This window comes from Chitinophaga chungangae (assembly GCF_017742215.1).
Taxonomy (GTDB): Bacteria; Bacteroidota; Bacteroidia; order Chitinophagales; family Chitinophagaceae; genus Chitinophaga; species Chitinophaga chungangae.
In genome coordinates, this window is sequence record NZ_JAGHKP010000003.1 from 944,690 (window position 1) to 1,002,360 (window position 57,671).

At 53.7% G+C, this 57,671-nt stretch carries 52 protein-coding genes and 1 other RNA gene (2 of these 53 running past the window's edge); 27 read left to right on the forward strand and 26 right to left on the reverse strand.

Translation table 11 applies throughout. The features are described 5' to 3' along the window. The 4 genes from J7I43_RS18185 to J7I43_RS18200 all read left to right on the forward strand — a co-directional run. A protein-coding gene (locus J7I43_RS18185; protein WP_209147279.1) for a Gfo/Idh/MocA family protein crosses the window boundary here: on the forward strand, positions 1–649 show its 3' end. Its footprint begins 692 nt before the window's first position; the window shows 649 of its 1,341 coding nt (coding positions 693–1,341); the start codon falls outside the window, past its left edge; it ends in the stop codon at positions 647–649. Between the two features lie 19 nt (positions 650–668). After that, positions 669–2,024, forward strand: a complete 1,356-nt coding sequence (locus J7I43_RS18190) for a sugar MFS transporter (RefSeq protein WP_209147280.1) — start codon at positions 669–671, stop codon at positions 2,022–2,024. A 14-nt stretch (positions 2,025–2,038) separates the two neighbouring features. Continuing rightward, positions 2,039–3,256 carry an N-acetylglucosamine-6-phosphate deacetylase gene (gene nagA / locus J7I43_RS18195; protein WP_209147281.1) on the forward strand — a complete coding sequence of 406 codons (1,218 nt, stop codon included), beginning with the start codon at positions 2,039–2,041 and terminating at the stop codon, positions 3,254–3,256. 74 nt (positions 3,257–3,330) lie between these two features. Further along, a complete protein-coding gene (locus tag J7I43_RS18200; protein WP_209147282.1) occupies positions 3,331–4,083 on the forward strand; it encodes a glucosamine-6-phosphate deaminase in 753 nt (250 codons plus the stop codon). A gap of 121 nt (positions 4,084–4,204) precedes the next feature. Here the strand turns inward: J7I43_RS18200 and J7I43_RS18205 are convergent, their stop codons facing one another. Beyond that, entirely contained in the window at positions 4,205–5,266 is a 1,062-nt protein-coding gene (locus J7I43_RS18205; protein ID WP_209147283.1) for a LacI family DNA-binding transcriptional regulator, read from the reverse strand. A gap of 71 nt (positions 5,267–5,337) precedes the next feature. On the opposite strand from J7I43_RS18205, the gene J7I43_RS18210 reads away from it, so the two are divergent. Beyond that, positions 5,338–6,351: a glycoside hydrolase family 43 protein gene (locus J7I43_RS18210; protein WP_209147284.1), complete on the forward strand. Its 1,014-nt coding sequence runs from the start codon at positions 5,338–5,340 to the stop codon at positions 6,349–6,351. A gap of 68 nt (positions 6,352–6,419) precedes the next feature. Here the strand turns inward: J7I43_RS18210 and J7I43_RS18215 are convergent, their stop codons facing one another. The 5 genes from J7I43_RS18215 to J7I43_RS18235 all read right to left on the reverse strand — a co-directional run bounded on the left by J7I43_RS18215 (position 6,420) and on the right by J7I43_RS18235 (position 11,160). Continuing rightward, the gene (locus J7I43_RS18215; RefSeq protein ID WP_209147285.1) at positions 6,420–7,091 is read right to left on the reverse strand and encodes an SGNH/GDSL hydrolase family protein; all 672 of its coding nucleotides are present in this window, start codon (positions 7,089–7,091) and stop codon (positions 6,420–6,422) included. Positions 7,092–7,337: 246 nt separating this feature from the next. Further along, positions 7,338–8,132 carry an SDR family NAD(P)-dependent oxidoreductase gene (locus tag J7I43_RS18220; protein WP_209147286.1) on the reverse strand — a complete coding sequence of 265 codons (795 nt, stop codon included), beginning with the start codon at positions 8,130–8,132 and terminating at the stop codon, positions 7,338–7,340. A gap of 24 nt (positions 8,133–8,156) precedes the next feature. Continuing rightward, on the reverse strand, positions 8,157–9,320 hold the full coding sequence (locus J7I43_RS18225) for a hypothetical protein (protein ID WP_209147287.1): 1,164 nt from the start codon (positions 9,318–9,320) through the stop codon (positions 8,157–8,159). Beyond that, the gene (locus J7I43_RS18230; protein WP_209147288.1) at positions 9,307–10,290 is read right to left on the reverse strand and encodes a DUF2157 domain-containing protein; all 984 of its coding nucleotides are present in this window, start codon (positions 10,288–10,290) and stop codon (positions 9,307–9,309) included. The genes J7I43_RS18225 and J7I43_RS18230 overlap by 14 nt, the downstream gene beginning before the upstream one ends. A gap of 15 nt (positions 10,291–10,305) precedes the next feature. Then, positions 10,306–11,160 carry a pirin family protein gene (locus J7I43_RS18235; RefSeq protein WP_209147289.1) on the reverse strand — a complete coding sequence of 285 codons (855 nt, stop codon included), beginning with the start codon at positions 11,158–11,160 and terminating at the stop codon, positions 10,306–10,308. A gap of 91 nt (positions 11,161–11,251) precedes the next feature. On the opposite strand from J7I43_RS18235, the gene J7I43_RS18240 reads away from it, so the two are divergent. From J7I43_RS18240 to J7I43_RS18250, 3 genes are all read left to right on the forward strand, one after another. Further along, on the forward strand, positions 11,252–12,373 hold the full coding sequence (locus J7I43_RS18240) for a helix-turn-helix domain-containing protein (protein ID WP_209147290.1): 1,122 nt from the start codon (positions 11,252–11,254) through the stop codon (positions 12,371–12,373). Positions 12,374–12,450: 77 nt separating this feature from the next. Then, complete coding sequence (locus tag J7I43_RS18245; RefSeq protein ID WP_209147291.1) at positions 12,451–14,367, forward strand: M1 family metallopeptidase; 1,917 nt, start codon at positions 12,451–12,453, stop codon at positions 14,365–14,367. Positions 14,368–14,788: 421 nt separating this feature from the next. Then, positions 14,789–15,766, forward strand: a complete 978-nt coding sequence (locus J7I43_RS18250; protein WP_209147292.1) for a bifunctional helix-turn-helix transcriptional regulator/GNAT family N-acetyltransferase — start codon at positions 14,789–14,791, stop codon at positions 15,764–15,766. Positions 15,767–15,779: 13 nt separating this feature from the next. On the opposite strand, the gene J7I43_RS18255 is transcribed toward J7I43_RS18250, so the two are convergent. Both J7I43_RS18255 and J7I43_RS18260 read right to left on the reverse strand, forming a co-directional pair. Beyond that, on the reverse strand, positions 15,780–16,970 hold the full coding sequence (locus tag J7I43_RS18255; protein WP_209147293.1) for a DUF1624 domain-containing protein: 1,191 nt from the start codon (positions 16,968–16,970) through the stop codon (positions 15,780–15,782). 40 nt (positions 16,971–17,010) lie between these two features. Next, on the reverse strand, positions 17,011–17,478 hold the full coding sequence (locus J7I43_RS18260) for a DinB family protein (RefSeq protein WP_209147294.1): 468 nt from the start codon (positions 17,476–17,478) through the stop codon (positions 17,011–17,013). Positions 17,479–17,561: 83 nt separating this feature from the next. Here J7I43_RS18260 and J7I43_RS18265 point away from each other — a divergent pair, with 83 nt between their 5' ends. Both J7I43_RS18265 and rnhA read left to right on the forward strand, forming a co-directional pair. Next, a complete protein-coding gene (locus tag J7I43_RS18265) occupies positions 17,562–19,199 on the forward strand; it encodes an acyl-CoA carboxylase subunit beta (RefSeq protein ID WP_209147295.1) in 1,638 nt (545 codons plus the stop codon). Positions 19,200–19,236: 37 nt separating this feature from the next. Next, positions 19,237–19,701: a ribonuclease HI gene (gene rnhA, locus J7I43_RS18270; RefSeq protein WP_209147296.1), complete on the forward strand. Its 465-nt coding sequence runs from the start codon at positions 19,237–19,239 to the stop codon at positions 19,699–19,701. Between the two features lie 13 nt (positions 19,702–19,714). On the opposite strand, the gene J7I43_RS18275 is transcribed toward rnhA, so the two are convergent. Further along, complete coding sequence (locus J7I43_RS18275; protein ID WP_209147297.1) at positions 19,715–20,290, reverse strand: hypothetical protein; 576 nt, start codon at positions 20,288–20,290, stop codon at positions 19,715–19,717. Between the two features lie 137 nt (positions 20,291–20,427). Between J7I43_RS18275 and J7I43_RS18280 the strand changes: the two genes are divergently transcribed. Both J7I43_RS18280 and J7I43_RS18285 read left to right on the forward strand, forming a co-directional pair. Then, the gene (locus J7I43_RS18280; RefSeq protein ID WP_209147298.1) at positions 20,428–21,576 is read left to right on the forward strand and encodes an HlyD family secretion protein; all 1,149 of its coding nucleotides are present in this window, start codon (positions 20,428–20,430) and stop codon (positions 21,574–21,576) included. A gap of 3 nt (positions 21,577–21,579) precedes the next feature. Further along, a complete protein-coding gene (locus J7I43_RS18285; protein WP_209147299.1) occupies positions 21,580–23,757 on the forward strand; it encodes a peptidase domain-containing ABC transporter in 2,178 nt (725 codons plus the stop codon). A gap of 72 nt (positions 23,758–23,829) precedes the next feature. Here the strand turns inward: J7I43_RS18285 and J7I43_RS18290 are convergent, their stop codons facing one another. The 7 genes from J7I43_RS18290 to J7I43_RS18320 form a co-directional block, all read right to left on the reverse strand. Continuing rightward, positions 23,830–24,261, reverse strand: coding sequence for an META domain-containing protein (locus J7I43_RS18290; protein ID WP_209147300.1), 432 nt, complete (start codon positions 24,259–24,261; stop codon positions 23,830–23,832). Between the two features lie 40 nt (positions 24,262–24,301). Then, positions 24,302–25,447, reverse strand: coding sequence for a tetratricopeptide repeat protein (locus J7I43_RS18295; RefSeq protein ID WP_209147301.1), 1,146 nt, complete (start codon positions 25,445–25,447; stop codon positions 24,302–24,304). Between the two features lie 141 nt (positions 25,448–25,588). Then, a complete protein-coding gene (smpB, locus tag J7I43_RS18300; protein WP_209147302.1) occupies positions 25,589–26,029 on the reverse strand; it encodes an SsrA-binding protein SmpB in 441 nt (146 codons plus the stop codon). Between the two features lie 48 nt (positions 26,030–26,077). Then, positions 26,078–26,923 carry an acetyl-CoA carboxylase, carboxyltransferase subunit beta gene (accD, locus tag J7I43_RS18305; protein ID WP_209147303.1) on the reverse strand — a complete coding sequence of 282 codons (846 nt, stop codon included), beginning with the start codon at positions 26,921–26,923 and terminating at the stop codon, positions 26,078–26,080. Between the two features lie 134 nt (positions 26,924–27,057). Then, complete coding sequence (gene fbaA / locus J7I43_RS18310; RefSeq protein WP_209147304.1) at positions 27,058–28,125, reverse strand: class II fructose-bisphosphate aldolase; 1,068 nt, start codon at positions 28,123–28,125, stop codon at positions 27,058–27,060. A 54-nt stretch (positions 28,126–28,179) separates the two neighbouring features. Continuing rightward, positions 28,180–29,526: a M60 family metallopeptidase gene (locus J7I43_RS18315; RefSeq protein ID WP_209147305.1), complete on the reverse strand. Its 1,347-nt coding sequence runs from the start codon at positions 29,524–29,526 to the stop codon at positions 28,180–28,182. 177 nt (positions 29,527–29,703) lie between these two features. Next, on the reverse strand, positions 29,704–30,153 hold the full coding sequence (locus tag J7I43_RS18320) for a QcrA and Rieske domain-containing protein (protein ID WP_209147306.1): 450 nt from the start codon (positions 30,151–30,153) through the stop codon (positions 29,704–29,706). Between the two features lie 156 nt (positions 30,154–30,309). Here J7I43_RS18320 and J7I43_RS18325 point away from each other — a divergent pair, with 156 nt between their 5' ends. Next, complete coding sequence (locus J7I43_RS18325; RefSeq protein WP_209147307.1) at positions 30,310–30,687, forward strand: hypothetical protein; 378 nt, start codon at positions 30,310–30,312, stop codon at positions 30,685–30,687. Here J7I43_RS18325 and J7I43_RS18330 read toward each other — a convergent pair. Together J7I43_RS18330 and J7I43_RS18335 are read right to left on the reverse strand one after the other, a co-directional pair. Beyond that, positions 30,684–31,460, reverse strand: a complete 777-nt coding sequence (locus J7I43_RS18330) for a helical backbone metal receptor (RefSeq protein WP_209147308.1) — start codon at positions 31,458–31,460, stop codon at positions 30,684–30,686. The genes J7I43_RS18325 and J7I43_RS18330 overlap by 4 nt on opposite strands. Positions 31,461–31,468: 8 nt before the next feature. Further along, on the reverse strand, positions 31,469–32,827 hold the full coding sequence (locus tag J7I43_RS18335; protein WP_209147309.1) for a pyridoxal-phosphate dependent enzyme: 1,359 nt from the start codon (positions 32,825–32,827) through the stop codon (positions 31,469–31,471). A gap of 64 nt (positions 32,828–32,891) precedes the next feature. On the opposite strand from J7I43_RS18335, the gene bioD reads away from it, so the two are divergent. The 10 genes from bioD (at position 32,892) to J7I43_RS18385 (ending at position 42,672) form a co-directional block, all read left to right on the forward strand. Further along, a complete protein-coding gene (bioD, locus tag J7I43_RS18340) occupies positions 32,892–33,533 on the forward strand; it encodes a dethiobiotin synthase (protein WP_209147310.1) in 642 nt (213 codons plus the stop codon). Positions 33,534–33,556: 23 nt separating this feature from the next. Then, positions 33,557–34,141, forward strand: a complete 585-nt coding sequence (locus tag J7I43_RS18345) for a 5-formyltetrahydrofolate cyclo-ligase (RefSeq protein ID WP_209147311.1) — start codon at positions 33,557–33,559, stop codon at positions 34,139–34,141. Between the two features lie 13 nt (positions 34,142–34,154). Further along, a complete protein-coding gene (gene lpxK, locus J7I43_RS18350; protein ID WP_209147312.1) occupies positions 34,155–35,231 on the forward strand; it encodes a tetraacyldisaccharide 4'-kinase in 1,077 nt (358 codons plus the stop codon). 31 nt (positions 35,232–35,262) lie between these two features. Continuing rightward, positions 35,263–37,386 carry a ribonuclease R gene (gene rnr, locus J7I43_RS18355; protein WP_209147313.1) on the forward strand — a complete coding sequence of 708 codons (2,124 nt, stop codon included), beginning with the start codon at positions 35,263–35,265 and terminating at the stop codon, positions 37,384–37,386. Positions 37,387–37,419: 33 nt separating this feature from the next. Beyond that, a complete protein-coding gene (locus J7I43_RS18360) occupies positions 37,420–38,391 on the forward strand; it encodes a polyprenyl synthetase family protein (RefSeq protein WP_209147314.1) in 972 nt (323 codons plus the stop codon). Between the two features lie 104 nt (positions 38,392–38,495). Next, the gene (locus tag J7I43_RS18365) at positions 38,496–40,148 is read left to right on the forward strand and encodes an amino acid permease (protein ID WP_209147315.1); all 1,653 of its coding nucleotides are present in this window, start codon (positions 38,496–38,498) and stop codon (positions 40,146–40,148) included. A gap of 115 nt (positions 40,149–40,263) precedes the next feature. Continuing rightward, positions 40,264–40,728 (forward strand): DoxX family protein, encoded by a 465-nt coding sequence (locus J7I43_RS18370; protein ID WP_209147316.1) that lies wholly within the window; start codon positions 40,264–40,266, stop codon positions 40,726–40,728. A gap of 33 nt (positions 40,729–40,761) precedes the next feature. After that, entirely contained in the window at positions 40,762–41,784 is a 1,023-nt protein-coding gene (locus tag J7I43_RS18375) for a Smr/MutS family protein (RefSeq protein ID WP_209147317.1), read from the forward strand. Positions 41,785–41,810: 26 nt separating this feature from the next. Further along, an RNA gene (gene rnpB / locus J7I43_RS18380) (RNase P RNA component class A) lies at positions 41,811–42,187 on the forward strand. 35 nt (positions 42,188–42,222) lie between these two features. After that, entirely contained in the window at positions 42,223–42,672 is a 450-nt protein-coding gene (locus J7I43_RS18385) for a DUF4870 domain-containing protein (protein WP_209147318.1), read from the forward strand. A gap of 91 nt (positions 42,673–42,763) precedes the next feature. On the opposite strand, the gene J7I43_RS18390 is transcribed toward J7I43_RS18385, so the two are convergent. The 3 genes from J7I43_RS18390 to J7I43_RS18400 all read right to left on the reverse strand — a co-directional run bounded on the left by J7I43_RS18390 (position 42,764) and on the right by J7I43_RS18400 (position 47,852). Beyond that, positions 42,764–43,558, reverse strand: a complete 795-nt coding sequence (locus J7I43_RS18390; RefSeq protein WP_209147319.1) for a hypothetical protein — start codon at positions 43,556–43,558, stop codon at positions 42,764–42,766. Between the two features lie 179 nt (positions 43,559–43,737). Beyond that, positions 43,738–45,984 (reverse strand): discoidin domain-containing protein, encoded by a 2,247-nt coding sequence (locus tag J7I43_RS18395; protein WP_209147320.1) that lies wholly within the window; start codon positions 45,982–45,984, stop codon positions 43,738–43,740. A 194-nt stretch (positions 45,985–46,178) separates the two neighbouring features. Continuing rightward, the gene (locus J7I43_RS18400; protein ID WP_209147321.1) at positions 46,179–47,852 is read right to left on the reverse strand and encodes a S8 family serine peptidase; all 1,674 of its coding nucleotides are present in this window, start codon (positions 47,850–47,852) and stop codon (positions 46,179–46,181) included. A 369-nt stretch (positions 47,853–48,221) separates the two neighbouring features. On the opposite strand from J7I43_RS18400, the gene J7I43_RS18405 reads away from it, so the two are divergent. Next, positions 48,222–48,812, forward strand: coding sequence for a histidine phosphatase family protein (locus J7I43_RS18405; RefSeq protein WP_209147322.1), 591 nt, complete (start codon positions 48,222–48,224; stop codon positions 48,810–48,812). Between the two features lie 133 nt (positions 48,813–48,945). Here J7I43_RS18405 and amaB read toward each other — a convergent pair whose 3' ends face one another. After that, entirely contained in the window at positions 48,946–50,493 is a 1,548-nt protein-coding gene (gene amaB, locus J7I43_RS18410) for an L-piperidine-6-carboxylate dehydrogenase (RefSeq protein ID WP_209147323.1), read from the reverse strand. Between the two features lie 24 nt (positions 50,494–50,517). Here amaB and J7I43_RS18415 point away from each other — a divergent pair, with 24 nt between their 5' ends. After that, the gene (locus J7I43_RS18415; protein ID WP_209147324.1) at positions 50,518–51,087 is read left to right on the forward strand and encodes a YeeE/YedE family protein; all 570 of its coding nucleotides are present in this window, start codon (positions 50,518–50,520) and stop codon (positions 51,085–51,087) included. Then, a complete protein-coding gene (locus J7I43_RS18420; RefSeq protein WP_209147325.1) occupies positions 51,084–51,494 on the forward strand; it encodes a DUF6691 family protein in 411 nt (136 codons plus the stop codon). The genes J7I43_RS18415 and J7I43_RS18420 overlap by 4 nt, the downstream gene beginning before the upstream one ends. A gap of 5 nt (positions 51,495–51,499) precedes the next feature. On the opposite strand, the gene J7I43_RS18425 is transcribed toward J7I43_RS18420, so the two are convergent. After that, positions 51,500–52,393, reverse strand: a complete 894-nt coding sequence (locus J7I43_RS18425; protein WP_209147326.1) for a DUF1338 domain-containing protein — start codon at positions 52,391–52,393, stop codon at positions 51,500–51,502. Between the two features lie 217 nt (positions 52,394–52,610). On the opposite strand from J7I43_RS18425, the gene J7I43_RS18430 reads away from it, so the two are divergent. Further along, positions 52,611–54,047: a BNR-4 repeat-containing protein gene (locus J7I43_RS18430; RefSeq protein WP_209147327.1), complete on the forward strand. Its 1,437-nt coding sequence runs from the start codon at positions 52,611–52,613 to the stop codon at positions 54,045–54,047. A 77-nt stretch (positions 54,048–54,124) separates the two neighbouring features. Here J7I43_RS18430 and panB read toward each other — a convergent pair whose 3' ends face one another. From panB to ppk1, 3 genes are all read right to left on the reverse strand, one after another. Continuing rightward, positions 54,125–54,943, reverse strand: a complete 819-nt coding sequence (gene panB, locus J7I43_RS18435) for a 3-methyl-2-oxobutanoate hydroxymethyltransferase (RefSeq protein WP_209147328.1) — start codon at positions 54,941–54,943, stop codon at positions 54,125–54,127. Between the two features lie 80 nt (positions 54,944–55,023). After that, positions 55,024–55,917, reverse strand: a complete 894-nt coding sequence (locus J7I43_RS18440) for a Ppx/GppA phosphatase family protein (RefSeq protein WP_209147329.1) — start codon at positions 55,915–55,917, stop codon at positions 55,024–55,026. Between the two features lie 81 nt (positions 55,918–55,998). Then, positions 55,999–57,671, reverse strand: partial view of a polyphosphate kinase 1 gene (gene ppk1, locus J7I43_RS18445; RefSeq protein ID WP_209147330.1) — the 3' portion only. It continues 481 nt past the right edge of the window; 1,673 of the gene's 2,154 nt are visible here — the last part of the coding sequence; its start codon lies beyond the right edge, outside the window; its stop codon occupies positions 55,999–56,001.

The window sequence follows — 57,671 nt, forward strand, 5'->3', positions numbered from 1 at the left end:
AGACAACCTGATCCACTATAACTGGCACTGGTTCTGGAACTGGGGTACCGGTGAAGCGCTCAACAACGGCACGCATATGATCGATCTGCTGCGCTGGGGCATGGGCGTAGACTACCCGGTTCGGGTTTCTTCTTCCGGCGGCCGCTACCGCTACCAGGACGACTGGCAGACGCCGGATACCCAGGTGATCACCCTCGAGTTCGACAACAACACCAGCATGATCTGGGAAGGCCGCAGCTGCAACGGCAAACCCGTTGAAGGCGCTTCCGTGGGCGTGGTGTTCTACGGCGAAAAAGGCTCGCTTACCATCGACGGCAACGCGTACACCATTTACGACCTGAAAAATAAAGTCGTGAAAGAAGTGAAGAACAATGTAAAGATCGACGCGCGCAACCTGACCAATCCGGCCGAAACGCTGGATTCGTTCCACTTCCAGAACTTCTTCGCCGGCATTCGCCAGGGCACGCCGCTGAATGCGGACATCCTGAGCGGCCACAAGAGCACGCTGCTTTGCCAGCTGGGCAATATCGCGCTGCGCTCCGGCAATACGCTGCATATCGATCCTGCGAACGGCCACATCCGCAACGACGCAGCGGCCGAAAGATTCTGGAAACGCGAATACCAGCCGGGCTGGGCGCCTTCTATCTGATCATTTTAAAAAACAATTGATGCAGCATAAATCAAACACGGTGGAAGTTGGCGCCATGTCGAAACGGGACGTGCGGATCTCCATCCTGATCATCGGTGTGATGTTTTTCATTTTTGGTTTTACGTCCTGGGTGAACGCCATACTGATACCATATTTCAAGATCGCCTGCGAGCTTACCAGCAGCCAGTCGTACCTTGTAGCTTTTGCATTTTACATTTCCTATTTGCTGATATCCGTTCCTTCGTCGTACCTGCTGAAAAAAACAGGTTTCAAGAAAGGGATGATGATCGGTTTTTGCGTGATGGCGGCGGGTGCGTTCATTTTTGTGCCGGCCGCGCTGACGCGCACTTACGGCCTTTTCCTGCTCGGGCTTTTCAGCATCGGCGCGGGCCTGGCCGTACTGCAAACCGCGGCTAATCCCTACATCACCATCCTCGGGCCAAAGGAACGCGCAGCGCAGCGCATCAGCATGATGGGCATCTGCAATAAAGCGGCCGGCATTATCGCCCCGCTTATTTTCGCGGCGGTGATCCTCCGCGCCACAGACACCAGTCTTTTTAAAGAACTGCCCGGCATGGACGCCGCCGCCAAAAGCGCCGCGCTCGACGAGTTCATCCGCCGCGTGATCGTGCCGTATTCCATCCTCGGCACGGCTTTGCTGCTCTTCGGCATCATGGTGCGTTACTCGCCCCTCCCTGAGATTAACACAGAAAGCGAAAGCACCGACCTGGCGGCCGCGAATGCGGACAAAGCCAGCATCTTCGCTTTCCCTCACCTCATACTCGGCGCGCTGGCCATTTTCCTGCACGTAGGCACGCAGGTGATCGCGATAGACACGATCATTCCTTACGCGCAAACCATGGGCATTTCGCTGCTCGAAGCAAAAACATTCCCTTCGTATACGCTGACCGCTACGATCGTCGGGTATTTCACGGGCATCGCGCTGATCCCGAAATTTATCAGCCAGGTGAACGCATTGCGCATCTGTACCATACTCGGATTGTGTTTTACGCTCGGCATCATTTTTATGAGCGGGCAGATCACGCTGCTGGGCCATACGGCCGATATCAGCATCTGGTTCGTCGTGCTGCTGGGGCTGGCCAATTCCCTGGTATGGGCGGGCATCTGGCCGCTGGCGCTGGAAGGGTTGGGCCGTTTTACGAAAGTGGGCGCTTCCGTAATGATCATGGGCCTTTGCGGCAACGCGCTGCTGCCCGTGGTGTACGGTCATTTTGCTGACGCGTCCGGCGAACGGCTGGCATATTGGGTGTTGTTCCCCTGTTATATTTATCTCATTTTTTACGCGTTTTACGGTCATCTCATCAGGAGATGGGGGCCCGCTAAGACTTTATCACCCGGTATCCAAATAAAATAGGAAAGTGCAGACATATGGAATTTCGCAAGATCAAGATTTTTAACGGGAGGATCATCACTCCATACCGGGTCATCAACGGCGGCACCGTGTTGCTGGAAGGTGGCAGGATACTCGCTGTAACGGAAGACGATATCCCCGTGCAGGGCGCGATCGAGATAGACGCCCGCGGGCAGTATATTTCACCGGGGTTTATAGATATTCACGTACATGGCGGCGGCGACAGCGATTTTATGGACGGAGACGTTCAGTCGTTCCTAACGGTTGCCGAAACGCATATGCGCTACGGCACCACATCCATGGTGCCCACTACGCTCAGCAGCGACACGGCCAGTTTGCTGAACGCCGTAAAACTTTACGAACAGGCGCACCAGCGCAACACGCAGGGCGCGGCGTTCCTGGGCATTCACCTCGAAGGCCCGTATTTCGCCATGAACCAGCGCGGCGCGCAGGACCCGCGTTACATTCGCAATCCAGACCCCGAAGAATATAAAGCCGTATTGGCGTCTACCGATGCGGTGGTGCGGTGGAGCGCAGCGCCCGAACTGCCTGGTTCGCTTGAGTTTGGCCGTTACCTGCGGGAGCGGAAGATACTTCCCGCCGCCGCGCATACCGATGCCATTTACGAAGAAATGCTGGAAGCTTTTGAATGCGGGTATACGCATGCCACGCATCTGTATTCCGCCATGTCCGGCGTAACGCGGCGCAACGCGTTCCGCTACGCGGGCGCGGTGGAAAGCGCTTTCCTGATGGATGAAATGACCGTGGAGATCATTGCGGACGGCATTCACCTGCCGCCGCCGCTGCTCAAGCTGGTGTACAAGATCAAAGGGGCAGACAAAACCGCCCTGATCACTGACGCCATGCGCGCCGCCGGCATGCCCGAAGGCGAAAGCATCCTGGGCGCCAGGAACAACGGCCTTCGTGTGATCGTGGAAGATAATGTCGCCAAACTGCCGGACCGCAGCTCGTTTGCGGGCAGCGTGGCCACTACCGACCAGCTGGTGCGCAACATGGTGAAAATGGCGGACGTGCCCCTGGCAGATGCCGTGCGCATGATGAGCAGCACACCTGCCGCGATTATGAAAGTGGCGGACCGGAAAGGCTCGCTTACGGCAGGCCGCGATGCGGACGTGCTGATATTCGATGAGGACATCCGTATGCACGCCGTGATCTGCGGCGGCCGCATCCTGCACCAGGCGGAGCATACACGCGGTTACGAAACCGTTTCATAAAAAAGAGTTTTAGTGGTTCATAACGTTGGCGGCTATCCGTAGCAGCGCCCTTTCACAATTACAAGACAAATGATATGGAAATAAAGGATAAATTAAAGATACACCGGTTCGACACAAGGAAACAGATGGGCGCCGCCGCGGCCGCCATGGTGGCGGAAAAAATAAAGGAGTTGCTCAGCGTGCAGGAGCACCTGAACATCATCTTCGCCGCCGCGCCGTCGCAGCAGGAGTTCCTGGAATCGCTCGTAGCGGACGCCAGTATTCCCTGGAGCCGCATTAACGCTTTTCATATGGACGAATACGCCGGTCTGCACCCTGACGCGCCGCAGGGCTTCGGCAACTTCCTGAAGGAACGCATTTTCGGCAAAGTACCTTTCCGCGCCGTGCATTACCTCAACGGCAATGCGCCCGACCTGCAGGCTGAATGCGCCCGCTACGCGGAACTGCTGGAAAAGGAAGGCGTGGATATCGTGAACATGGGGATAGGGGAGAACACGCACATCGCTTTCAACGACCCGCACGTAGCCGATTTCGACGACCCGGCGACGGTGAAGGTGGTAGACCTCGACCTGGCCTGCCGCCAGCAGCAGGTGAACGACGGCTGTTTTAAAACGATCGGCGAAGTGCCCACGCATGCGCTGACGCTTACCGTGCCCGCGCTGTTCCGCGCAAGGTTCGCGTATTGCATCGTGCCCGGCCCTACAAAGGCCAATGCGATCTATCATACGCTGAATTCACCCGTGGATGCCAGGCATCCTTCCACCATCCTGCGGCTGCACCCGCGCGCGCAGCTGTTCATCGATGCGGACAGCGCCGCGAAACTTTAACCGGCAATTACATACCCTTAATACTTCTGCTACCTATTGTACTTCAATAGCGATTAAGTACAACATTAAGGCCGCTTCATCTTTATGAAGCGGCCCTGTTATTTATCGGTTGCAGAGTAGGTCAGTTTTTATAATACGCGTGATTTTCCCGCGTAATGATGTCGATCGGCATGAACGATACTTTTTCCACCGGCGCGGCCATCACCAGGTGCTGGTACAGCGCCATGATGCCGCGGTAGCCCTGTTCCTGCGGTTTCTGGCAGATCAGGAAGTCGATCACGCTTTTTTGCAGGTAAGCGATGTTTTCGGGAAGGAAGTCGTACCCCACCAGCAGCATACCTTTTTTACCTTTGTTCTCCAGGTAATGCGCGACGTTCGCCACACGCGAATTGGTCACGAAAATAGCCTTGATATTGGGCGTTTCTTCCAGCGCTTCGGCTACTTTCTTTTCCACGGAGCGGTCGTTGGTCTGCCGGATATCGATCTTGACGATCCGTTTTTCATTGTCCTTAAAATAGGACCGGAAACCTTCTTCCTTGCGCAGCAGGTGGTGATGGTTCTCGATCTCGTGCGATACGTTCACCACCAGTATTTTGTCCCGCGGCTGGATGCAGTAGTTGATCACATGCGCGCTGAGATAGCCGCTGTGAAACAGGTCTGGCCCGATGTAACAAAGGCTTTCACGGTTGGGTATGTCTGAATTGATAAAAACGTAGGGAATGTTTTTTTCTTTGAGCGCATCGGTGAACGCGATGGATTCCTCGATAAAGGAAGGCGCCAGCAAAATGCCGTCTATCTTCGATTTCAGGATCTGTTTGGTTTGTTTGACAAAAGATGCCTTGCTGTTGAGGTCGAAGAAATACCGGTCTACCTTGATGCCCATCTGCCTGATCTCGTCTTCCGCCTGCTGGATGCCCGCCAGCGGGGCCGCCCAGAAAGCGGTTTCCGCGGAAACGGAAGGGATGAGTATGGCGAAGTTGAGAACTTTGCGCGATGCCAGCCTGCTGGCGATGATATTGGGCTGATAGTTCAGCTCTTGTATGATTTTCTCGATCCTTGTCCTGGTTTTGGCGCTAACGCCCGATCTGTTGTGGATCACCCTGTCCACCGTCGCGATAGAGACCTTCGCCCTGCGTGCGATCTCTTTTACGCCGTTGGGCTGCTCGTTTTGATTCGCTTTCATAGCTGTATTTACACGTGTACGTACCCGAAAGTAGTGAAAAACAAATAAACGGAAATTTTTATTTTGCAGCCATGAAAAAGACCCTAACGTTGCTGCTCGCGCTCGCGGCAGGCTCGCTCCACGCACAGGAAACCACGTTCACGAACCCGCTGCTGCCTTCCGGTGCCGACCCGTTCTCTTTTTATAAAGACGGCTATTATTATTACACCCACACCACGGGAGGTAGCGTAGATATCTGGAAAACCCGCAGCCTGGCTGATCTTTCATCCGCCGAACATAAAACCATTTACCGCCCGCCCGCCGGCACGCCTTTTTCGAAACATCTCTGGGCGCCGGAGATCCATTTCCTGCAAGGCAAATGGTACGCGTATTTCGCGGCAGACAGCGGGAAAAACGAAGGCCACCGCATGTATGTGCTCGAAAATCCTTCGCCGGACCCGATGGCAGGGGAATGGACAATGAAAGGCCGCGTGGCCGACCCGGCAGACAAATGGGCCATAGACGGCAATCTTTTTGAATACAAAGGCGCGCTGTACATGATCTGGAGCGGCTGGGCAGGAGATAAGGACGAAAGACAGAACATCTACATCGCCAGGATGAAAAACCCCTGGACCATCGAAGGCAAACGGGTGATGCTTTCCACCCCTGAACATGAATGGGAAAAAAGCGGACAAAAAGTAGTGGTGAACGAAGGCCCGCAGGCGTTAATGCACGACGGGAAGCTGATGATCGTATATTCCGCGAGCGGCTGCTGGACGGACCATTACGCCCTTGGCCTGCTGCGTTTCTCCGGCAAAGGCAATCCCATGGACAGCACCGCCTGGACCAAACACCCGGAGCCCATCTTCAAAACCAACATCGCCCATAAAGTATTCGCGCCAGGTCATAATTCATTTTTCCAGTCGCCCGACGGCAAAGAAGACTGGATACTCTACCACGCCAATGCCGCGCCCGGGCTGGGTTGCGGCGGGAAACGCTCGCCGCGCATGCAGCGATTCACCTGGAGCGCAGACGGTATGCCCGTATTCGGAGAGCCGGTAGCTGAAGGCGTTGTGCTGAAAAGGCCGGGAGAAAACGGGAATTAACAATGCTCATGCACCATAAAAAAACGCCGCAACGTTCATTGCGGCGTTTTTTTATGGGCAGAAGCCAGTTACAGTTTTACAAGAATATCCCCGATAGACTTCGCTACCAGTGCATTCCCTTCTTTATTCAGGTGCACGCCGTCCGTGGTCAGGATGCCTTTTTCGGCGTCGTTGGGATTATTGGCTTTATCGAAATCGGTGAACAGTTTGCGGAGGTCGCAAAGCGGGAGCTTCGTTTCCTGCGCGATCGCGCGGATGCTGGCGGAAAACTTGTCCAGTTCTGCGTCCTGGGCGTTAGCGCCGTCTTTCTTTTCACCGATCACCGCGGGCGTACAAATGATCACTTTGGCGCCATTGTCCTCAATTTTTTTGATCAGCGCGCGATAGAACTTGCCGAATTTGTCCAGGTCGGTGCCCGTATGCGAGGTGGCCTTGTGCCAAACGTCGTTTACGCCGATGTAGATCACCACCACGTCCGGTTTCTTTTTTAACACATCGTCTTCCATTCGCAGGTAGAGGTCATACACCTTGTTGCCGCCGATGCCCGCGCCGATCAGTTCGTATTGGTCTGCATGGCTTTGCTGCAAAATATCGCGCAGCTGGGTGATGTACCCTTGCGGGCCAACGCCGGCCTGTGTAATGGAATCGCCGAAGAAGATCACCTTTTTCTTTTTGGGCAAACCGGCCGAAAGAAAAATGACGGCGCCGAGCACGAGGAACATCGTATAAAGTCGTTTCATGACTGGAATTTTTTAGTGTAGAATCGACAATATAGGAAAAAGTCCGGCAGTTTGCAAGAGGTTCAGGGCGGACAAATACCTAGTTTTGGGTATTGTATGTGCCGGGAGTATCTTTTAGATTTACCGGGAGGGGGGGCTAAAGTGTTTCCCTGCGTTAAATCCGATAAGTGTACCAGGTGTAATATAAAAAGAACGCCTTCCCGGACAAGGGGAGGCGTTCTTGTTTTTTGAAATGTTTGAGACGGTTTAAAAGATGCTTTTCAACAGGCCGCCTTCCGCTCTCAGCGCGGCGCCGTTGGTGGCGGAAGAAAGCGGGCTGGCGATGTAGGTGACCATGCTGGCGATCTCGGTTACATCCGCAAAACGTTGCAGGAGCGAGCTGGGACGCATGGTTTTGAAGAAATCCTTTTCCGCTTCCTGCGGCGTAATGCCTTTGGATTCGGCTACCTGCCTGATAAATTCCACCACGCCTTCGCTTTTGGTGGGGCCGGGCATCACGGTGTTCACGGTTACGCCGGTGTTTTTGGTCAGCTCCGCGAGGCCGCGGCTGATGGCGAGCTGTGCGGTTTTGGTCATGCCGTAATGGATCATTTCATCGGGTATCATGATGGCGGATTCACTGGAAATAAAAATGATCCGCCCCCAGTTTTTCTCCAGCATGCCGGGGAAGTATGCACGGCTGAGCCTTACGCCGCTCATCACGTTCACGTCGAAAAAACGCTGCCATTCTTCGTCGGTAATGGTGGTAAATTCTTTCGGCTCAAAAATGCCCGCGTTGTTGATGAGTATATCCACACCGGGCAGTTGCCGGATGAGCATGTTCACGTCTGCCGCTTTGGAAAAGTCCGCGGCTATGCCTGTTACAGGCGCGCCCGCCACCTGTTTTTTCAGTTTTTCCACGGCTTCGGCCACACGGGCTTCCGTTCTGCCGTTGATCGTAACGGCCACGCCTTCCTGCAGCAGCTGTTTGGCAATGGCAAATCCGATACCCTGCGTGGAGCCGCTCACGAACGCTGTTTTTCCTTTCAATTGTAAATCCATGGTATGTTTGCTTTTTAAGGTCTGTTAATATTCCCCGCTGGCGCCGCCGCCACCGCCGGTTCCGCCGCCGAACTTAAACGAATCGTCCGGCTGCGGCGTTTTGTGAAAAGTTTGTGCGATAATGATCGCTTCGGCCGCTTTCAGCCCGGTCATTTCTTCCGCCGTTTCGTCCGCTTCGTAAGTAAACCCGTTGCGCGGCTGTTTCAGGTAACGGATCACGCCCCAGGCTACCACGACCAGTACCACGCCGCCCAGTACCATGGCGGATTCTATCGGCATCAGGCTGTGATAATAACGTACGGTGAATACGATCATGCCCAGCAATACCAGCCCCGAACGCAGCAAGATGCGGTGTTTGCGCCGGATGCCCAGGTAGATGTAAACAGCAGGGATCACAAACGTAAGTATCCAGAACAGCCAGCCGATCGGCACCGTGCCGGTTTTTCCGAGCAGGGAAGCGCCCATTTCGCGCACGACGAAATAATTCCCGGCCATGTACAGGGTAATGAGCGCCGCGGTGGACAATACGATGAGGCTGTTTTCATAATGCCGCAGTTTTTTCTTTCTCCGCATTTGCTCAAACCAGCGGTACGCGCCGAAAGACGCGGCCATGATGATAAACGGCATGAAGTCCGCCACCACTGGGGATATTTCAAAACCGGCAAAAAATATCCAGGCGATGCCTGCCGAAAATGCAACAAGCCCCATGATCATATCCGCGAAACGGATGGTCATCCATGTGGCAATGCCGCAAGCGGCCGCGCAACCGAAAGATGTGCCGGGGTCGAGATTAACCAGGAGCATAAAACCCGTTAAAGCCGAAACGGCGGAAATCCAGGTCAGCGCATCGTCTATCCCGGAACGGTAATGATCTTTGTCTTTGATCCACCACATTTCAAGCAGGGCGTACATACACCCGCCGGAAAACAACAACAGCACGCCGAAGAAAGATTCCGTTAAGCCGCCAATGGTGATCAGCGCCATCAGGCCCAATGCACAAATGGCAATAACGGTGGTAAGCAAAAACAGGCCGATCCGGATGAAGAAATTCGGTGAATACAGGATTTCAGGGAACGCGTCCATGATGCCGGTAAATTCCCCCGCGGAAATATTCCCCCTGTCGTATGCCGCCTGCGCCTGATCGCGGATAACAGCGTGGTCGAGACCGGTAACGTTATATGCGATCATGTTTCAGTTTTTTGTTTTGACGGATAAGGAACAACACCATCGCCACTGCCGACCCGATAAAATAAAACAGGGCGAGGTAAAGCGCCCCGATGGGATCGGCGGAACCGCCGGAGAAAAACAGCATGCGGATAACAAGATAACCCAGGGCAATGTACAGGTACAATGTCGTGATCATCATAAAATAAAACGACCGCCGTTTTTTGCTCTGCCAATAACAAAAAGCGCTGAAGGCCAGTAATCCGAGGAAAAAGAAAAAGTAGGAAGGCATTACGAACATGCCCGCCAGCAGCGAGATGAACAGGATATGCACACCGAAGTTGTCGTACGTAAAAGTGAAATGTTTTTTGAAGTCGAAATACTCACTGAGATAACCCGCCGCGATAAGGATAACGCCCAGCAATATGCCGGTAAAGATCAGCCGCGTATCGGTGTTAAAATGATTGCTGGTAAGTATTTCATACGGGGTGATGGCAATGCCCATCCACGCCGCGAAATTCGTGATGGCCAGGCTCAGCACGCCGAGATGGTCGAAATAATACGCGCTGAACAGCAGCACCAGCATAGGAATGAAAGTGGCCGAGCCGTACCGCGTGCCGAACACATTGTATTGCGCCTGCAGATAGGTGACGAACGTGATGAACAGCAGGCATCCCAGCAGCACCACGTAATCCCAGCCCACATTCGGCGCCAGCACTTTGTGGCGGCTGAAAGGGCGTTTCTTTTTATACGCATACATAAAACAAAGCCCGCAGGTAAGCCCGATCAGTAACAGGATGGCCTGGTGGCCGATGGTGTCGATGTTTTTGTACACGAGTATGCCCAGCCCGCCGCTTAGCAGCAGCACGCCGAGATACAGGAGGGTGTTCACTTCCCAGTGAATGGAAAACAGCCGCGGCTGCTGCAGTTTGTCCCGGCTTTCCTGCGTCAGGAGGCCCGTTCCGGAAAGTTTGTCAACAATACGTTGATCCATAGGTTTGGTGGGTGTTTAATATTCCAGCGTGCCGAATACGCCGTTTTTGTAATCTTCCAGCGCCTGGTCTATCTCTTCGGCGGTGTTCATTACAAAGTTGTCTTTCGCGGCGATCGGTTCGTCGATCGGCTCCGCGGAAAGGAAAAGGATGCCCGCGTCTTCGTCTGCCGTTATGCTGATGCCGCTTTCTTCTTTTTCGAATACGAAGAGCTGGTGCATGGCGGCCTGTATGCCGTTCACTGTTACCTTGCCCCGGAAAATGTACAGCAGGGCCTGGTAGCCGGGCACCGCTTCGATCTGCACCTGTTTGCCCTTTGCGATGGTGCCGATGATGGAGGTAACGGGCGTAAAACTTTTCATGGGGCTGCTTTTCCCTTCATACGTGCCGCTAGCGAGGCGCAGCTGTACGCCTTCCTGCTCCAGCACGAAAGGCAGCTGCTCCGCAGGCGCGTTCTGGTAATACGGGTCGTCCCATTTATGCGCTTTGGGCACGTTCACCCAGATCTGTATCATTTCCTGCACGCCGCCCCTGGCGAGAAATTCTTTGGTCGGGCCTTCGCTGTGCAGCAGTCCTTTGCCGGCAAACATCCACTGGATGCCGCCGGTGGAAATGGTGCCGCGATGGCCGGCATTGTCCAGGTGATACCCTTCGCCTTCGATCATAAACGAAACGGGCGCAAAGCCGCGGTGCGGGTGGGGATGAATGCGCATGGCCGAACCGGCGGGAATGGTTTCGGGGCCCATGTGATGTATAACGATGAATGGATTGGCGAATCTGAAATCCTTATGCGGTAAGGGTTGAATAACGGTTTCTTCCGGGGTGATCTGTTTGGCTCTCCCGGTAAGCAGGTGGGCGATCGTTTTGTTCATGGCTCTTATTTTCAGTCAGTTAACAAATTTAATCTATTGGGTCTCCATAAAAAAAATAAAATATCTTTAAGGCTGGCGACATTTTAGCGGTATGAAACTGGACGTATTTTCATTATTAGTTTTGTTGGGAGCCCTGCAGGCGCTGGTTTTCGGAATATACCTGCTGTTCGTGAAAACAGAGAACAGGTTGCAGACCAGGATGCTGGCATTTTTTATTCTCGTTCTGAGTTATAACGGGTTCGAAACCCTCAACTGGAGCTCGGAGCTGGGCAAATATCTCTTCGTTTTCGATCTGTTCCCTTTTGTGCTGGTGTTTTCCATCGGCCCCTGCGTGTATTTATATGTGCGCTCGTTCCGGAAAGAGCCGCCGGTGAAAAAGCCCTGGAAACATTTCCTGATCATGCTGATCCCTTTCACCAACCGTTTTTTGCTGGTAACGGGCTGGCTGGTATGGAAATTCACGCCCAACCATATCAAGCTTTTCCCGCCGCAACTGCTGGACAATCACTACGGGCAAATAGCCGAGCCGGCCAGCGTGCTGTGTTCCTGCACCTATTACGTGTTCGCCCTGCTGGAATTTAAACGGCAACGGAATGAGAATCTCCTTTTGCCGGAGGAGTTCCGCTGGCTGAGAATACTGCTGGCGGTGATGGGCCTGTTTAATACCCTGTGGCTGGCCACTTACCTGTATGCCTACATTTTTAACGTATGGGGCGGCGAACAATATTACGTGATCGAAATTTTTGCGGTGCTGTTCATCTACTGGATCGGGTTCATGGGATACCATCGCACGAAGATCATTTATGTGGCGCAGCAGAAAAAAACGCAGTCTTATTTCGATAACCTCCCCAAAGAAGAGATCGACCGCTGCAGCGCCGCGCTCCGCAGGGCCATGGAAGAAGAACGGTTGTACCTGCGCCCGGATATTTCCACCCAGTCGGTGGCAGACCATATCGGGGCCAGCGCCAAAACTTTATCGGCCGTGCTCAACCAGCAGGTCGGCAAAGGGTTCAACGAATATGTGAACGGCTGGCGGGTAGAAGCGGTGAAACAAATGATGGCCGACCCCGCCAACGCGCACCTCACCATCACCGGCATGGCGTTCGAATGCGGCTTTAATTCCCAGCCCACCTTCCAGCGGGCTTTTAAAGCGGCCACCGGGCAAACGCCGCGGGAGTTCATGCAGGCCAATTCCATGCAAAAACAGGGATGAGACTGATCAAATCCGGATTTGAATAGGCCGCCGGCGGGTATTTTAGTTGGTTTGCGACAGTATCAAATCAACAAACCATGTTATCCAGGATCACCGCCGTTTTATTCCTCTTAACCACTTTTTTGCCCGCCCATTCCCAAACGTCCGCCAATTTTGAGGGGATATACCAGTTCAACCCGGAAGTGCCGAGGCTGTTTATGATCAAGGCAGACAGCGGATCGCTCTGGCTGCACCGCGGCGCTTCCAACGAGCATCGCCTGCGGCTGGCGCCGGTTTCGGGCAACCGGTACAGGGTGGACATGCCGAGCCCTGAAGTCTTCATCAATTTTCAAACCGGCGCGGGGAACGAAGCCGCCATGCTCGTGGAGCAGGGAGGCGGGAAATTCGAATGTTTCAGGATTCGCGCCACGACAGACATGCCGCAGGCCGGGCGGCTCGGCAACCGGCAGAACGGGTTTACCCGGGCGGATACGCTCCGGGGGAAACTCAGTCCTGAACGGAGCTGTTACGACGTCAATTATTACCATCTCACGGTAGATATCGACCCAGGCAAACGTTTTCTCAGCGGCAGCACGCTGATACGGTTCAATGCCATGGCGCCGTTTAACCGGCTGCAGGTAGACCTGTACGAACAAATGGCGATAGACCGCATCGTTTACAAAGGCAAACCGCTGGCATACACCCGCGAGTTCAACGCCGTGTTCGTTACCTTTCCAAAAACGTTTGCAGCAGGGGAGCAGGATGAATTTGAAGTGTTTTATCATGGCCATCCGCAGGAGCCGGACCTCAACGCGTCCATGCACGGAGGCTTTCTCTGGCGGATGGACGATAACCGCAAACCTTTTATCCAGGTGGCCTGCCAGGGCTCGGGCGCCAGCCTGTGGTGGCCGAATAAAGATCATTTGTCCGACGAGCCGGACAGCATGCGCATTACCGTTACCGTGCCGGAAGGTTTGCAGAATATTTCCAACGGCAGGCTGCAGCGGAAGGAAACGTTGCCGGACAAACGAAATCTCACCGAATGGCTCGTTTCTTATCCCATCAATAACTACAACGTGACCGTCAACATCGGTGATTATCAGCATCTGTCGGATACGCTCGGCGCGCTCACGCTCGATTATTATTATCTCCCCAACCATCGTGATTCCGCCCTGAAACTGTTCAAAGAAACAAAGCCCATGTTGCGTTTTATGCAGGAGCATTTCGGACCATATCCTTTTCAGCGCGATGGGTTCAGACTGATAGAAACCCCGCACCCGATGGAACACCAGAGCATTGTGGCAATGGGCGGCCTGGGCGGCGGGCACGAAGGAATGCGGCGGCTGATGTGGCATGAGAGCGCGCATGAATGGTGGGGAAATAATGTAAGCGTGAAAGACCTTGCGGATTTCTGGCTGCACGAAGGTTTTGCGAGCTATACGGAAATGTTGGGCGTGCAGCTGTATAAAGGAGAAAAGGAAGGGTTGAAGACGCTGAAAGACGACAAACCCGCCAACCGCGAACCCGTGATCGGCGAGCGGGATGTGAACCATATCCATTACAGCCTGTGGGACGTTTACGGCAAAGGCGCCCGCATCGTGATGATGCTGCGCGCGATCCTGAACAACGACGAACAATTTTTCAGCCTGCTGCAGGGCATTCAACAGGAGTTTCGTTTCAAAACCGTTACCACCAACGATATTACGGGTTACATCATCCGCCGCACGGGCCTCGACCTGCAGTCATTTTTCGACCAGTACCTGCTCAGCACAAAAGTACCGGAATTAGAGCTGATGTTCCGGCAAGAAGGGGCTGACCTTGAGCTGCGGTACAAATGGAACAATGTGACCGATAACTTCCGGATGCCGGTACGGGCAAACATTACCGGAGAGCGCCCGCTTTTTCTCGATGCAACAGGGGAATGGAAAACGCTTCGGTTAAAAAGCAGGACGGCAAAAGATTTTATTGTGGATACCGATCACTTTTACGTCACTGTTAAAAAAACAGGAGACTAGTTAAAACGATGTTAGTTAGCAAACGGCGGGCGCTTTCGGGGCGCCTGCTTTGTATTGAAAATCAACCGGTTTGAGCGCACAATAACAAGGCCCGGGAGAAACCGGGCCTTCATGCTCAGGAACTGAAATGCTACTAATAAAACGGGTATTTTTATCAACCAACTAGTGTCATTCTTCATATGGCAGCTTCATGGGCTCCGTTTTCCGGACCATCCCCAGGGCTACCGCCACCAGGACTATTGCGATATAACAGATCAGCTGCGTCATTTGTATGCAAGTAACATCAATCTTCGCGGGGAAAACAGGGAATTTTTACGCATATTTCCGCGTAGAAATACGTATCCTTCATTTAGTTGCCTTGGTCAAATAAAATGGTTGACAAAATCAACTAAATAATTATTTTTGTGGAAAGCGACCAAAGATGTCACAGGAAACCACACCCGTTAAACCCGCCAGGGAAAAAAATCTTCCGCAAGACGCCAGGCTGATCGCGGGCATCCGGCAATTCAACCGGTATTACACTACGCAGCTGGGGTTGTTGCAGCAGCATTTTTTTGACAGCGAATATTCGCTCACCGACGTGCGTGTATTGTACGAAGTGCAGGTGAACGGGAAAACCACCGCCACCGGCGTACGCGAAGCGCTCGGCATCGATGCGGGGTATCTCAGCCGCATTCTCCGGAGGTTTGAAAAACAGGGGCTGGTGTTGAAACATCCTTTGCCGGAAGACGGCCGTTCTTCCTACCTCACGCTCACCGCAAGAGGGCAGAAGCTGCTGCATACGATGAACGAATTGTCTGACAAACAGATCCGCCGGATGCTCGAACACCTGGAGCCGGCGCAGCAGGCCAGGATCGGCGACGCCATGCGGCTGGTGCGCTACCTGTTGAAAGCCCCGGGCGGCGCGCCGCGACTGGAAGATGTGGCGGTGCGTCATGAGTTGCGGCCCGGCGACCTCGGCAACATCGTGCGTTTGCACGGCGAGGTGTACGAAAAGGAATACGGTTACAATATCGAATTCGAGCAATACGTGATGGAAACCATCCACGATTTTATGAAAACCTACGACGCCGCCAAAGACCGTGTGTGGCTGGCGAGCTGTTTTGGTGAAATGGTGGGCATGATCGCGATCATTCACCGGCCGCAGCGGCAGGCGCAGCTGCGGTGGTTCCTGCTTCGCGCCGACTTCAGGGGGATCGGGCTGGGCCGCGCGCTGATGGACAAAGCCATGGAGTTTTGCCGTCAACAGCAATTCAGGTCGGTGTACCTGCTTACCACCAACCAGCAGGGAAAAGCGGCGTCCATCTATACCAAACACGGTTTCATAAAAACGGCCTCCGTGCCTGAAACCCTTTGGGGACAAGATTTGTACGAGGAACGTTACGAGAAGAAAATGTAATTGTAATATAAGCTCAAAGATAACTCAGCCACCACTGCCGGTGCGTGCGCTTGTACTCCGAATACCACTTGCAGGGCTTATACAAAGCCGCTACCAGCGCGATCCAGATAAGATAGACCACTCCCAGCGAATACCCGAAATCGTTCGGTCTGAACAGGAACGGCACATTGGGATCTACAATATCGTTCACACCATAACCATGCACGAAAAAGAGGATCATACAAAGCAGGTGAATGGCGTAAAAGTGAAGAATGTAATAAAAGAAAGGCACGCTTCCATATACCCTGCAGATCTGCGCGAAGCGCCCGCGCGCATGCTCGAAAGCAGCCAGCGCCAATAATCCCGGCCCGACGGTGATGCAGGTGTACATCAGCGAAGGCGGGTATTTCGCCACGTTCATGAATGAAAAAACAGTTTGCTGCAACGTTGTGAACGGCTGCCACGGCCGCGGATCGCCATAGACGTTCACCGCTCTCAGTATAAAAAATATCCCGATCATCGCAAGGCCTGTGGTAACCAGGCCCTGTTTCCTTTTCTGCACGGTTACATCGGGCATAAATATCCGCCCGATGCCATAGCCCATGAGCATTATGCCGGTCCATGGCAGGAAGGGGTATATCACCAGCACGCCATGCCCCGGGAACAACGGGAAAAAACTGAACTGCGCGGAATGCGCGAACGTCCACAAAGGCGATGCTTTAAATCCCGGCTGCGATTCCCGGAAATCCAGGATGTTATGCCCGAAGGTGATCAGGAGCCCCAGCGCCAGCACGGCCTGCCAGGGCAGGAACACCAGCAGCGACAGCGCCACGAAACTGATGCCGATCGCCCAGATCACCTGCAATACCATGACGTTCATCAAAGGATTAAAGGTAAGGCCGAAAGAAACCACGGTAATTTCAATGAGTATCAGCCAGAGCCCGCGCGTAAGAAGGAAACGGCTCATTTCGGCTTTGCTTTTGCGGGTGCTCATCAGTTGCACGGACATGCCGGACAACAATACGAACAACGGCGCGCAAAAATGGGTGACCCACCGCGTGAAATACAGGGCAGGATAAGAAGTTTGGGGATCGAGAGGATCGGAGGTAAAAGCGGGCTGATGGAAAAAATCGCGCACATGGTCGAGCGCCATTATGATCATCACCAGTCCTCTCAGCACATCGATGGAATACACCCTTTCGCGGGAGATGGGGTTCGGTTGCATTGCATAGTGTTTACTACTAATGTAACACTAATCCGCCATTTTATCCCTTTTCCGCGTACTTATGCAGCAATACGATCTGGCCGAGATGGTAACACGCATGCTGTAGCACCCCCTGGATGTAATAATATGCGTTGTGCTGGGTATTGGGCACGTTGGTCCAGAGTTTCTCCTCGGGAAAATTGCGGATGGTTTCCACCATGGTGGTGATGGAATGTTCAAGACGGTGCAGGGTGGCCTGCCAGTTGTTTTCCCCGTGGTTTTCCGGGTAATAAAAATCGGGGAGGTCGCCGTCCTGCTCCGGTTTTTCACCATGCAGTTTGCGCGTGACGTTCTGATGCCAGAAGATGAGATGATTGACCAGTTCCCATGTGTTGTGGGAGGTGTTAAAACGGCGGCCGGCCTCTTCGGCCGTCATATCCTGCAGATGTTCCAGGAAGGTCACATCCAGCCACGGGTCGCCATGATAAAGATGCTGTAAAGATTCTGCGAGAACAACTAATGTGGACATGCGGGTTTTGTTTTGGATGTTTGTACAATTAGCAGGCCATTCCCCCATTTTCCCTTACATTTAGTTCAAATTATCATCAATTTATGGAGCAACAGCAACTGGAATTTAATAAAAATGAGGATAATATGCGCCTGCTGGTCAGCACAATGAAAACAAGGCTCTCCGTGATCGAACAGGGAGGGGGCAAAAAAAGCCTTGAAAAAGTGCGCCAGCGCGGCAAACTGACCGCCCGTGAAAGGATTGGCGCGCTGATAGATAAAGGCAGCCGTTTCCTGGAGCTGGGCGCTTTCACCGCTTATGAAATGTACGCCGAACATGGCGGCTGCCCCGCGGGCGGCACCGTGGCCGGGCTGGGATACGTCAGCGGCCGGCAATGCGTGATCGTAGCCAACGATATGACCGTAAAAGCCGGGGCCTGGTTCCCGCTTACCGGCAAAAAGAACCTGCGCCTGCAGGAAATAGCCATGGAAAATAAACTGCCCGTGATCTACCTGGTAGACAGTGCGGGCGTATACCTGCCGATGCAGGACGAGATCTTCCCCGACAAGGAACATTTCGGACGCGTCTTCCGCAACAACGCCAGGATGAGCGCCATGGGCATCACGCAGATCGCGGCCGTAATGGGCAGCTGCGTGGCCGGCGGCGCTTACCTGCCCATTATGAGCGACGAAGTGCTGATGGTGGAAGGCAACGGCTCCATTTTCCTGGCGGGGCCTTATCTCGTAAAAGCCGCTATCGGGGAAGACGTAGACGCCGAAACGCTGGGCGGCGCCATTACGCATACGGAAATTTCCGGCATCGCCGATTATAAATTCAAGACGGATGAAGAATGCCTGGAGCGCATCCGGCACATCGTTTCCCGCATCGGGCATAATCCCGATGCCGGTTTCGACCGCGCCGCGCCCGTTGCCCCGGAAAAGCCCGCTGAAGGGCTTTATGGCCTGATCCCGCAGGACAGCACCAAATCCTACGACGTGCGCGAAGTGATCTATCATATCGTGGACGGTTCGGTGTTTGAAGAATACAAGGAAGATTACGGCAAAACCATCCTTTGCGGTTACGCCCGCATCGACGGATGGGCCGTGGGCATTGTAGCCAACCAGCGCAAAATGGTAAAAAGTAAAAAAGGCGAAATGCAGATGGGCGGCGTGATCTATAACGACAGTGCAGACAAGGCCGCGCGTTTTATCATGAATTGCAACCAGAAAAAGATCCCGCTGGTATTCCTGCAGGACGTGACGGGTTTTATGGTCGGCAGCCGCAGCGAACATTCCGGCATCATCAAAGACGGCGCGAAACTGGTGAACGCGGTAGCGAACTCCGTGGTGCCGAAGATTACCGTGATCATCGGGAACTCTTACGGGGCGGGCAATTACGCGATGTGCGGCAAGGCTTACGACCCGCGTTTTATTTTTGCATGGCCGAACGCAAAAATAGCCGTAATGGGGGGCGAACAGGCGGCTAAAACACTTTTGCAGATACAAGTGGCCTCTCTCAAATCAAAAGGGGAAACCATTACGCCTGAATCTGAAGCAAAGCTGCTGAAAGAGATCACCGATAGATATAACAGTCAAACCACGCCATACTACGCCGCTGCCCGCCTTTGGGTAGACGAGATCATCGACCCTTCGCAAACGCGTTCGGTTATCTCGGAATGCCTGCATGCCGCCAACCATGCGCCGGTGGAAGAAATATTCCGAACGGGGGTGATACAGGTGTAAATTCCATTAAATTTGCTCCCTTAAAAAGACAGGCATTTTGACGAACCAGCATTTGATCATTTATACAGACGGCTCCGCGCGCGGCAACCCCGGCAGGGGAGGATACGGCATCGTGCTTATCTGGGGCAAGGTACGCAAGGAAATGAGCCAGGGCTACCGTATGACCACCAACAACCGCATGGAGTTGCTGGCCGTGATCGTGGCGCTGGAAGCGCTTACCAAGGAAGGCTTGCATATCCTGATCTATACAGACAGCCAGTACGTGGTAAACTCCGTGGAAAAAGGCTGGCTTTGGAACTGGGTGAAGACCGGTTTCAAAGACAAAAAAAACGCCGACCTCTGGCAACGTTTCATACCGCTATACCGCAAACATAAAGTGCAATTCCATTGGGTGAAAGGGCATGCCACCAACCCGGAGAACAACCGGTGCGACGAGCTGGCTACAGCCGCGGCGGATGGGGGCGGATTGCTGGTGGATGTGGGGTATGAGAAAGGCGCTTGACACCGTCTTTTGATTAGGATTTGGCTGAGGCGTCAGAAAAGTGTGAGATAGAGTTCCGTAATTCCTGAAGGACCGACCTGAGAAAATCTTCATACATGCAGGTATGGGCCCATATCCGGGCAAAAATTTCTATACTATCTTTTGATATCTTTTCCGATAGGCCCGTCTTCTTGATCTTTTCTTTTAGATGAGTTAACTGAGACAGATGGTGCAGGGAATCATGCGCATACGATCTAACATCCCAGCCAAGTTCGGCTGTCTGATGAGCATTTTCCCGGTAGAATTTTTCAAACGCTTGGAGAGAGGTAATCAGCGAGGAAAGTTGAAGTTCTATATCTTCCAGATCTTTGGCTTTGTTTGCAGTTACTCTGATATTGTAAACGTAATTCAGTAGTTGCCCGGCGTGAACGATGCTTTCCTTTTTGAAGGAAAGATATAGTTCTAATTTTTGCTTAAACTGTTCAAGCTCATTAGCATTCCTTTTATTTTTATTTCTTTCGCGGTTTTGACCGATGAAGGCGAAGATAGCCACCAATATGCTTGCAACTGCTGTGATATATGCGGCGATTGCTTCATTGGAAAGGATCATGGTACAGTGATTGAAATGACAATTTCCCTCGCTCAATATAAATAAATTCCAAAATAAATCCTAAATTGCTAATGTCTTAGCAAACAAACACACCTATCTGAACCGTCGGGCATCATTATTCAACTATTGATCTGCCCATGCCTCAACTCTTTCCTGTAGAGGTCATCGAACATTCCGCCATGACGTGGCTTTCCCGCGTTCAGGTGCGGACGCAGGTGATCTATACAACGGTGCTGCTCGCAGTGCTCCTTAGCCTGTTAGCCCTTCCATTTATCAAAGTTGACGTTTCCGTCAAATCCGCCGGTATCATACGCCCTGTTACCGAAAAAAACGAATTGCGCAGCCTCGTGGCCGGCACTATCGAAGAAGTACTCGTGCGCGACGGGCAGCATGTCGAAAAAGGACAGCTCATTCTCCGCCTCCAGGAAGATATCAGCAATTCAAAGCTTAGCCAGACCTCTTTCGAGCTGCAACAGCGAAGCGCCTACATTGCCGACCTCACCAAACTCGCCGCGGGCGGGGGCAGCGGGCTGCAAACCTCGCTATACCAGCAGCAATACAGCCGTTTTGTATCGTCTCTCAGCGAACAGCAGGCCACCACCCGCAAGCTCGAAAGCGATCTCGAAATGTATAAGAAACTGTTTGCGGACAAAGTGATCGCGGAAAAAGAACTGCGCGACAAACAATACGAATACGATAAAAGCATGGCCATGTACCGCTCGGCCGTGCAACAGCAGCGCAGCGCCTGGCAGGAAGAGCTCAGCCGCTACAAAATGGAAAGCAACCGCCTCCAGGCCGATGCGCAGCAGCTTGAAAAACAAAAAGAATGGAACCTGATCAAAGCGCCTGTGAGCGGCACTTTGCAGCAGTTCACCGGCAAATACAGCGGCGGTTACCTGCAGGTCGGGGAAATGATCGGCACCATTTCGCCAGACAGTAACCTGGTGGCCGAATGCCTCGTTTCGCCGAAAGACATCGGCTACCTGCGTACAGGCATGCCCGTTAAATTCCAGGTAGACGCGTTTAACTATAACGAATGGGGCACGGTAGACGGCGTGGTGGAAACGGTGGGAAACGATTTTACCCTGGCAGACGACCAGCCCGTGTTCAAAGTGCGCTGCCGCTTTTTCAAAACCGACGTGCAAACGGCCAGCGGCGTGAAAGGGCAGCTTAAAAAGGGGATGACGCTCCAGGCCCGTTTCATACTCACCAAACGCAGTCTGTTCCAGCTGCTGTACGATAAAACCGACGATTGGATGAACCCGAATACGACCGCAAAAAATTAAGTCATGGCGAATGTTACCCGATTGAAAAAAAGCCCCCGCATCCGCCAGCGGGATATCAGCGATTGCGGCGCGGCCTGCCTTGCGTCCATCGCGGCTTATCACAACCTGCAAATGCCCGTTGCGCGCATCCGGCAGATGGCGGCGACCGACAGTAAAGGCACCAATGTGCTCGGCGTCGTGGAAGCCGCTACCAAACTGGGTTTCCAGGCAAAAGGCGTAAAAGGCCCGTTCGAAGCGCTTTTTAATATTCCCAAACCTGCCATTGCACATGTGATCGTGCGGGAACAGCTGCATCACTTCGTCGTGATCTACCGCGTCACCAAAACGCATGTGGTGGTGATGGACCCTTCCGACGGGCAATATCGTTCCCTCACGCACGACGCATTTAAAAAAATATGGACCAATGTGCTGGTGCTGTTGCTGCCCGGGGAAGATTTCCGGGCGGGCAACGAAAAAACTTCCCATCTCGCACGTTTCTGGTTCCTGCTGCGCCCACACCGCTCCGTGGTATTGCAGGCCCTGTTCGGCGCCGTCATTTACACCATCCTCGGTCTTTCCACTTCCATTTACGTGCAGAAGATCGTAGACAATGTGCTGGTGGAAGGCAATAAGAACCTGCTCAATCTCCTGGGCATCGTTATGCTGCTGATACTCGTGCTGCAATTGTTCATCGGCCAGCTCAAAAGCGTATTCGCGCTCAAAACGGGCCAGCAGATAGACGCGCGGCTCATTCTCGGGTATTACAAACACCTGCTCCGCCTGCCCCAACAGTTCTTCGACACGATGCGCGTAGGCGAGATCACTTCCCGCATCAACGACGCGGTAAAAATTCGTGTATTCATCAACGATGTAGCCATCGGGCTGGTGGTGAACGTGTTCATCGTATTGTTTTCCTTCGGCCTCATGTTCACCTATTACTGGAAGCTGGCGCTGATCGTGCTGGCGATACTGCCGGTATACGGGCTTATTTACTGGATCAGCAACGAGGTCAATAAAAAAATGCAGCGCAAGCTGATGGAAGATAACGCGGAACTGGGCAGCCAGCTGGTGGAATCGCTTAATTCAGTGGCTACCATCAAACGTTTCGGGCTGGAAGATTATGCCAATCTCAAAACGGAAAGCCGTTTCATAAAACTGCTCAAAACCATTTATTCCGCTTCTGTTACGAACCTCTACATCGGCAACGCCGGCGGGTTTGTGACCAGCGCGTTCGTGGTGATACTGCTTTGGGCCGGGTCGTATTTTGTGATGGACAGGCAGCTGAGCCCCGGCGAACTGCTCAGCTTTTATGCGATCATAGGATATTTCACCGGGCCGGCGATGAGCCTGATCGGGGCGAACAAAAGCATGCAGGACGCGCTGATAGCGGCAGACCGTTTATTCGAGATCATGGACCTTGAGCAGGAAGAAAGCGCGAACAAAGTGACGCTGCAAAAAAACATGATGGGCGATGTGGTGTTTCAGAACGTGGGATTCCGCTATGGCACGAGGGTAGAGGTATTCCGGAATTTTAACATGAAGGTGCAGAAAGGGAAAATTACTGCCATCGTGGGCGAGAGCGGTTCCGGCAAATCGACGCTGATGGCGCTTTTGCAGAATATTTACCCGCTGCGTGAAGGCAGTATTCATATCGGTAATCTCGACATCCGGTATATCGAGCACGAAAGCCTGCGCAGGCAGGTGAGCGTGGTGCCGCAGCAGATCGACCTGTTTGCCGGCACCGTAATGGAAAATATTGCCGTCGGCGAATTTGAGCCGGATATGCAGCGCGTGCTCACGATCTCCGCACAGCTCGGTATTATCCAGTTCATTGAAAAACTGCCCGAAGGTTTTAATACTTTACTCGGCGAGCACGGCGCAAACCTCTCCGGCGGCCAGCGTCAGCGCATTGCCATCGCAAGGGCGCTTTACCGCGATCCCGAAGTGCTGATCCTCGACGAAGCCACTTCTTCGCTCGATTCCGTCTCCGATCAATATGTGCAGGACGTTATGCAACGGCTGCGCGACGAAGGCAAGACCATTATCGTGATCGCGCACCGCCTCAGCACGGTGGTGAACGCGGACAAGATCGTAGTGCTGCAGGAAGGCGCGATGGCCGAAGAAGGCACCCACCGGCAGCTGCTGGAAAACAATTCGTTGTACAGCAGGCTCTGGCAAAGCCACCAGGCAATACTGGACTAACCCCTGACCCATAAAACCAATAAAGCGGCTGTCTCACAAAGAGCAGCCGCTTTATTATGATTAAGCTTCCTGTTATTTGGCTTTGAAACGAAGCAGGGCGTTTTCGTTCTGGCTCAGTACCAGCATGCCCTGGCGGATCGCCCATTTATTGACTTTGTTGCTGGCTTCGAGGAATTTCTGTTCCACGCTCATGTCCGGGCAAGCCATCCTGGTGGCGGCCAGGCCGGGAAAACTGATATTGTCCGGCGCGGTCAGCGTGAATTTCCCGAAGATCCTGTTGCAGCCGGCGGAACCGCTGAACTGGCTGTCCGCCTGTTCGAACGTGAACTCCAGCGGCTTCGGAATGCCCGTGGTGTCGATGGTTTCGCCGTTCACTTCCACCAGTCTCCAGGTTTTATAAAGGTCTGCCTCGTTGTTCGTACCGCTGCTCCTGCTGGTGTTGGAACAGGCGGTAAAATAAGCGACGCCCGCCATAACGAGACACATAGTCAGCATTTTTTTCATGTGCAAGGGTTTTAGTTATAACAAACCCGCGGTAAAAAGGTTAATACCGCGTGTAAAAGGACTGCAGGTCGCTGGCCAGCCGGTCGTAAATGGGGCGCGTAAGCTCCATGAACAGGTCCTGCGGGGGCGGCGGGGGAATGTCGCGGCCACCGATCAGGCGTTTGTCTTCCTCGCTGAGCGCTCTTTGGTCGCCACGGTAAGTGCCGAACTGGTTGCGCCAGGTAAAGGAGCCGGGCACCCTGTCTTGCCGCAGCACGCGGTTATTTTCAACGTCCACGATCCGGTAGTCGAGCAGTCCGTTGGATGCAACGGTCTTGCTGGTCACAAACACGGTGGCCTTTACGGTGATGTCTACCATGATAGCCTTACCGGTGCTGTCTTTTTTGGTGCCGGGCACCTGTATTACTTTCGAAACTTCGCGGGAATGGCGGTCTACATAAGTTTGTCCCACCACGAAATCCATAAACCGCATTTCCATGTACTGGTCCGGGCGGAACCGGCTGTCGTTGCGCACCAGCCGCTGGTCGTAGAACTTCACGAAATCGTTGATGTTGCGGGACTGAAGGTTGCGTACCAGCGCGTCGCGGAACTGATCGGCGGTAAACTGGTAATACGGGGAGCGAACGTCTATTTCGCTGATCACCACGTTCACGAGGCCGATGGCATAGGCCTGCTCGCGGAGCTCGTTGGCGTTTTTATAATTGGGCGTTAGGCGCAGGGCGGCGGTGAACTCATCGTACGCCTGCCTGGCGCTGGGTTTGTCGCCGTTTTCGAGCAGCTGCACGCCGCGCGCGTAGCGGGCTTCGGCGGCATTTTCGTTCACGCTGGTAATGGCGGTGGAATAATCTTTCGGTTTAACGACCGAGTTGGCGGCGGGGGAGGAACGGATAACATCGTACAGGCGTTGCATGGCGTTGTACTCGTACCGCACGTTTTCCCATTTCAGGTCGTTGTTGGATGCAAGGGCTTGTTTGGCGCGGCTTTCGTGGAAGTCCATCGCGGACTGGTAAGCTCTGGGCAGCAGGCTGAGGGAAGTAGCGTCCGTCGGGCGGCGTTGCAGCTTTTTCACGAAAGCGTTCACGGCGTCGTCGTACCGGCCTTTGTTATATAATTTTTCACCGGATTTGCATGAGAAGAGAATAACAGCCAGCAGGGCTAGGGACAGGTAACGGAGATATAGTTTCATATAGCTGTGTTTACAGGTTTCTATAGGCAAATGGCGCGCCGGAAAATTTTATTCGTATAACAAGCGGTAAATCAATAAGGTTTTAACAAAGGAAGAAATAGGGGTGAGGCGGATATAAAGTTTGTGGCCTCCGGCCGGCGTTTATATCTTAAAATTTCTTCTCAGCTCCCGGTCTACTTCACGGGCTTTGATGGAATCGCGTTTGTCGTGCAGCTTTTTACCTTTGCCCAGGCCGATCTCCATTTTCGCCAGTCCTTTTTCCGTCATGAATATACGAAGCGGAACGATGGTGTAACCTCTTTCCTGCATCCGTTTTTCCATTTTTTTAAGTTCTTTTTTGGTCAGCAGCAGCTTGCGCTCGCGCATGGGGTCGTGGTTGGCGTAAGTGCCGTGGGAGTATTCGGCGATGTGGAGGCTTTTTACATAAAGTTCTCCTTTGGAAAAGTAACAGAAGCTGTCGTTGAAGCTCACTTTACCTTGCCGGATGGATTTGATCTCGGTGCCTGTCAATACCATCCCGGCGATATATTTATCCTCTATCGCAAATTCGAAATAAGCCGATCTGTTCTTTAATTCTGCCATGATGAGAATGGGCCGGCTTTGCAGTTTTACAGGGCCGGCCCGGGGTTCTTATTGCTTGAAGAGCACCAGCAGGGTGCTCAGTTTGTTCTTGAGTTCTTTCCGGTCGGTGATGAAGTCGAGGAACCCTTTTTCGAGGAGGAATTCCGCGCTCTGGAAACCTTCGGGCAGGTCTTTTTTGATCGTTTCCTTGATCACGCGCGGGCCGGCAAAGCCGATGAGGGCGCCGGGCTCGGCGGTATTGATGTCTCCCAGCATGGCGTACGACGCGGTAACGCCACCGGTAGTGGGGTCGGTCATCAGCGAGATGTAAGGAAGGCGCGCGGCGGCCAATTGTGTAAGTTTGGCGGAAGTTTTCGCCATCTGCATCAGCGAGAAGGCGCTTTCCATCATACGGGCACCGCCCGATTTCGAAATGATCATCAGCGGCAATTTCTCCGCGATGCAAAAATCGATGCTCCGGGCGATCTTTTCACCCACCACGGAGCCCATGGAGCCGCCAATGAAGTTGAAGTCCATACACGCCACCACAAGACCATTCCCGTTCACTTCACCCGCGCCCACGCGCATGGCGTCTGAGAGTCCCGACTTTTTCTGCGCTTCCTTCAGCCTTTCTCCATAAGGTTTCAGGTCGCTGAAGCCCAGTTGGTCTTTCGGCCATATGTTGGTGAACAGTTCTTCAAAGTTGTTATCGTCAAAGATGATCTCGAAATACTCAGGTGAATTGATGCGGTTGTGAAAGTTACATTTGTCGCATACGTACAAATTCGCTTTCAGGTCTTTCATAGTGGTCGTTTTCTTGCAATTCGGGCATTTGTGCCATAAACCGTCCGGCGCTTCTTTCTTCTCACTGGTAGATGTTGAAATACCCTGTTTGATTCGCTTAAACCAGCTCATACTGAATGTGTACTAGTGATTAGATTAAAATTAGATTAAAGAATAGTGGTGCAAGATACGATAAAATTAAATTTTTAAATAAATCAAAAGCCCCCCGGAGCTCCGGAGGGCTTTTGATTTATTTATTTTTACCGTTATGCGTTGCGGTTAATGCAGTTCAGGTCGGCGAACGCTTCTTCCAGGCGGCTTACGAAAGTTTCTTCGCCTTTACGCAGCCATACGCGCGGATCGTAGTATTTTTTGTTGGGTTTGTCCGCACCTTCGGGGTTGCCCAGCTGCGCCTGCAGGTATGCTTCTTTGGATTTGTAGAAACCCAGCACGCCTTCCCAGAACGCCCACTGCATATCGGTGTCGATATTCATTTTGATCACGCCGTAGCCCAGGGTTTCGTTGATCTGGTGTTTCGGGGAGCCGGAGCCGCCGTGGAACACGTAAAACACGGGTTTTTTAGAAGTGTTATATTTTTTCTCAATATATTCCTGGCTGTTTTTCAGGATTTCAGGACGCAATTCCACATTCCCCGGGCTATACACGCCATGCACGTTGCCGAAAGCCGCCGCTACGGTAAAACGGGTGCCGATCTTAGACAGGGTTTCGTAAGCGTAGGCCACGTCTTCGGGCTGGGTATACAGCAGCGAGTTTTCCACGCCGGAGTTGTCCACACCGTCTTCTTCGCCGCCGGTTACGCCCAGTTCGATCTCGATGGACATGCCCAGTTTGTTCATTCTTTCGAAATATTTAGCGGAAGTTTCGATGTTTTCGTGGATCGGTTCTTCGGAGAGGTCGAGCATGTGAGAGCTGTACAGCGGCTGGCCGGTCTCTTTTTTGAACTTTTCGCCGGCGTCCAGCAGCCCGTCGATCCAGGGGAGCCATTTTTTAGCGGCGTGGTCTGTATGCAAAATAACGGGTACGCCGTAATATTTAGCTACTTCATGCACATGTTTTGCGCCGGAAATGCCGCCGGAGATATTGGCCTGCAGCTTGTCGTTCGGCATGCCTTTACCGGCAAAGAACTGCGCACCGCCGTTAGAAAACTGGATGATTACCGGGGAATTTACCTTTGCGGCCGTTTCCAGCACCGCGTTCACTGAGTTGGTACCCACTACGTTCACTGCGGGCATGGCAAATTCGTTCTGTTTGGCATCATTGTAGAGCGCTTCCAGCTCTTCGCCGAATAATACGCCGGCTTTGTACTTTCCCATAGACGATGATATATTTTTATTTTTAAAGGAAAGCAAATATAGGCAATTCAATTTTTAGTTTTCCCGCAAAGTTGAAGGCTCCGTGGCGGGCGCAGGCAGGTTCAGCGCGGCTATGGCCGTATACGCGCTTTCGCCGGGCTTCAGGCCCCATTTGCGGAAGAAGGCGGTGAGGTTGTGCCCGGAAATGGCGCAAGTCTTCAGCATGAACCATTTCATTTTCGCCGGATCGTCTGCCAGCGAAGGTTTTTCGGCCCGCGCCGCCTTGTGCAGCTGGTGATAGAACGCGTCGCCGTAAGCCATCCACAGCTGATGGAACATGCAAAGCCGCACCCACACGTCCGTTCCGCCAGCATTAAAGTCCCTTTCCGCGTCCGGCTTCGCGAAATATGTATCCACTTTCGGCCATACGTTGTCTTTTTTCAGCCTCGAAGGCGTAATGCCGAATTTCCGTTCCACAGCCAGCGAATACACATTCACCGTCACTTCGCCGAGCGCCCCCCAGGTCCAGGCGCCCTGCTGGTGCATGTGGCCCAGCTCGTGCCAGGGGCCCCAGCCGTCTTTGCCAAGACCGTTCACCGTCAATACCGCTGCCAGCGTATTCTGGTAATACGCGGTACGGTACCAGGTGGCCACCATGTAATAATCGGAATTGTCGGTTTCGGTCATAAGATATTTGTGCGCGTTCACCTTTTCGGAAGGCGCTGTGCCGTCGAGCCCGCTGATGGAATCTTCGATGTTGATCACCCGGTCCGCCAGCCGCAGCAGCGCATCCTGGTCTTCCACCCTGTAGGCGATGGCATTGGCGCGGGAAGCGACCATGATGGTGCGGTTGCTGACCAGCTGCACATCCGGCACGTCTTTTAATTTATCCAGCGCTTCCATCCAGTCGGTGTGCGTGGTTTTTCCCAATTGATAAAAAGGTACCGGTTTCTGCCCGCTTACAAAACGCACCTTTGCGCTGGAGCTACCCGGCGTAGATGCTGTGAATCGCAGGTACAGCAAGCCTCCCAGCGGGTCGGTCACGGTGTTTTCGCCGGCTTTCAGCTGTACTTCCTGCGGGTTCCATTTGTTGGTATACCGCGAATAGGTGCCCACCAGCAGAACAGGCAGTTTAGTGCCGGAAACCTGCTCCACGTTCAGTTTCAGCGAAACGTTGGGCGGCAGGTAAAAACCCGTGGGCGTGAAGTCCGACGCGGGAAAACTCTGCGCCAGCCGGTTTGCTTCGGCCGTGCCGGAAAAGGTTTCGCTGATGGTCACAAGGCTGTCTGCACGCGCGGTGCTCGCCTGTTCCACAACGGGTTTGGGTTTTTCTTCTTCCCGGTTAACGACAGGGGACGATTTTTTACAGGCAGCGCCGAGAAGAATGGCTGCCAGCACAAAAGAGTAGCTGCTCGTGGACATTAGATCTGGTTTTCAGGTTAAACGTATGCGGTAAATGTAGTGTATTCCGTCCCGTTAGCTTCGCCCGTTAAACGTACAAATGACATTGTGCTTACAAAATGCACAAAGGACCGGCCATTGCGGGCCAGCCCTCTGTAAGACGGTGTTGTAACGTGTATCGGCTATTTCATATGGTGGTTATTTCACGGTAAGCGTGTTGCCGCTGATCTCGATCGTGTATTTGGTGAGCGCGTTGGTGGCGGGGCCGGTGTTCACGGAGCCGTCTGCATTAAATTTGCTGCCATGGCCGCAGGCGCTGCCGCATTCGATGATGCCGTTGTTCACGCCGGAAAGCGTGCAGCCCATATGCGTGCAGGTACTGGTAACCGCGGAGAAAGATGCGGGAACGTTAGATGCTGCAAGCCTGATCAGTACTACGCCGCCGCTGATCAGGAAGCTGCCCACGGTAGTGACCTGGTTGGTAAGGTTTACGGTAAGGCGCGGATTGTTGCCGGGAGGATTGCCCGGCGGATTACCCGGAGGGTCCGGCGTCGGATCGTCGCCTTTTCCGCCGCAGGCCGCCAAACCGCCGGTACAGACAATAGCAAGGGTGATGCCCATATTGGACAAAAAATCTCTTCTTTCCATAATTGAGATGGTTTAAGGTTGTTGGTTGTTTATCAGATTTGTTTTAACGGCTTTAAAAGCGGTGTTCCAGGAAGATTACGACGGGGGATTTGTTCAGGTTGCCTTGGAAAAATAAAAATGTCGCGATAATTTAAAGCGGAACAAGGAAGGTAAATCATGAAAAGCATCGGAGAAAACGAACAATTGGTAAATATCGTATTCCGCGATTTTACCTTACTCAGTTCCAATCTATATAAGTTCGACGTTGAAAATAACGATACGGAAGGGTTAATGATCAGGCTGCATTTCAGATTGCTTTATTCCGGCGTCAATAATACGGTTATGCTGCGTTTCAGCGGGATTAGAGAGTATTCATTTTATTATCATCACAGAGGGAATTTTTACAACGTAGAGCGTTATAAATTACTGAAAATGAAAGACGGTTTTTATATCAGCCTGGACCCTTTTGATGAAACCGGCATAGTTTCCCCACAAGACCAGGATTTTATATTATGTGAGAAGATTGAAGGATTTTTAGTGAACGAAGCACATTAACGGAGCGGGTCAAGCAGATCATTAAAATACCCCGGCGCGTGCAGCAGCCTGCTGCCGTACCACGAAAACATCTCACCGTCCACCAGCAAAATATCCGCATCAGGCAGGTATTCCCTGATCTCGCCGATATGTTTTTCTTTAAAAGGATAAGGCTCGCTCGAAAGCAGCACCAGCTTGCAGGCGCTGGCGGCGAGCTGCGGAAGGCTAACGGAAGGATAACGCGGTATATCTTCAAATACATTCCGAAGGCCGCAGGCGCGCAGCATCTGGTGGATGAACGTATCTCCGCCCGCCACCATCCACGGGTCGCGCCAGATGAAATAAGCGGTGGGAACGGCGGTTTTTAGCGGCTGCAACAGATCGAAACGGCCGCGGATATTTTGCGCCAGCTGCTGCGCCGCGTGGTGCCTGGCGAGTATGTCGCCGAGGGAAACGATCATATCCAGCGCATCGTCGAGCGTATGGATGTCGCTTACCCAAACGGGGTAATCCTTTGCAAGGGATTCCACCTGTTCTTTTTCGTTCTCTTCTTTATTGGCGATGATCAGATCGGGTTGCAGGGAAGCAATCACATCGAACTTCACCTGTTTGGTGCCGCCTACGCGGGTTTTGGTGCGGAACCATTCTTCGGGATGAATGCAGAATTTGGTGATGCCGGCAACGTCTGCCCCCAGGTCGTACAACAGCTCCGTTTGCGAGGGCACCAGCGATACGATGCGCTGCGGCGGCGAAGGAATGTTGACCCTGCGGCCGGTCTGATCGGTATACAGCATGTCTTTTTTTAATTGCCGAGGGCCTGGATAATGTCGTATTTGGTGACGATATGATACGCGCCGGTATCGTCCTGCGTAAGCACGGCGCCGTTTTCTTTGTTGATATACACGGCGAGCTTTTCAATCGGCGTGTCCATCGCCACAACGGGAAACGCTTTGTGCATCACGCTTTCAACGGAAGATTCCTTCAGCTCCGGCTGGTCGATCAGTTTGCTGAACAAGCCGCCTTCGGAAATTGCGCCAACGATCCCGCCGTTCTTCAACACGGGCAGATGCTCGATATCGAATTTTTTCATTTTCGCGATGGCTTCGTGTACTTTTTCATCGGTGGAGATCGTGACCAGCGGCAGATTCCGGCGGCTGTTCACTACATCTTTCACGGTTTTTACGTCGAGGAAACCGCGCTCCATCATCCATTGGTCGTTGTACACTTTGGCGACGTAACGGCTGCCATGGTCGTGGAATACCACCACCACCACGTCGGTCGGTTTCAGTTTGTTTTTCAGCTGCTGCAGTCCGGCCATGGCGGAACCGGCGGAATATCCCACGAAAATGCCTTCCTCTTTTGCGATGCGGCGGGCCATTACGGCGCCGTCTTTATCGGTCACTTTTTCGAAATGGTCGATCACGCTCATGTCGTAGTTCTGTGGCACAAAGTCTTCCCCGATACCTTCGGTGATGTATGGGTGTACTTCATTCATGTCCAGCTCGCCGGTATCGAAGAATTTTTTCAGCAGCGATCCGTAGCTGTCGATCGCCCACACCTGGATGTCCGGATTTTTTTCCTTGAGGAATTTGCCCGTGCCGGTGATGGTGCCGCCGGTGCCGGTGGCTACTACCAGGTGGGTGATCTTCCCGTCCGTCTGTTCCCATATTTCGGGCCCGGTCTGCTCGTAATGCGCATCGCGGTTGGCGAGGTTGTCGTATTGATTGACGTAAAAAGAATTGGGTATTTCGGTGGCGAGGCGCCTGCTCACGGAGTAATACGATTTCGGGTCTTCCGGCAGCACGTTGGTGGGGCATACGATCACTTCCGCGCCAACGGCCTTGAGGATGTCCACCTTTTCTTTGGATTGTTTATCGGTAGTCGTAAAAATGCATTTATAACCTTTGATAATGGCCGCCAGCGCGAGGCCCATGCCGGTATTGCCGGACGTGCCTTCGATGATGGTGCCTCCCGGCTTCAGCAGGCCGCGTTTTTCGGCATCTTCCACCATTTTCAGCGCCATGCGGTCTTTGATGGAGTTGCCGGGATTAAAAAATTCCACTTTGGCGAACACGGGGCAGGGCAGCCCGGCGCTTACGCGGTGGAGTTTCACCAATGGGGTATTGCCGATCGTTTCCAGTATGTTTTCGCAGTAGTTCATAAGTTTTGGTGCTTGGTCAACGAAATTAAGGTAATTGCCTGAATGATGATTTATATTTGCTTTTATGAATAACATCTTCATCACCGGTATTGGTACCGGCGTGGGCAAAACGGTGGCGTCGGCCTGTGTAACGGAAGCGTTGGGCGCGCTGTACTGGAAACCGGTGCAGGCGGGCCTGCAAGACGCTACGGACACGCAGACCGTGCGCGCGCTGCTCTCCGAGCCGGGCCTCGTGCAGGACGAGCTGTACCGTCTCCGGATGCCCGCATCGCCGCACCTGGCGGCCCGCAAGGAAGGGCTGATCATTTATGAGGACCGTATCATCGAACGTGCGAAACAATTGCAGCATCCCGGTAAACCTTTGGTGATCGAAGGCGCGGGCGGGCTGATGGTGCCGCTCAATGGCGATTATTTCACGATCGACCTGGTGAAGGCGCTGGAAGCGAAAGTGATCGTGGTGGCGCAGAATTACCTCGGCAGCATCAATCATTGCATGCTTACGGCCATGGCGCTGCGCAACGCTGAAATTCCCGTGCTGGGATGGATCTTCAACGGCGATTATCACAGCAACGAAGACGATATCATCAGCTGGAGCCATTACCCGCGCATCACGCGCATCCCGCGGGCGCGCAGGCTGAACCGCGATTTTGTGGCGCTGCAGGCCGAATCGATGAAACCCGCGCTGCTGCATCAGCTGGCCCTGTAATAAAAGCTCACACCCAACATCCGATGCCATTATTCAAAAAGGATATCCGGAAAGACTACCTTGCAAAGCGGCTGGCCATGAGCGAAACCGAGGCCGAACGGCTGAATGCCGCGCTGCTGGGGCATTGCAGGGAACTGAAGCTGGGGACGCCTTCCTATATTCACCTCTTTCTGCCCATCGCCGCCAAAAAGGAAGTAGACACCTTTCCGCTGGCGGAATGGCTGAAGCAGCAATACCCAGGCGTGCAGCTGGTGCTCAGCCGCTCGTACCTTGCCACGGGCAGCATGCAGCATTTCCGGTGGAACGATTCCACCCGCCTCGTGCATAATTCCTACGGCATACCCGAGCCTGAAAGCGGCGACCCGGTGGCCCCGCAGGACATCGATGTGGTGTTCGTGCCCATGCTCGCCTTCGACAAAACCGGGCAACGCGTGGGCTACGGCAAAGGCGTGTACGATACTTTCCTGCAGCAGTGCCGGCCCGGCGTGAAAACCGTAGGCCTGTGCCTGTTCCCGCCGCTGCCGGAGCCGGTTGCGGACGCATGGCGCGGCGATATGCCCATGGACGCAGTGGTTACGCCCGGCGGCATTTTTTATTTCAAAGCTTAAAACCTCCATCAACGTGTGGCGTTACCTGAATTATCTTTTATATCCTTTTTCACTCCTGTACGGCTTCGTGCTGTGGCTACGCAACCGGCTGTACGATAACGGCCTGCTTACTTCCGTGGAGTTCGACCTCCCCGTGATCGCCGTGGGCAACCTGTCCGTCGGCGGCACCGGCAAAACGCCGCATGTGGAATACCTTATCCGCCTGCTGAAAGGGCATTACAACGTCGCCACGCTCAGCCGCGGATACAACCGCAAAACCAAAGGTTTCCTGCTGGCGAAAGAAAACACTACCGCGGCCGATATCGGCGACGAGCCCATGCAGTTCCACCAGAAATTCCCCGACATCACCGTGTGCGTCGGCGAAGAACGGATGCTGGCAGTGCCCGAGCTGCTGGGCGACCGGCCCGAAACGCAGGTGATCCTGCTCGACGACGCTTTCCAGCACCGTTCCATCAAACCCGGCATGAACCTGATGGTGACCGATTACAGCCGTCTTTTCACCCGCGACCACGTGGTGCCCTTCGGGCGGCTGCGCGAAGGTAGGAAAGGCTATCATCGCGCCAATGGCATTATCGTGAGCAAATGTCCGCCGGACCTGGACAGGCAGGAGCGGGAAAAGATACGCGCCGAAATTCAGCCATTGCCGCACCAGCGGCTGTTTTTCACCACGCTGCGGTACGGTCGGCCGGTGAACATGCTTACGGGCGAAACCGCTGAAATACCCGCGGACGCAGGCGTCCTGGTGGCCTGCGGCATCGCGCGGCCGGAACCGCTGGTACAACATTTGCTGCAACAGTACCCAAACGTGCACCTGCTCCCGTTCCCGGACCATTATTATTATACGCAGAAAGACCTGGACAAGATCAAACTGGAGCTTGACCAGTTGGACGGGGCGCGGAAAGTGATCGTTACCACCGAAAAGGATGCCGTAAGGCTACACCTGCTGCGGGCGCGGATCGAACAGATGCAATTGCCGTTTACGGTGATGCCGGTGGAAGTGGCTTTCCTTTCGGGAGAGGAGGAATCGTTTAATAGTTTTATTTTTGACTACGTTGCAGATGAGATGCTAAAGGCGGAAAACAACGCCTGAAGCGCCGATACCGCACCCTAAAATCATGTTAATGGCAAAGAAGAAGAAACCCAAAAAAGAAAGCGGCCAGAAAAAGACCTATAAAGGTATTGTGGACGTAACCCGCTCCGGGATGGCCTTTGTGGCGGTAGAAGGCCTGCCGAGCGACATCATGGTGAAACAGAAGAACCTGAACACGGCGCTGGACGGCGACGAAGTGCTGGTGGACGTGATCCGCCAGGGCAAAGGCCTCGGCCGTATGGAAGGATTTATCACCGATGTGCTGAAACGCAAAAAGACCGAATTTACCGGCACCATACAACTCAGTAAAACCTTCGCATTCCTCGTGCCTGAAAAAGGCGCGGGCGTCCCCGATATCTATATCCCCGAAAACTCGGTCGGCGAGGCGAAAAACGGCGACAAAGCCGTGGTGCGCATCGTGGCCTGGGGCGAAAAGACCCGCAAGCCGGTTGGCGAGATCGTGGAAATACTCGACGCGTCTGATTCCAACGACCTGGCCATGAAAGAAATACTCGTGGAAAGCGGCTTCCCGCTGCATTATCCCGACGATGTGCTGGAAGAAACGGCACGGATATACGAAAAGATCACCGCCGAGGAAGTCGCCAAACGCAAAGACTTCCGCAAGATACTCACCTTCACCATCGACCCGGTGGACGCGAAGGATTTCGATGACGCGCTTTCCATCCGCCGCCTCAAAAACGGGCTGCTTGAGATCGGCGTGCACATCGCGGACGTGAGCCACTACGTGGAACCGCTGACCGCGCTGGACAAGGAAGCCGAGAAACGCGCCACGTCCGTGTACCTGCCAGACAGGGTGCTGCCCATGCTGCCGGAAAAGATCTCCAACGAGCTGTGCTCGCTGCGGCCGCATGAAGACAAGCTCACGTTCTCCGCCGTGTTCCAGATCAATGACCAGGCGGAAGTGAAGCAATACTGGCTTGGCCGCACGCTGATCCATTCCGATCATCGTTTTACGTACGAGGAAGTGCAGGAGATCATCGAAAAAGGAGAGGGGCCTTATGACCAGGAAGTGCATTTGCTGAACGGCCTCGCGCAAACGCTGCGCAAAAAGCGGTTCAAAGACGGCGCGATCAATTTTTCTTCCCAGGAAGTGCGTTTCCAGCTGGACGCCAAAGGCCGGCCCATCGGGGTGACCGTGAAGGAAAGCAAGGAAGCGCACCAGCTGATCGAGGAATTTATGCTGCTGGCCAACCGTACGGTGGCCGAATATGTGTCCAAACAGAAAGTCAATAAAAACCCCGTACCTTTCCCTTACCGCGTACACGATACGCCGGACGAGGAAAAGATGCATGTATTTGCCGTTTTTGCGAGTAAATTCGGGTATAAATTCGACGTGAACAGCCCGGAAACGATCGCCGCGTCTTTCAACAAAATGCTGCAGCTGGTGCAGGGGAAACCTGAACAGCACGTGCTGGAAACGCTGGGCATCCGCACCATGGCCAAAGCGGCTTACACTACGGAGAACATCGGCCATTATGGGCTGGGGTTCCTGCATTACTGCCACTTTACCTCGCCGATCAGGCGGTACCCGGACGTGCTGGTGCACCGCATCCTGGCGCAATGCCTGGCGGACGACGTGAAGATCGACAAGCAGCTGGAAAAACGCTGCAAACATTCCTCCGAAATGGAAAGAAAAGCCATGGACGCCGAGCGCGCCGGCAACAAGTACAAACAGGTGGAATACATGCAGCAGTTCATCGGCGAAACGTTCGACGCGGTAGTGAGCGGCGTGGCGCACTTCGGCTTCTGGGCCGAAACGGTGGAAGCCAAATGCGAAGGGCTCATCAGCGTGCATAACCTCAGCGAAGATTTCCGGCATTCCGAGTCGGAATATGCGCTGGTAGGCATGCAAACCGGCCGTAGGATCAGGATCGGCGACAGGGTGACCATCCGCGTGGTGGCTGCCAGCCTGGCCAAACGCCAGCTCGATTACGACCTGGTGGAAGCGGAAGGCGATGGCGCCAAACGCCCGTCCAAACGCAGAAGCGCGGAAATGCCCAGGGAAGGCGTGGAAACGGATAACGTGCAAATGCCCGTCAGAAGCCGCCGCAAAACAGTCGACGCTTCCGCGAAATCGAAAGGCCAGGGCCGCAAGCCCGCAGGTAAACCGGCCGCCAGGAAAAAAAAGAAGTAACAGCAGAACAAAGAAGAATATAACACTCGCATCATGCATTCATTTAAAGCCTTGTCAGCGCAGTTTGAAGAACAGTTTAGCAAAAGACAATTCCCGGAACAGCCCGCCAATCTTTATGATCCCGCCCAGTACATACTCGGCATCGGCGGAAAAAGGATCAGGCCGGTATTGTGTTTGCTCGGAAATGAATTGTTTGACGAGATACAGCCCGACGCATTTCACGCGGCCAACGCGATAGAGTTGTTCCACAACTTCACGCTCATTCACGACGATATCATGGACAAGGCGCCCCTTCGCCGCGGCATGCCCACCGTGCATACCAAATACAGCGATCCGGCCGCCATCCTGGCCGGCGACGTAATGCTCATCCACAGCTACGAATACCTGAACAAGATCACCGGCAAATACCGCACGAAGATCATCAGCGTGTTCAACAAAGCCGCCCGCGAAGTATGCGAGGGCCAGCAGCTGGACATGGACCTGGAGCAGATGCAGCCCGAACAGGTGAATTACGAACATTACGTGAACATGATCGCTCTCAAAACCTCCGTACTGCTGGCCGCCAGCCTGCAGATGGGCGCCATCACCGGCGGCGGGTCGGACGGTAACCAGCAGCATCTCTACGAGTTCGGCAAAAACGTAGGTATCGCATTCCAGATACAGGACGATTACCTGGACGCATTCGGCGACCCGGAAAAATTCGGGAAAAAACAGGGAGGAGATATTCTCATCAACAAAAAAACCTTCCTGCTGCTCAAGGCCCTGGAACTTTGCACGCCCGCCCAGCGCAAACACCTGCACACGCTCATGGAAACCAACCCGGACAACAAAGTGGACGAAGTGCTGCAGGTGTTCCACGATTGCCGGGTAGACGAATGGGCCGAAAAAGAAAAAGAACGTTTCAGCAACATCGCTTACGAGCACCTGGAAACGATCGCCGTATTATCGCACCGCAAAGCGCCGCTGCGCGAGCTGGCGGATTTTCTTTTGACGAGGCAGCATTGATAACTGAATATCATTATATTTGACCGTTAATGGTAAATGGCAACGAGAAAAACGGCTGCTGTTTACCATTAACGGTTTTTAATATCAACCTTCAACTACAACAGATGTCTAAATCGCTTTTCAGGAAAAAGTCCCTTGCCAGCATTTTGCAGGATGCCAAAAGCGCCGAAGCCGATGCGCATGCCGCGGGACTTAAAAAGGTGCTGAATGTGCGTGATCTTACCCTGATGGGGGTGGCGGCGGTGATCGGCGCCGGTATTTTCTCCACGATCGGCCAGGCCGCGTACGACGGCGGCCCCGGCGTGATATTCCTTTTTGTTTTGACGGCCGTTACCTGTGGTTTTACCGCGCTTTGTTATGCCGAATTCGCTTCGCGGGTGCCGGTGGCGGGAAGCGCATATACTTATTCCTACGTCGCCTTTGGCGAGCTTGCCGCCTGGATCATCGGCTGGGCGCTGATCCTGGAATATTCCATCGGCAACATCGTGGTGGCCATTTCCTGGAGTAGTTATTTCAACAACGTGCTCGAAGGCATGAACATTCACCTGCCCGCCTGGCTGGTAACCGATCCTGCGTCGGCCAGGGAGGCTTTCAACGCAGACCCTTCCAAAGGCCTGGCATGGGCTACGGCGCCCGTCGTGAACGGCTGGCGCGTGATCATGAACATTCCCGCGTTCCTCATCGTAGTGCTCATCACCATCGTCGCGTATATCGGTATCCGTGAGAGTAAAAAAAGCGCCAACGCCATGGTAGGCCTCAAACTGATCGTGCTGGCCGTGGTGGTGCTGATCGGCGTGTTTTATATCGACACCAGCAACTGGACGCCCTTTCTGCCCAACCAGTTCGAAGGCGTGCTGAAAGGCGTGTCCGCCGTGTTCTTCGCCTATATCGGCTTCGACGCCATTTCCACTACGGCGGAAGAAAGTGCCAATCCGCAGCGGGACATGCCGCGTGCCATGATCTATTCGCTCATCATCTGCACCATCATTTACGTGATCGTAACGCTGGTGATCACCGGCATGGTAAACTACGCGGAATTCAACCACGTATCCGACCCGCTGGCATATGTGTTCGACAAGCTCAACATGGAAAAGGTCGGGTACGTGATCTCTATCAGCGCCGTGGTAGCCGCTACCAGCGTGATCCTCGTGTTCCAGATCGGGCAGCCGAGGATCTGGATGAGCATGAGTCGCGACGGCCTGCTGCCCAAACGTTTCGCCAAAGTGCATCCCAAATATCAAACGCCGGGGTTTTCCACCGTCGTGACCGGTTTTATCGTGGCCATACCCTCGTTGTTCGTGGAAAGCGGCATCGTGACGGACCTTACCAGCATCGGCACCCTCTTTGCGTTCGTGCTGGTATGCGGCGGCGTTTTGCTGCTGCCCCCGGCAGACAAAAGCAGCAAACGTTTCAACCTGCCCTACATCAACGGGATGATCATCGTGCCCGTGCTGTTCGCGGCATTCACGTTCTTTTTCCGCGAGCGTGTGCGCGAATCGTTCGCCAACATCCTGTATTTCGATCACGAACTGATCCTGTTCCTGATATTTTACATCCTCGCGGCCGCCATCACCGTGGCTACGATGATCAAAAGGCTTTCGCTGATACCGGTGCTGGGCATGCTTTGCTGCCTATACCTGATGATCGAGATACCCGTGTCCAGCTGGGTGGTGTTCTTCTGCTGGATGGCGTTCGGCCTGGTCGTGTATTTCCTCTACGGCTACTGGAAAAGCAAGCTCGCCCCTAAAACTGCTTAAATTCGACAACGGACTGATATAAACGGCTGTTTCCCGTAAAAGGAAGCGGCCGTATTTGTTTGGAGGATTTCGTAACTTTAATACGGTAGCTCTTTCCTTACTTAAAACTTTCGTTATGAACCTCCTGCAACGCATTGAGCGGTGGGGCGACAATCATCACCCCAAATGGATTGACGGATTAAGGATTTTGCTGGGATTGCTCCTGATGTGGAAAGGCATTCAGTTCGTCGACAATATCGACGTGCTGAAGGCGCGGATCGCGGAACAGCCTTTTCTCACGGCGCTTTCTTTCTGGCTGGCTCATTACATAGTTTTCGCGCATACCGTAGGTGGTCTTTTTATCGCCCTCGGCCTGCTTACACGCGTGGGCGTTATCGCTAACCTGCCCGTGCTGATCGGCGCCGTGTTCTTCGTGGGCATGGGCACCAATCTCTTCTCCGTTTATCCTGAACTGAGCCTTTCCATCGCTGTTTTACTGATGCTCCTGTTTTTCCTCGTGGAAGGCAGCGGCCGCATTTCGGTGGACGAATACATGCGGCGCCACCCCGAGCCGGATAAATACCCCGCGGGAATGAAGTAAAAACTATCCGGGTTATGCTTAATTTTGCCTGCTATGAAATATACAGTAGGCGACAAGATCCTCATGCTCCATTCCAAAGAGGAAGGAACAGTAGTGGATATCATCAACGATAAAATGGTGCTGGTGGAAGTAGGCGGCACGAAATTTCCGGTGTACCTGGACCAGATAGACTTTCCCTATTTCCACCGTTTTACCAAAAAACAGGCCCCTTTGCCGCCCAAAAGAACGCCCGGTGAAGAGATCCGCAGGGAAAAGCCCGTGCCCCGCGAAAACAGGCAGGAAAAAGGCATGTTCCTCACCATGCTGCCTGTGTGGCGGACAGACGCCTTCGGCGACGATGTGGTGGAAGACATGAAATTCCATCTTGCCAATGAAACGAACCGCGCCTACGTCTTTCACTTCGAAATATGGCTCAGCAACAGCCTGTTCCTCGAACTGAAACAGGAAATCTTCCCTTTCCAGCACCATTACCTGGCCGATCTTGAGTTTGACCAGCTGAACGACAACCCGCGTTTCGAGTTCAGCTTTTCGCCGAAAGACGCGGACCTTACGCTGGCCGCATCCGTGGAAAAAACCTGGAAAGTGAAGGCTAAACAGCTGTTCCAGCAGCTGGAAACCCTCAAAAAACAGGAAAAGGCAACTATCGAATACCTTTTGTTCGACAAATACCCGCCGCGGCAGGAAAAGGACGATTACGGGTTTACGCCGGTGGAAAAGAAAAAACTGTCCACCCTCACGTCTTTCCAGTCGCTGAAAGAAAACGCGCGGGTAGACGCCAAATACGAGATAGACCTGCACATCGACCGGCTGGCCGACAACTGGCGGGACCTGAGCCCGCTGGAGATCGTGGCCATCCAGCTGAACGAGTTCCAGCATTATCTCGACCTGGCCATTTCGCAGCGCCAGCATAGCATGATCGTGATCCACGGGGTAGGCACGGGCCGCCTGCGCGACGAATTGCACGAGATCCTGAAAACGGTGCCGGAAGTGAAATTTTTCGTGAACCAATACCATCCGTTCTACGGTTACGGGGCCACTGAAATATTTTTTAAGTAATTTTGCAGATTCCGGTATTTAACACCCGGCATAGCGGCGCTATCGTCTTTGCCGCGCAAGCGGCAGGGAAGGAAAGTCCGGACAGCGCAGGGCAACGCACCACCTAACGGGTGGGGCGCCTGTGAAAGCAGGCGTACAGAGAGTGCCACAGAAAATTACTTCCACGGGGCAACCTGCGGTAAAGGTGAAAACGTGGGGTAAGAGCCCACGTCCCGGGATGGTAACATTGCGGGAGGGTAAACCTTGCGTGCTGAAATGCCATGTAAACGGTCGTTTGAGGGCTGCCCGCCTGATGACCGAGGGTAGGCAGATACAGGCGCCCAGTGATGGGCGTCGCAGATAAATGATAGCGGTCCCGTTGCAGAACGGGGCACAGAATCCGGCTTACAAGCTATGCCGGGTGTTTTTACCGGAACTTTAACCAAAATCGACTTACCGATGGAAACTCAAAATGACGACCTCCGTATTGAAAGAGACGACCGGACCTGGGGATTTCTCGTGCACCTCGGCGGCATTATCGGCAACGCCGTATTTTCTCCCGTTGGCAATATCATCGGCGCGTTGGTGATCTGGCTGTTCAAAAAAAATGAATCGAGGTTCGTAGACATCGAAGGGAAGGAAGCCGTGAACTTCCAGATCACAATGAGCCTGCTGATGGTGGCTTTGAGCATTATCAACGGCCTGATCTCAGGCGCATGGACCTTCACGCGTTTCCTGCTCAGCGACCCGGTGCGGTACAGCCACCACTGGGACACGGAATTTTTCTTCACCTTCGGTTTCAGCAAAGCGATCTGGGCCGTAAACCTCGCATTCTCCATCATCGCGGCCATCCAGGCCAATAAAGGCAATCATTACAGGTACCCGTTCAGCCTCAGGCTGGTGAAATAAATATTTCGCGGTTCCCGCAACAAAAAAGGCCGATCCGTTTTTGGGTCGGCCCTTTTTTGTTCAAAAGTGCGACAGCGGGTTAATCCTGTCTTTATTTGTATTGGTATGTCGTTTTCGTCACTTCGTTGCTGCCGTTCTCATGTTCTTCGGAAGATGTAGGATAACCCTGCGCATCGTACTGGTAAGTAGTGGTGCTTTGCAGCTGCACGTTGTTGCCTATACGCAGTTCCATCGTAAGGGTCTCGTTCTCTGAAAGCGCTTCCAGCGCAAGGTCGGACAGCAAGGCGTAGTTTAACTGCAAACCGGCGCGCAGCGGGTTTTTCTTACCGCCGTGCGTCAGCTCGATACTGGACACAACGGTGGGGGCTTCGTCGCTGCTCACGGCCACTTTCGTTACGTTGTTGCCGGCATACGTGAAGTCCATGTAGATCTCGATGGGATTTTCGGGGTCGGTATCTTTTTCGGTGATCCTCGTCACTTTCCCGTTGGCTATCGTGTAAGTGCCGTTGATAGTGGTTTTCAGTCCGTCGTCGTCGGATATTTTGCGCACGTATTTTTCAGGAACGCCGGCCGCGTTGTAGGTGAACGTGTATTCTTCGTAAGTACCTTCCTGCGGGTGATCGTTTTTCAGTTTCACGAGCCGGCCGGAGGCGTCGTACGTGAGCGCGCGTTCGGTGGTAAGCACGCCTTCTTCTTTTTCGACGTAAGCGGTGAGACGTTTTTTGTCGTCGTACGAAAGGGTGTACGCGGTAGTGATACCGCCTGTTTCCTGCGTCATTTGGGTGAGGTATTTCGCTGCGGCGGAGGGAGCGTTGTCCTTATCCTTTTTGGAACAGGCCGCCAGTGTGCCGAAAACAAGACAGCACAACCATAATTTCCTTTTCATCGTTGCATGATTTTGGGGTGAATACAATTTACAGATCGCCGCAAATTGCGGAAGAACCCGGTTCCGGAAAATGCTTCACCGCCTGAAATGACAAATACGCGGAATGAACCGTTTGAAAATCCGTTTCAAAAAAAAAAGCCGCCCCGTATAGAGGCGGCCGGTTATGTTGATGAAGGAATTTAGTCTTTGACGATCCTGCTCACCAGCTGTTTGCCGTTTTTCTCCGCGCGTATCACATACCAGCCCGAAGGGAGCGACGCCAGGTCGAGCTCTTCGCTTCCGCCGGCGATCTGCCTGCTCAGCAGCACTTTCCCGGTACTGCTGATCACTTCCAGCCTGCATCCTTTTTGCCAGCCCGCGGGCAATTGCACTTTTACGATGCCGCGGGTAGGGCTGGGCCAGGCGACGATCCCTTCCTGGCCGGCCGGTTTGGTTTCCGAAGCAACCGGAGCGGCGGCCATCAGGTTGCCTGCCTGCGGCGCGCCGTACACTTCGAATTCAAACAGCGAAAACCCGTAAGCCGTAGCCCTGTTGATGCAATACACCTTCACGTACCGCGCGGTGCCGCTCAGGCCGGTCTGGTCGTCTGGCGCGGCGGAAGATTTGCCCCAAAACTCACGCACGGTCGTCCAGGTGGTGTTGTTGGTGGAAAACTGTATCTGGTAATCCCGCGCGTACGCCGCTTCCCACGCCAGCCGCACGCGGTTCACTGAATAATTCGCGCCAAGGTCTACCACAATGGACTGGTTGTTTGCATATGCGCTGGACCAGCGTGTATTGCCATCCGCATCCACCGCGTATGGCCCCGCATACGCCGCGCTTTCGTTGGACGTGGTGAAAATGGGCCGGTTGTACGCAAGGTTGGGATTGCCAGTTACTGCGCTCACCCTGATGGAAGAGGTGAGGTCGTTGAAGTTGTTGTCTGCAATGCAGTCGTCGTCCGCCGTCAGCTCCAGGGAAGCGCCGCCGAAGTTATCGTCCGCATACAAGGTCACTTTGTAGCCGCTTTGCACGGCCACCGAAGAAATGCTGTTGTTTTGCACGCCGAGGCTTTGCAGCTGCGCCTGCGTATAGTCACCCACGGGCAGGCTAACCGCCGCGCCGGCTAAAGGACAGTCTGCATACACCGTGGCGGGCCCTGTAGGGGGATTTGAAGCTCCTAATTCGCCGTAAAAGGTATTGAAGCTGTTGGCCTGCAGGGTAATGGTCAGCACGCCGCCATTGGGCGTATAAGTGCCTACGGTTTGAGAGCGGTCCCCGGCTTCGCTGGTGCGCACCAGTGTGAGCGGCTTGTTGGCCGGTACGCCATGGAAACTTACGGTGCGGGCAGTCGAAGATTGATTGACGGTCTGGATCACGAATTTGTTTTTGGTTTCGTGTTTGTACGCCACGGTCATTACATCGGCGCTGGGCTGACTGGTTTCCACCACCTGACCGCCCGGCTCGAAATGCCGCATATACGCCAGGTGCACGTTGTGCGACGGCCAGTCTGTGCGCCAGAACCATCCGGCGGAGGTAGACATCCTGGCTACGTAATAATTGCGGTAATACATCACGGCCATCTCTTCAACGCCTTGCCAGGTAAGCCTTTCAGGGTTCTCCCAATAATACGCGTCGTAGTCGGTCTCGGTGCCCCAGAGGTTCCGGTTGATGGTCTGCCGCCATGCGCCCCAGTTTTCCCAGTACGAGATCGGTTCGCGGCCGGTTGTGCTGCCGCCGCGGTAAGTGTGCCAGGAGGGGTAGCCTGCGGCGGGAAGACTGTTCACCGCGTTGTAAATGTCTTTGCAATACTGGATGTCCCAAAGCAATACGCTGCCGAGGTTCATTTTGGTTTGAATGCCGTTGGCGGCGAACAGGGCGTTGCATTTCTGGATGAGCGTGATGTATTCCTGCGCCGTCATGGAAATGTTGATGCCGGAAGTACGGGTTTCGTTCACATCCACAAAATCGACGGTGAGGCCGTAATTGTTTTTGCCGTGAAGCAGGAAGGAGGTGATGAACCAAGCGAAATCGTCGAAATTGTTGATCTTCCTGTTACTGCCGGCAGACGGGTTGCTGACGAGCCAGTTGGGCACGTCCCAGATGCCGAGGATGGTTTTGATGCCGCGGTCCTGCATTATTTTCAACCGTTTGATGCAGTTCAGCACGCGGTCGTCGTTGTAATTGTACACGCCTTTCGATGGCTCCCAGGTTTTGTTCGGCAGCATATCGCGGAAGAGCGACATGTTGTTGTCCAGCATTTGCTGGATGCGCTGGTCGAGAATGTAATAATTCCCGTTCTGGCGGTCGCCTTCGTGGCAAAAGCCCGCACCGTCTACGGTTTGGCGCGGCGCAGAAAGATTGATGTAGATGTCCTGGGCAAACGTTTTTGATGCCGTCTGCAGCAGGATGAATAACATAAAAAGGGAAATGGTAACGTGTTTCATAGTGGAACGGAGTTAAGGGTAATCAAAACTATCGACGTGGAACCGGGTCGCTGCGGGGTTAAAATTACCGAGCGCTTCCTTCGGTAATTGATGCATTTCTATCAAAATATGATCGGTGGATGATGCAGGGGCAATAAAAAAGCCGTCTCCATTTACGGGACGGCTTTTTTAAACCTATAGCATCAGATAAATAATCAGTCTTTAGACATGGCCTTCATCCTGGCCCTGTTCTGTTTCGCGTTTTCGCCTTTGGTTTTGGCTGCGAGTTTCAGCGCTTCGTATACATTCACCACACCGCCGGATTTTGATAATTCGGAGAAAGAGACCTGTTCGTCTTTCGCGCCCGGTTTGTTCACGGTTTCGCCGTCGGGCAGGGGAGTGGCGGATTTTTCGAGGATCTGCTTCAGCTGGCGCGCGCTCAGGTCCGGGTTGTAAGACAGCACGAGCGCCGCTACGCCCGCTACCACAGGGGCCGCCATGCTGGTGCCGCTGGCGCTGCCGTATTTGTTGCCGCCGGGAACGGTGGAGTAGATCTGCACGCCGGGAGCGAACAGGTCCACTTCTTTTTTACCGAAGTTGGAAAAGCCCGCGATCTTGCTGCCGGTGCGGCCGTTGCCGGATGCGCCTACGGTGATCATGTTGTCGGCTTCCGTACCGTCGTTAAAGGTATCTTTCGGGTAATTCTCCACTTCGTCGTTGTTAGCGCCGTCGTTGCCCGCTGCGTGTACCAGCAGCACGCCTTTTTCCTGCGCGTAGCGGATCGCTTCGTCCACCCACTGTTTCTGCGGCGAAAAACCTTTACCGAAGCTCATGTTGATGATCTGCGCGCCGTTGTCTACCGCGTAACGGATGCCGAGCGCAACGTCTTTATCACGCTCATCGCCTTCAGGCACTACTTTCACGGCCATAATGCGCACATTGTCCGCAATGCCGTCTATCCCCAGGCCGTTGCCGCGGATCGCGCCGATGATGCCGGCCACATGCGTGCCGTGGAAGGCGAACTGGCCCTGCACGTCGCTATTGCCGTAAAAACGGTCGTTAATATCGTTGAGATTGTCGCCCACGATGGTGGCGCGTTTATCTTCAGGCTCCCCGCCGGTGTATTCGGCTTTGCGTTTGAGCTCTTTTACATATTCGGCCAGGTCGTTTTTAAGCGCCTGGTAAGTGGTGCCTTCTTCGTTGGTGCTGTGCAGCAGGCGCAGCGCGAAACTGCGGGCCAGCATCACATCCTGGTCGGCGCTGCGCAGGGTATCCAGCTGTTCAACCGTGAAGTCGTTCGTTTTGAGATAATCGGCCAGGATACCTTCGCATTTGAGAAGGTTTTCCTGCACCTTCAGCATCATCTTGTAATCGGTTTTGGCCTGTGTGGAAGGTTTCTGGATGCGGTCTTTCAGGCGCGTCCAGTACACATATTCCTTGCTGTCTTTTTGCAGGGCTGAATCGGGGTTGCCGTACTGTTTGCGGAAACGGTAATATTCGCGCGTGGCTTCGTCCGAATCTTCTTTCACCGTGCCGCCGTCTTTGGCGCCGAGGAAGTTCCAGCCGAATACATCGTCTACATAACCGTTGCCATCGTCGTCGATGTGGTTGCCGGGAATTTCTTTGGGATTGCGCCAGAGAATGTCGCGGAGGTCTTCGTGCGTGGTGTCTATACCGGAATCTATCACGGCCACGATCACCGTTTTGCCCTTTTTGCCTTTCAATAACTCGCTGTAGGCTTTTTCGGCGTCTACACCATACAGGCTGTCTGTTCCATAGCTCAGCAACTGCCAGTTTTTGGGGACAATTGCTTTTTGTTGACTAAAACCCGTTGCAGACATTGTTATCACCAAACCTGCCACAATGGCCAGCTCTCTGCAAATGTTCATTTTTTTCAATTTTCCTAGATAATTACAATTCAAATACCGCAATTCGTTAAAGGTATGGTAAATGCGTTATAACAGATGATTATGTGTGGTGAGTGGCGCCGCAGCCTGACTATTGGTCCCGAAACACTAGGAAACCATAGGACTGATATTTATCCAGCTGAGGAACTTTACACTCACATAGCTCCATTTGTCACGAACCGCTTTTACCACTGCGGTTTTCCCGGTAACTTTAAGGTCGTCAGCCTGCAAATCTATCCTCGGGAAAAGGGGCAAAGATCAGTATTTCGCCGCTAAGCTGAAATCCAATTAACATTTCTTTCACTTTAAAACCCTCGTGTTTTCTTTTTTATCACATATTAATTTTCCGCCATGTTTAAAACAATTGTATTAGCAACCACAGCCTGGGCCGTGCTGAGCGCGGGCCAGCCGCCGGGGGCATTGCCCGCCGGCTTAAAAACCCATGTCGATCTCCACCTGGAGCCGGGGCCGAAAGTTTCGCCCACGGCCATCATTTTTGTAAACTGCGCCGAAATGAAGCAGGGCGCCAAACCGGCCCTGAGCATCATGGGCAGGGCGCAGGCGGGGCATCTCGTCAAATTCCTTGAAAACGAGCCCGTGGCGGCGATCTATTCGCCGTACAACCAGTGCCTTGTGGAAACGGTGGCGCCGCTGGCCGAATCGAAGGGCAAAAAAGTGGAATATTACCGCGATGCCTGTGAAGACAACCCGGAAGTAATGCGTCACATCCTTGAAACGATGCTGGAACGAAATGATGGAAAAACGATCGTTGTTTGCGCGCCGTCAAAAAGTATCAAAACCATGGCGAAGATGCTGGGGATCAGGGAAAAAGACCTGAAATACAGCAGTGGCGTATTTAACGAAGTGTTGATCGTCAACGTTTTAGGGTTTGGGGAAGCCGTAGCACAAAAGTTGAATATGAATTTTCAAAAAAAAGTGTAATATTTATACCCAGAGAGGATACATGATGCCTCCCGGCATCTGTATTCTTTCTCATAAGCATGGTTTCCGTTTAACGAAAAAGCGGGGTTCTCCAACCCCGCTACTTCACTTAAGACATATATTTTCCTCTTTTTTACAGATTGAATTTGATACCCTGGGCCAGCGGCAGTTTATCCGTGTAATTGATCGTATTGGTCTGCCTGCGCATGTATGCTTTCCACGCGTCGGAACCGCTCTCACGGCCGCCTCCCGTCTCTTTTTCACCACCGAACGCACCGCCTATCTCGGCGCCTGAGGTGCCGATATTCACGTTGGCAATACCGCAGTCTGAGCCCGATTGCGAAAGGAATTGCTCCGCTTCGCGAAGATTAAGCGTCATGATGGCGGAAGAAAGGCCCTGCGGCACGCCGTTCTGCAGGGCGATGGCTTCGTCGAGCGTGTTGTAGCGCACCAGGTAGAGAATGGGCGCAAAGGTTTCATGCTGTACGATGGCGTAATCGTTTTTCACCTCCGCGATGGCTGGTTTCACGTAGCAGCCGGATTCGTAACCTTTGCCTTCGAGCACGCCGCCTTCCACGATAAATTTTCCGCCTTCAGCCTTGCACTTTTCGATGCTTTGCAGGTATTGTTCCACGGCTTGTTTGTCGATCAGCGGGCCGACGTGATTATGCTGGTCCAGCGGGTCGCCGATGCGCAGCTGTTTGTAAGCGTTTACCAGTTTGGTTTTGAAGGTTTCGTACACGCTGTCGTGAATGATGAGGCGGCGGGTGGAAGTGCAACGCTGCCCGGCGGTGCCTACGGCGCCGAATACGCAGCCGATGAGGCTCATATCGAGATCGGCGTCTTTGGAAATGATGATGGCGTTGTTGCCGCCCAATTCCAGTAAAGCCCTGCCGAGACGGGCGCCCACAGCGGCTCCCACGGCTTTGCCCATGCGGGTGGAGCCGGTGGCGGACACGAGGGGGACGCGTGTATCCTCGGCGAGCCATTCGCCCACTTCGCGGCCGCCGGTGATGAGGCAGCTCACGCCTTCGGGTACTTTATTTTCAGCGAATACTTTTGCAGTGATGTGCTGGCAGGCCAGCGCGGTGAGCGGTGTTTTTTCGGAAGGCTTCCACACGCATACGTCGCCGCAAACCCAGGCCAGCATAGCGTTCCAGCTCCATACCGCAACAGGGAAGTTAAACGCGGAGATAATGCCGGTGATGCCCAGCGGGTGCCATTGCTCGTACATGCGGTGGCCGGGCCTTTCCGAGTGCATGGTAAGCCCGTGCAGCTGGCGGCTGAGGCCCACCGCGAAATCGCAGATGTCGATCATTTCCTGTACTTCGCCGTAACCTTCCTGGAGGCTTTTGCCCATTTCGTAGCTCACGAGGCGGCCCAGGGATTCTTTGTGGTCTCTCAGCGCCTGGCCAACCTGCCGCACCACTTCCCCGCGACGCGGCGCGGGCCACTGGCGCCACTGCGCGAAGGCTTCGCCCGCTTTGCGGATCACTGCGTCGTAGTCGGCGCGCGAAGCGGTTTTTACGCCGGCAATTTCTTTTCCGTCTACCGGCGAAAACGATACGATCGTTTCCCCGCCGGCCTCCAGCCATACGCTGCCTGTGGAAACCCCGCTGTTGGCGGTTTCGATGTTAAATTCCCTGAGAATGTTCTGCATCATGCTGATATCTGTTTTCAATGATGAATTTTGTACTTTCAATACATGAATATCCTGAAAGAACCGTGGCCCTGGTATATCGCCGGGCCATTGATCGGCCTTACCGTGCCGCTGCTCCTGCTGATCGGCAACAAGGCCCTCGGCATTTCCTCTTCCCTCCGGCACATCTGCGCCGCCTGTATTCCCGGCAAAATTCCTTTTTTTCATTATGATTGGAAAAAAGAAAGCTGGAATTTATTTTTTGCCGGCGGAATCGCCCTCGGCGCCATGTTCACCCTGCTGTTCCTGCAGAATGCGGACCCGGTAGCCATCAATCCTTCTACTATAGCGGCTTTGAAGGCCCTGGGCGTACAGGAGTTCGACGAACTGATGCCGCGGGATATCTTTAACTGGGGCAATGCCTTTAATGCCACAGGGCTGGTGTTTTTCGTCGCCGGGGGCTTTATGGTAGGCTTCGGCACCCGTTATGCTGGCGGCTGCACTTCCGGTCATTCCATCATGGGCATTTCCACGCTGCAATGGCCTTCTATGGTGGCCACCATTTGTTTTATGGCGGGCGGTTTCGCCATGACCCACCTGATTTTGCCTCACCTTATGAAATGGCTGCTTGTATGAAAAACCTGAAATTCCTTTTCACCGGCATGTTGTTCGGCATCATACTCGTTAAATCGGAGGTGATCTCGTGGTTCCGTATCCAGGAGATGTTCCGCCTCGAATCCTTTCATATGTACGGCGTGATCGGCAGCGCCATTGCCACGGCGATGCTGGGCGTATGGCTGATCCGCAGATCTGGCGTGCGTACCATTTCCGGCGAGGAGATCGTGATCCCGAAAAAAACATTTACCAAAGGCAATGTGATCGGCGGGATCATCTTCGGTTTGGGCTGGGCTATTACCGGAGCTTGCCCCGGGCCATTGTTCGCGCAGGTGGGCAGCGGGTTTACCGTAGTGCTTATCACACTGCTGAGCGCTATTGCCGGCACCTGGGTATATGGCCGCTTCCAGGATAAGCTGCCGCATTAAAACGGCTATTTTTTCCCGGTTTGCGCCGAATAAGTGCTTTCGAAGATCTTGTCCGCATTATTGGCCTCGAACCCTTCCCGGCGGTGCTCCCGGCGGATCTCCGACGCGGGCAGCTGCGCGAACTGGGGCAATACCCTTCTTTCCGCAAATTCCACATAAGAGCCGGCGATCTCCAGCGTTTCGTTGCGGGCGAAAGTGGCCGGTATCATGCGTGCTACGGTGGAGCTTTGGGCCAGGCCATTGTCCGGGCTGGTCTTTACCTTGCCGCCGGAATCGTTCAGCCTGAATCCCTTCTTTTCGAGAAAGGCGTTGAAATCCGCCACAGTATTGTATCCTGGCTTGAGATTATGCACGCTCACCGTAAAATGGTTGAGGTAATAACGGTTGTAGATCACCCAGGCCGCGTATTCGCTTTCCGCCGCCAGCGTTTTGTAATCGGCGATGGTGGGCGTGCGCCAGAGCGCGCTGTGCAGGAAGTGGTCCACCGCCCGGCCGTCGTCCAGGTCGATGCCGTCTACCGGGTCGCTTTTTACTTCGCTGGTATAGCTGTGAATGATGTCCTGCGCCTGCCGGCTCAGGTCTTTCACGCGCAATTCGCTGATAAAAATACGCGGGTATTTATCCGCCGGCGGCGCATACCAATAGGCGTCCAGCTTTTTTTCGGGGAAGTCGTAATAATCCTTTTTCGTATAGCCGTAATGGAGAAATATTTTCTCGAGCGACTGAATGCCCAGGTGCGGCACGCCGAGGGTGCGGAAGGCGATATGATCGTTCTCGATCTCGTTGTCGTTCGAGATGATGCCTTCGGCGATCATGGCCTTAATAATGGCGCCCACATCGGGAACGCGCTCTTTATAACGGCTCATCAGTCCGTCTAAAACTGTTTCCAGCGTAGTCATGTTCTTTGTTGTAGCTAAATGAATAAATGCAGGTTAAAACCGGGCAAAGGCGGCGTGCTCATGGCACGTGGGAGCAGGTGCTCCGCAGGAAGGAAAGAAGGGAAAGTTGTATGTTGAGCAATGCGTTCACGGCAACGAATATAACGATCAATCGGCAATTAGAAAAATGAAGGCGGCGGGGCCTTGCGACCGCCGGGAATAAGCCCTATATTACGGGATGAACCGAATTTTTCTGATCGCGCTGCTGCTGCAGCTGGTTTTGACCGCACAGGCGCAGGAGCCGCGATTTATCAACCAGACAGACGATGGGTACCGTGGCATCTGGTACAGCATCGGCAAGACCAACAACGAATATGTTTACAAATACGGCGGCGGCCTCGCCACGTATCCTTCCAACCATTACCCGTTCTCGGTATACGCGCCCGCCGTGGACAAAACCTTTTTCTGCTACGGCGGCACCGATTCCACCGGCAAAACGTTGCTGCATGAAGTAGGCTGTTTCGACCACGCCACCGGCATGGTGAGCAGGCCCACCATCGTGATGGACAAAGCCACCGGCGATGCGCACGACAACCCGGTGCTGCAGGTAGACAAACAAGGCTACATCTGGCTGTTTTCCACGTCTCACGGGGTAGAGCGACCTTCTTTCATTTACAGAAGCAGCAAACCGTACGATATCGCCAGTTTTGAGAAGATACAGGCTTACAAGGGCAACGAGCCGATGAATAATTTTTCGTACCTGCAAATGTATTACGATCCGGCCCGGGGTTTCCTCGGCCTGTTCACACATTACGAAATGCAGCAGCTGCGGTACGGCAAAAAGAACTGCCGCGTGATCGGCTGGATGACGAGCGAAGACGGTATTCACTGGTCTGCCTGGAAAGACCTTGCCAATATGGAAGAAGGGCACTACCAGACCAGCGGCCAGCGCAACGGGCGCGTGGGCACTTCCTTCAACCATCACCCCAACGTACAGAAAGGCGCCGGGCTGGATTACCGTACCAACCTGTATTATTTACAAACGGACGATTTCGGCAAAAGCTGGACGAACGTAAAAGGCGAAACCCTTCAATTGCCGCTGCGTACCGGCGATACTTCGGCGCTGGTGCGGAATTACGCCGTGGAAGGACTGAACGTATATATCAACGATCTCAACTTCGATAAAAACGGCAATCCCGTGATCCTTTATGAAACCAGTAAAGGCCCCGAGCCCGGCCCGCAGACGGGCATGCGGCAGTGGTATACCGCGCATTGGAAAAATGGCGGCTGGCAGGTACACCGCCTCGCGGAAAGCGATCATAACTACGACATGGGCTCGCTGATGATCGGGGAAGACGGCGTGTGGCAAGTGATTGCGCCTACCGCACAAGGGCCGCAGGCTTACAATACGGGAGGGGAGATCGTATTGTGGGAAAGCCGCAACGAAGGCCGCAGCTGGAAATCGCGGCAGCTTACGAAAAACAGCCCTTTCAATCATTCTTACCCGCGCCGCCCGGTGCACGCCCGGCCGGGATTCTATGCTTTCTGGGCGGATGGCAACGGCAGGCAGCCTTCGGCTTCGCATCTTTATTTTTCCGACAAAAAAGGCAATGTGTACCGCCTGCCGGAAAAGATGGAGAAGGATTTTGAAAAGCCGGAGCTGGTGAAACCCTGATGGCGTTCGATATAAATAAAAGATCCCCGGAACAAAACGCTCCGGGGATCTTTTATGCGTGATATTTTGATCGCGGCTTAATACTGTTCCTGGTCGGTCGGGAAGTCCCTTGATTTGACATCGTGGATGTATTGCTGCGTGGCTTTGTAGATATCGTCGTACAGGTTGAGGTAGCGGCGGAGGAAACGCGGCTTGAACTCTTTGTTGATGCCCAGCATGTCGTGCATCACGAGCACCTGCCCGTCTACGTACTTCCCTGCGCCGATGCCGATCACGGGGATGGTCAGTTCTTCGGCCACCTGTTTGGCCAGCAGCGCGGGAATTTTTTCCAGCACGATGGCAAATGCGCCCGCTTCCTGGAGGAGCTTGGCGTCCGCCAGCAATTTGGCAGCCTCTGCATCGTCCGTAGCGCGTACGGCATAGGTGCCGAACTTGTAAATGGACTGCGGAGTGAGGCCGAGGTGGCCCATAACGGGCACGCCTGCACTGATAATTCTTTTTACGGATTCGATCACTTCTTCGCCGCCTTCGATCTTGATGCCGTGGGCGCCGGTCTCTTTCATGATGCGGATAGTGGAGCTGAGGGCTTCCTTGCTGTTGCCCTGGTAGGAGCCGAAAGGAAGGTCTACCACCACGAAACTGCGTTTGATGGCCCGCACCACGGACGAAGCGTGGTAAATCATCTGGTCGAGGGTAATGGGCAGCGTGGTTTCGTGGCCGGCCATTACGTTGGAGGCGGAATCGCCTACCAGCAGGATGTCTATCCCTGCATCATCCAGTATCCTGGCCATGGAGAAGTCGTATGCGGTGAGCATGGAAATACGTTCCCCGTCGGTCTTCATCTTTTGCAGGATATGCGTGGTGATGCGCTTGATCTCTTTGTTTACAGCAGACATTGCAAATAATTTACACCCGGCCAACCCCGGGAATCCACAAAGTTGCGATATAATTCGGATTTGCCTGCATTTTTTTGATGTCAGGTAGCGCTGAGCTTGCTGATCTCGCTGTAAAGGGAGCGAACGAGGCCGTCCGCCAGGCCGATCTTGGGCACGAATATCTCGCCGATCTCCATCCAGCGCATCACATTCACGTAGATCTGGAGGGCGGGCACGATCACGTCCGCGCGGTCTTCCCGGAGATTGTACACGTGGATGCGTTCTTCGACGGTGAAATTGCTGAATTCCTTGTAATAATCCTTCAGCTGTTCGAGGGTGAGGGGTTTGCCTTCTTTCTTTTTGGACATCGAAAATATCTTGTTGATATTTCCGCCGGAGCCGATGGCCACTACGGGGCCGTATGCACGCAATTGCTGTTTGAGGAAATCTTTCATCTGCTGCCAGTGCGATTCCTGCACCTGGTGCTGCAGCAGCCGGATGGTGCCGATGTTGAACGATTCCTTGAACACGAGGCGGTTGCCGCTGAAAAAGGTAAGCTCGGTGGAGCCGCCGCCTACGTCTATATAAAGATATCCTTTGGTTTTGTCGAGGTTCTCCGCGATATGGTTCTCATAAATAAACGAAGCCTCTTCCTGCCCGGTGATCAAGCGGATGTCCATCCCCGTCTCGCTTTTTACCCGCTCCAGTATCTGTTTGCCGTTGGAAGCGTCGCGCATGGCTGAAGTGGCGGCGGTTTTGAGGTATTTCACCTCGTACACGTCCAGCAGCAGTTTATACGCTTTAATCGTGTTCACCAGCGAATCGGCCCTTTTATCGGAAATAGCGCCATGGGAAAACACGTCGATCCCTAAACGCAGGGGCACGCGCACCAGGTTTACCTTGGTGAAGTCCATTTCGCCGGAAGGTTTGGGAGACGCTTCCGAAATGAGCAGGCGCGCCGCGTTGGAACCGATATCTATTGCTGCCAGTTTCATGTTCAGATTAACAATAACGTGTACACATTACTACCGGCTCAAAGATATTCAAAACACTGCGGAAATACGAAACTGAATTGCTCAGGAATACGACTTTTCCGAAAGGTATTTCCCGATCTCGATCTGGGCGCGCATTTTACGGCCGCTCGCATGTTTGTATGCGTTGCGCTGGTCGTTGTCGATAATACGCACTTTTACATTGCTGTTCAGCTGAATGTTGAGGATCTCGATCAGCTCCCGTTTGATGGAAGGGTCTGTGATGGCGGCCGCGGCTTCCACGCGGTGGTCCAGGTTGCGGATCATCCAGTCGGAGCTGGCGATAAACACCTTTTCCTGCCCGTGGTTGTGGAAAACGAACACGCGGGCGTGCTCCAGATATTCGTCGATGATGCTTACCGCTTCCATATTGCGTTTCCACTTTTTATTCTCCGTATAGGCGCAGCAGATGCCGCGGATGATGAGTTTTACCTCCACGCCGGCCTTGGCGGCGTCGTAGAGTTTGAAGATCATCTCGTCGTCGGAAAGGGAGTTCATTTTCAGGGTGATGGACGCCGGTTTTTTGCGCCGGGCGTTCCTGATCTCGCGGTCTATCATACGGAGGAAGAACCGGCGCATGTTGTAAGGACTAACGATCAGCGTTTTGCAGGCCTGCAGGTGTTTTACGTCGTGCCGGGGGCTTTCCAGGAAAGCGAATATCCGGTTGATATCGGCCATGATGTTGCGGTTGGAGGTGAGCAGGCAATGATCGCCATACACTTTGGCCGTTCTTTCGTTGAGGTTGCCGGTGCTCACGAAACCGAACTGGGTGGTGGTGTTGCCAGTACGTTTTTTGATCACGCAGAGTTTGGCGTGCACTTTCATGCCCGGCACGCCGAACAACACTTTCACGCCTTCTTCCTCAAGCCGTTCTTTCCACTGCAGGTTGGCCTCTTCGTCGAAACGTGCGCGCAGCTCGAGTACCACCACTACCTGTTTGCCGTTGCGCACGGCGTTGATGAGGGCGTTGATGATCTTGCTGTTGCGGGCCAGGCGGTAGGCGGTGATCTTGATGGTGGTCACGTCCGGGTCCATGGCCGCTTCGCGCAGCAGGTCTATCACCGTGTCGAAAGAATGATAGGGGAGATGCAGCATCACGTCCTGCTCCTGCATCACTTTCATCACGCTCGGCGCATTGTGAAAGAGCGGATGGGTGAGTATTTTGCGGCGCATGCGCTCGCGGGTGAACACGGATTCGGGAAAATCCATGAAGTCTTTGAAATTATGGATGCGCCCGCCGGGGATAAGATTGTCTTTTTTTGACAGTCCCAGCCTGCGCATGAGGTATTCCAGCAGCAGGGGGTCTATCTGCTGGTCGTAGATAAACCGCACGGGTTTGCCTTTACGGCGCGCTTTGATGCCTTTTTCGATCTGGTGGATGATGCTGGTGGAAATATCGTTGTCGATGTCCAGCTCGGCGTCGCGGGTTACTTTGATGACCCAGGAGCTGAATTTGTCGTACCCGAAATAGGAAAAGATATGCGGAAGGTTGTAGCGGATCACGTCTTCCAGCAGCATGATGCTGTGCTCGCCGTCTTTGGACGGGAGGATGAGGAAACGGCTGAGCACGCTGCGCGGCACCTCGATGAGCGCGAATTTCTGGCGGATGGAATTGTCTTCCCTGGCCAGCACCACGGCGAGATAAATCGATTTATCGCGCAGGTACGGCATATGCTGGATGCCTTCGATCATGAGGGGGATGATGTTGGTGCGGACCT

Bases quoted from the DNA above. Each gene is read 5' to 3' on its own strand.
- J7I43_RS18200 (WP_209147282.1), top strand. From the start codon at position 3,331: ATGGAAATAAAGGATAAATTAAAGATACACCGGTTCGACACAAGGAAA.
- J7I43_RS18385 (WP_209147318.1), top strand. From the start codon at position 42,223: ATGGAAACTCAAAATGACGACCTCCGTATTGAAAGAGACGACCGGACC.
- J7I43_RS18260 (WP_209147294.1), bottom strand. From the start codon at position 17,478: ATGTCCACATTAGTTGTTCTCGCAGAATCTTTACAGCATCTTTATCAT.
- J7I43_RS18280 (WP_209147298.1), top strand. From the start codon at position 20,428: ATGCCTCAACTCTTTCCTGTAGAGGTCATCGAACATTCCGCCATGACG.
- J7I43_RS18285 (WP_209147299.1), top strand. From the start codon at position 21,580: ATGGCGAATGTTACCCGATTGAAAAAAAGCCCCCGCATCCGCCAGCGG.
- J7I43_RS18250 (WP_209147292.1), top strand. From the start codon at position 14,789: ATGTCACAGGAAACCACACCCGTTAAACCCGCCAGGGAAAAAAATCTT.
- J7I43_RS18215 (WP_209147285.1), bottom strand. From the start codon at position 7,091: ATGAAACGACTTTATACGATGTTCCTCGTGCTCGGCGCCGTCATTTTT.
- J7I43_RS18295 (WP_209147301.1), bottom strand. From the start codon at position 25,447: ATGAAACTATATCTCCGTTACCTGTCCCTAGCCCTGCTGGCTGTTATT.
- J7I43_RS18425 (WP_209147326.1), bottom strand. From the start codon at position 52,393: ATGACTACGCTGGAAACAGTTTTAGACGGACTGATGAGCCGTTATAAA.
- J7I43_RS18325 (WP_209147307.1), top strand. From the start codon at position 30,310: ATGAAAAGCATCGGAGAAAACGAACAATTGGTAAATATCGTATTCCGC.
- J7I43_RS18220 (WP_209147286.1), bottom strand. From the start codon at position 8,132: ATGGATTTACAATTGAAAGGAAAAACAGCGTTCGTGAGCGGCTCCACG.
- J7I43_RS18315 (WP_209147305.1), bottom strand. From the start codon at position 29,526: ATGTCCACGAGCAGCTACTCTTTTGTGCTGGCAGCCATTCTTCTCGGC.
- J7I43_RS18275 (WP_209147297.1), bottom strand. From the start codon at position 20,290: ATGATCCTTTCCAATGAAGCAATCGCCGCATATATCACAGCAGTTGCA.
- bioD (WP_209147310.1), top strand. From the start codon at position 32,892: ATGAATAACATCTTCATCACCGGTATTGGTACCGGCGTGGGCAAAACG.
- J7I43_RS18255 (WP_209147293.1), bottom strand. From the start codon at position 16,970: ATGCAACCGAACCCCATCTCCCGCGAAAGGGTGTATTCCATCGATGTG.
- J7I43_RS18225 (WP_209147287.1), bottom strand. From the start codon at position 9,320: ATGATCGCATATAACGTTACCGGTCTCGACCACGCTGTTATCCGCGAT.
- J7I43_RS18395 (WP_209147320.1), bottom strand. From the start codon at position 45,984: ATGAAACACGTTACCATTTCCCTTTTTATGTTATTCATCCTGCTGCAG.
- J7I43_RS18375 (WP_209147317.1), top strand. From the start codon at position 40,762: ATGAAATATACAGTAGGCGACAAGATCCTCATGCTCCATTCCAAAGAG.
- J7I43_RS18370 (WP_209147316.1), top strand. From the start codon at position 40,264: ATGAACCTCCTGCAACGCATTGAGCGGTGGGGCGACAATCATCACCCC.
- J7I43_RS18230 (WP_209147288.1), bottom strand. From the start codon at position 10,290: ATGGATCAACGTATTGTTGACAAACTTTCCGGAACGGGCCTCCTGACG.
- J7I43_RS18240 (WP_209147290.1), top strand. From the start codon at position 11,252: ATGAAACTGGACGTATTTTCATTATTAGTTTTGTTGGGAGCCCTGCAG.
- J7I43_RS18190 (WP_209147280.1), top strand. From the start codon at position 669: ATGCAGCATAAATCAAACACGGTGGAAGTTGGCGCCATGTCGAAACGG.
- J7I43_RS18210 (WP_209147284.1), top strand. From the start codon at position 5,338: ATGAAAAAGACCCTAACGTTGCTGCTCGCGCTCGCGGCAGGCTCGCTC.
- nagA (WP_209147281.1), top strand. From the start codon at position 2,039: ATGGAATTTCGCAAGATCAAGATTTTTAACGGGAGGATCATCACTCCA.
- J7I43_RS18420 (WP_209147325.1), top strand. From the start codon at position 51,084: ATGAAAAACCTGAAATTCCTTTTCACCGGCATGTTGTTCGGCATCATA.
- fbaA (WP_209147304.1), bottom strand. From the start codon at position 28,125: ATGGGAAAGTACAAAGCCGGCGTATTATTCGGCGAAGAGCTGGAAGCG.
- J7I43_RS18360 (WP_209147314.1), top strand. From the start codon at position 37,420: ATGCATTCATTTAAAGCCTTGTCAGCGCAGTTTGAAGAACAGTTTAGC.
- J7I43_RS18400 (WP_209147321.1), bottom strand. From the start codon at position 47,852: ATGAACATTTGCAGAGAGCTGGCCATTGTGGCAGGTTTGGTGATAACA.
- J7I43_RS18290 (WP_209147300.1), bottom strand. From the start codon at position 24,261: ATGAAAAAAATGCTGACTATGTGTCTCGTTATGGCGGGCGTCGCTTAT.
- J7I43_RS18390 (WP_209147319.1), bottom strand. From the start codon at position 43,558: ATGAAAAGGAAATTATGGTTGTGCTGTCTTGTTTTCGGCACACTGGCG.
- J7I43_RS18335 (WP_209147309.1), bottom strand. From the start codon at position 32,827: ATGAACTACTGCGAAAACATACTGGAAACGATCGGCAATACCCCATTG.
- J7I43_RS18415 (WP_209147324.1), top strand. From the start codon at position 50,518: ATGAATATCCTGAAAGAACCGTGGCCCTGGTATATCGCCGGGCCATTG.
- J7I43_RS18320 (WP_209147306.1), bottom strand. From the start codon at position 30,153: ATGGAAAGAAGAGATTTTTTGTCCAATATGGGCATCACCCTTGCTATT.
- smpB (WP_209147302.1), bottom strand. From the start codon at position 26,029: ATGGCAGAATTAAAGAACAGATCGGCTTATTTCGAATTTGCGATAGAG.
- J7I43_RS18405 (WP_209147322.1), top strand. From the start codon at position 48,222: ATGTTTAAAACAATTGTATTAGCAACCACAGCCTGGGCCGTGCTGAGC.
- J7I43_RS18245 (WP_209147291.1), top strand. From the start codon at position 12,451: ATGTTATCCAGGATCACCGCCGTTTTATTCCTCTTAACCACTTTTTTG.
- J7I43_RS18265 (WP_209147295.1), top strand. From the start codon at position 17,562: ATGGAGCAACAGCAACTGGAATTTAATAAAAATGAGGATAATATGCGC.
- J7I43_RS18205 (WP_209147283.1), bottom strand. From the start codon at position 5,266: ATGAAAGCGAATCAAAACGAGCAGCCCAACGGCGTAAAAGAGATCGCA.
- J7I43_RS18330 (WP_209147308.1), bottom strand. From the start codon at position 31,460: ATGCTGTATACCGATCAGACCGGCCGCAGGGTCAACATTCCTTCGCCG.
- J7I43_RS18430 (WP_209147327.1), top strand. From the start codon at position 52,611: ATGAACCGAATTTTTCTGATCGCGCTGCTGCTGCAGCTGGTTTTGACC.
- rnr (WP_209147313.1), top strand. From the start codon at position 35,263: ATGGCAAAGAAGAAGAAACCCAAAAAAGAAAGCGGCCAGAAAAAGACC.
- J7I43_RS18235 (WP_209147289.1), bottom strand. From the start codon at position 11,160: ATGAACAAAACGATCGCCCACCTGCTTACCGGGAGAGCCAAACAGATC.
- panB (WP_209147328.1), bottom strand. From the start codon at position 54,943: ATGTCTGCTGTAAACAAAGAGATCAAGCGCATCACCACGCATATCCTG.
- accD (WP_209147303.1), bottom strand. From the start codon at position 26,923: ATGAGCTGGTTTAAGCGAATCAAACAGGGTATTTCAACATCTACCAGT.
- J7I43_RS18365 (WP_209147315.1), top strand. From the start codon at position 38,496: ATGTCTAAATCGCTTTTCAGGAAAAAGTCCCTTGCCAGCATTTTGCAG.
- J7I43_RS18345 (WP_209147311.1), top strand. From the start codon at position 33,557: ATGCCATTATTCAAAAAGGATATCCGGAAAGACTACCTTGCAAAGCGG.
- J7I43_RS18440 (WP_209147329.1), bottom strand. From the start codon at position 55,917: ATGAAACTGGCAGCAATAGATATCGGTTCCAACGCGGCGCGCCTGCTC.